The following is a 57,671-nucleotide window of genomic DNA, read 5'->3' on the forward strand; positions in this document are numbered from 1 at the left end:
CGAAGACCGCGTGCTCGCGCACGTGTCGTTCAACGGCGCTCCCCCGCCGTCTCTGGCGAGCCTGCGCCCCGACGCACCGATCGTCGTCGTCGACTCGCTGTCGAAGTGGGCGTGGGAGGGCCTGCGGATCGGATGGGTGCGGGCCGATCCCGTGCTCGTGCGGCGCCTGCGCGGACTGCGCCAGACGAGCGACCTGTCGACCAGCGTCCCCTCGCAGCTGCTCGCGCTCGATCTCATCGCCGCGGCACCGGCCCTGCGCCGTACCGTCGCCACGGTCCACCGCGACGCGGCGATCGCGGCGGGTGAGCTCCTCGTCGCGCACCTGCCCGACTGGCGCTGGACACCGCCGCGCGGGGGCCTCTGGCTCTGGGCGCGACTGCCGACCGGGTCCGCCTCCGGCTTCGCGCGCTACGCCGCGGGCGTGGGGGTGTCGATCGCGGGATCGGCGCAGTTCGCCTCGGACGTGGATGCCGACGACCACATCCGCATCCCCGTCACCCCGCCCGCGGGAGCTCTCGAAGCGGGCGTCACGCGTCTCGGCGAGGCGTGGCGAGGGTATCGCGACGGGAGGTGAGCCCGATAGACGGCGGAGACGTGCGGGCCCGAACCGCACGCCCCCGCCGCTTTACTCACGCCAGCGGGTTCCCCATTGCCGCCGACGCCTCCTGTGCCCGCGCCCGTCCGCGAAAGAACCGCGCCACGAGCACAGCGATCACCGCGCCGATCGCGCCGCCGACGAGGTAGACCCACACCACGTCGAGCGCCCCCGCGAACACCGCCGGCCCGAACGCGCGGGCGGGGTTCATCGCGGCCCCGTTGAACGCGCCGCCCATCGTCCCCCACGCCATGATGTACGCCGCGACCGCGAAGGGCACGAACTGCCCGTTCAGCTTCGGGCCGTTCGCCATGCCCAGCACCATGAGCACGATCCCGAACGTGATGACCGTCTCGAACACCAGCGCCTGCCATTCACCGCCCTGGGGCGGACGGACGGATGCCAGTCCCCCGGCGTCCCCGAACAGCAGCACCGCCGCGCCCGACCCGGCGACGGCCCCCACGAACTGCACCACCCAGTACGCCACCGCCATGGGCCAGCCCATGTCGCCGCGCAGGGCGAAGGCCAGGGTCATCGCGGGATTGAAGTGGGCGGAGATGTCGCCGAGGAAGAAGATCGCCGCCATGAGCCACAGCGCCGACACCGCTGACAGGATCGCCACGACGGCGATCTTGGGAACCGTCCCCCCGTCTTGCGCGATGATCGACGCGCCGCCCGAGAGAATGAACGTCAGTCCCGCCATCCCGATGAACTCCGACACGAGGCGGCGGACCCGGTGAGCATCGCTGGTCCAGTCGGCGGCGAACGTGGTCACCCCCACCTGTGCCACCAGGGCCTGCCGCCCCGACGGAGTCGGCCCCGAGGGAGCCGGCCCCGAGGGATCATGAGCCGTCACGGCTTCAGCTCTTGGCGGGGGTGGCGATGTCGGCCGAGCCGGGGTGGGTCATGTCGATCGGCACGACCACCTTGTCGAACAACTCCTCCGAGACCCCCTTGTCGAGGGCGGCCTTCTTCAGCGTCAGCCCGTTCGCCTGCGCGTACTCCGCGATGTGCGCGGCGTTGTCGTAGCCGATGACGGGCGAGAGGGCGGTGACCATCATGAGGGAGTTCTCGATGTTCTCCTTCAGCTTGTCCTCGTTGAGCGATGCACCCTCGATCATGAACTCGCGGAAGTGGTCGCACATGTCGGCGAGGATCAGCGCCGAGTGCAGGTAGTGCGCGATGAGCACCGGCCGGAAGGCGTTCAGCTCGAAGTTGCCCTCCGCACCGCCCATCTGCACGGCCACGTCGGCGCTCATCACATCGATGCACACCATGAGCATCGCCTCGGCCTGGGTCGGGTTGACCTTCCCGGGCATGATCGACGAACCCGGCTCATTCGAGGGGAAGGTGAGCTCCATGAGGCCTGTCCGCGGACCCGAGCCGAGCCAACGCATGTCGTTGGCGATCTTGAACAGCGTCACCGCCGTCGTCTTCAGCCCCGCGTGCGCGCGCACCATACGGTCGAGCGTGCCCTGGGCGGCGAACTTGTTCGGCGCCGTCTCGAACGGGAATCCGGTCAGCTGCGCGATGACCGCGGCCACCTCGTCGCCGAAGCCGGCCGGGGCGTTCAGTCCCGTGCCGACGGCTGTTCCGCCCATCGCGACCTTCAACAGCAGCGACGTGGCGTGCTCGAGCTCCTCGATCGCGTCACCGACGGCCGCGGCGTAACCCGACCACTCCTGGCCCACGGTCAGGGGCGTGGCGTCTTCGAGGTGCGTGCGCCCGATCTTGACGACGTCGGCCCACTGCTGCGACTTGCTCTCGAGCGCGGCCTTCAGCCGGCCGAGTGCGGGCAGCGTCTTGTTCGTCGTCATCGTGTACGCCGCGATGTGCATCGCGGTGGGGAAGGTGTCGTTGCTGGACTGCCCCATGTTGACGTGGTCGTTGGGGTGGATGGGCTCCTGCGCGCCGAGGGTGCCGCCCACGAGCTGGATGCAGCGGTTCGACACCACCTCGTTGACGTTCATGTTCGACTGCGTGCCCGATCCGGTCTGCCACACGTACAGCGGGAACTCGCTGTCGAGCGCGCCCGAGATGACCTCGTCGGCGACCTTCTCGATGAGCTCGCCCTTCCACGCGGGCATGCGGCCCGCCTTCGTGTTGACGATGGCGGCGGCCTTCTTCACGTAGCCGTAGGCGTGGTAGACCTCCTTCGGCATTCGGTCGTTGCCGATGTTGAAGTGCTCGAGGCTGCGCTGGGTCTGCGCACCCCAGTAGTGATCGGCCGGCACCATGACGGTGCCGAGGCTGTCGAACTCCTGGCGCTGGCCCGTGGCATCCAGTCCGATGGGCAGGTCGAGGATCGTGGGCGGGGTGTCGTCGGATGCCGAGGGAGCGGGCGTCGTGGGGAGGGAGGCGGGCGCGGCGGAGGCGGGGGTGCTGTCGGTCATGCTCTGGGGTCCTTGTCTGACGGGCCGGTCACTGGGCGACGACGCTGCGGTACTCGGGCCACCACGCGGCCGCGCGCACAGCCTCCACGGGATCATCGAGCTCGACACCGTTGAGCCCCTGGGCGATGGCGGTCCTGATGACCTGGATCGCCACGAGCGCCGAGGTCTCGCGCAGGCGCCCGTTCGAGGGCAGCAACGCCGCACCGGGCTCGCTGAGGTCGGCCTGGCTCGCCACGGCCGCTGCCGCGGCGGCGATCATCTCGTCGCTGATCTTCTTCACCCGGCCGACGATCGCCCCGAACCCGAGGCCGGGGTACAGCGCGGCGTTGTTGGCCTGACCGATGCGGTAGGCGACCCCGTTCAGCTCGACGTCGTCGAACGGCGAGCCCGTGGCGACCAGCGCACGCCCGTCCGACCACGTGAGAATCTGCGTGGGCGTCGCCTCGGCGAGCGGCGTCGGGTTCGACAGCGGGAACACGATCGGGTGCGCGTGCGCCTCGGCGAGCGTCTTCACGATCGGCTCGGTGAACTCACCGGGGGTCGTGGAGGTGCCGATGAGAATCGAAGGCTTCACCTCGGCGACGACGGTGGCGAGGTCGATGATGCCGTCTTTCGCGCGCGCATCGCGCAGCGCCGCCATCGCCGGCCAGCGCAGAGCTGCGGCGACGTCGGACTCGACCCGCGTGCGGGCCCATCCGCTGACGTCGGCCGCGGGCTTGGCGTAGGGGCGCTGGTAGTCGAGCAGCCCGTCCGTCATGTCGTCGGTGAGCAGACCCGGAAGGTCGACGACGAAGATCTGGGCGTACGCCTGCTCGGCGGTCGCGCCCTCCTGCTGCATGCGCGCGGCGATCTGATCGGCGATGCCGCAGCCCGCCGTGCCGCCGCCGAGGACGACGACGCGGTGGTCGGCCCACGCGGTGCCGGACAGCGAGACGGCGTTGATGAGCCCCGCCATCGCGATCGCTCCCGTGCCCTGCATGTCGTCGTTGAAGGTCGCGACCTCGTCGCGGTGACGGTCGAGGATGACGCGGGCCGTGGTCGAGCCGAAGTCCTCCCAGTGCAGCACCGCGCCCGGGAACAGTTTCCGCGCGGCGGTGACGTACTCGTCGATGAAGGCGTCGTAGCGCTCGCCCCGCACACGCGAGTGCTTCGCGCCGATGTACTGCGGGTCGTTCAGGAGCTTTTCGTTGTCGGTGCCCACATCGAGGATGACGGGGATGACGCGGTGCGGGTTGACGCCGGCGGCCGCGGTGTAGACGGCGAGCTTGCCGATCGAGATGTCGATGCCGTTGGCGCCCCAGTCGCCGATGCCGAGGATCTCTTCGGCGTCACTCGCGACGATCAGGTCGACGCCGCCCTCTTCGAGGCCGTAGTTGCGCAGGCGCTCCTCGACCGTGCCGGCGTCGGAGATGGAGAGGAACACCCCGCGCGGGCGACGCCAGATCTCGCTGAACTTCTCGATCGCCTCACCGACCGTGGGGTCGTAGACCACGGGCAGCATCTCGAGCAGGTGGCGCTGGATGAGTGCGTAGAAGAGCGTGACGTTGTCGTCGTGCAGCTCCCACATGTAGACGTGCTTGTCGAGGTCGGTCGGCTGGGCACTGTAGTGCGCGTAGGCCGAGTCCAGCTGGCCCTCCATGTCGGTGGAGACGAGTGTCGGCAGCAGGCCGTTCAGCTCCAGCGCGGCGCGCTCGTCGGCGCTGAACGCCGTGCCCTTGTTCAGCAGCGGATGCCGGAGGACCGACACACCTCGCAGTGTCGTGCCGTAGGCCGCGCGTCCATCTTCGAGTGAGATCTCCTGGACGTCAGTGCTCATGTGCTCCCCCGTACTTCAGCCGCACCCCGATGGCGACGACAGATGGAGTCACTAAATCGCTGCGTTCATCGTCCTGTCAACTTCGTTTGAGTGATACCACTCATTTCTCGACGAATTTCTTTGGCCGTAGCTGGATATTTCCTGAGCGCCCCTAATGTGATCGCTGGGGGCGCACCCGACGGCCCCGGGGGAGAACTTTCGAGATGTCGATAAAGCGTTTCGTGGTGCGAGGAATCGCATTCGGAGCAGCCGCAGCACTCTTTCTGGCCTCGCCTGCCGGAGCGGAGACACCGTCGGAGCCCCGACCGACCCGCGAACTGCCGACACGGGGTGACACCCAGGTCTTGGCCCCGATGCTTCGCACTCTCGCGGCGGCGGAGGTCGACCTGCGGGCGAGCGACGATGTGCGCGCCCTCGTGGGTGTGGACGTCAATGTCCCGGGGGGCCTCGATGTCACCGACGGCAACGTCACGGTGTCGGTGCGCTTCGCGAACGCCACCGCGCAGGACGCCGCCGTCGAGGCCGCAGCGCCCCTGGGCGCGATCGTGGCGGTCACGCGATCTCTGCCGACCATCGTCGTCCAGGCCCCGCCCGCGTCGTTCGCCAGCCTCGCCGCCCTGCCCGGGGCGATCTCGGTGACCCCGGCTCTACGCCCCGTGGGGTCGGGGAGCTCGTCAACGGCTCTCGCCGTCCCGGCGCTGGAGGCTCCGGCGCCGTCGTGCCGTGAGATACCCGTGGATGCCGACCCCGTACTGCGCTCCGGCGAGGCACGCGAAGCCTTCGGCGTCGACGGCACCGGCGTGAGCGTCGGCGTCATCTCGGACTCCTTCGACAAAGCACCCACGGCAGCCACCACCCCCCAACAAGACATCGCCATCGGCTCACTGCCCGGCCCGGGAAACCCCTGCGGCCACACCACCCCCGTGCGCGTACTCGCCGACTCCCCCGGCCCCGCCAGCGACGAGGGTCGCGCGATGCTGCAGAACGTGCACGGCATCGCCCCCGGCGCCGAACTCCTGTTCGCGACGGCGGGCCCGACGACGGCCACCTTCGCCGACGCGATCCGTGATCTTCGCGCGGCCGGCGCCGACGTGATCGTCGACGACAAGATCTTCTTCGAGGAGCCGTACTACCAGCGCGGCATCGTCGCCTCCGCCGTCGCCGACGTCGTCGCAGACGGCGCGACGTACCTGAGCGCCGGGGGAAACGACGGCTCGGTCGGAAAGAAGAACGGACGCTCCGCCGGTCAGTCGACCGGGGCATGGGAGTCCGAGACGTTCACCGCGATGACCTGCCCGCAAGCGGTGCTCGACAACCTGCAACCCCCCACGCCCACGGTGGAGTGCATGAACTTCGCCCCCGATGGCACCGCCAACGCGCTCCTCGAGGCGGAGTTCGAGTCGATCGGTCCGAGTTTCCTGATGGTCACGCAATGGTCCAACCCCGTCGATGCGGTCGAGACGAACGTCTCCGCTTACGTGTTCGACACCGAGGGAAAGCTGGTCGGCACCCCCGCCAGCCTCGGGGAGACGCACCCCACCACCGTGACCGGCGTCGAGACGGGAGCGGCCGAAGGCGAGACGAAGGTCGGCACCTACCGGATCGCGCTCGTGCGCCACCGACCCGATACCGCCGACATCCGCACGAAGGTCATCTTCATGCCAGACGGCGGAGGCACGCTCGAACTGCAGTACTCGACGTGGCCGGAAGGTGTGCACGTGGGTTCTACGGCATTCGGCCACTCGGCGGATCCCGCCGCCATCGCGGTGGGCGCGGCATCCGTGCTGGCCCCCGACGCTCTGGAGGGGTTTTCGAGCCCCGGCCCGGTCACCTACCTCTTCGAGCCGGAGCGTACCGACGGAATCCCCGCGGCCCGCCTCGCCGAACCCCGGGTGATCAGTAAGCCCGACATCGTGGCGGTCAACAGGGTCCGCACGTCGTTCTTCACCCTGATGTCGACGAACCCGTCGGTCTACCGCTTCCCCGGAACCTCGTCGGCAGCGCCGATCGCCGGCGGCGTCGCCGCCCTCGCCGTGCAGCGCGCGGGCAGAGACACGTCGCCCGATGTCATCCGCGCGGCGCTCGTCGGAAGCGGCCGCCCGATCAACGGACCCCTCGGGTACACCGGGCCCGTCGATGAGAACCTCATCGGCAGCGGACTGATCGACGCCCAGGCCACCCTCGCGGCCCTCCCCGCACCCGGGCCCACGCCGACGCCGACCCCCACTCCGGAGCCGACGCCGACGCCCGAGCCGATCCCGACGGCGTCACCTTCCCCGACCGCGAGCACCACGCCTGCCCCCGCGGCAGCCGGGCAATTGGCACGTACCGGCAGCGACGGATCGTCGGCGGCGCCCCTGGCTCTGCTCGGTGTGGGAGCCCTCGCGATCGGCTGCCTCCTCGCGGTGCGCCGCCGGGCTCGCAGCTCCCGCTGAAGCAGGGGGAAGGGATCTTCGCCGGTCCCGTCCCGCTCGTCCTGGCCGATGCACCGGCTCCTCGACAGGAAGAACGAAGAATGCCCCACCGGATCGTGCTCACGCGCGGAGGCCTTCTCTCCGCGGCGACCGCGCTCACACTCGCGCTGACCGCGGCGACGGCACCGCCCTCGCACCCCTCGCCCGCGCCCTCGGCATCCCTGTCCGCCTTCTCGACACCGACGCTCGCCGCGCCGCTGCGCGCCCTGTCCGACAGCGGTATCGCGGCATCGGCACCCGACGCGGTCCTCGCCGAGGCCGGGGTTCCGAAGGGCCTGCAGACCGTCGGCGACGACGTCACGGTGTCCGTGCGGTTCCGCTCGACCGCCGCGCAGGACGCCGCCCTCGACGACGCGGAGGCGCTGGGGACGATCATCGCGCGCACGCGATCCGTACCCACCATCGTGCTGCACGCGCCGCCGGCGCACTTCGACGCGCTCGCCTCGCTCGCGGGGGTGGTCTCGGTCGTTCCCGCGTCGGCCCCCAAGACGACGACGGCGGTGGCCGCCGCGACCCCGTCGACGCTGCCGTCACCCGGCACCGGCACCGACACGTCCTGTCGTGAGATCCCCGTCGAGGCCGATCCTGTCCTGCGCTCCGACACGGCGCGGCAGGCGTTCGGCGTCGACGGCCGCGGTGTGACCGTCGGGATCATCTCGGACTCCTTCGCCACGGCACCGGATGTCGCGAGCACCCCCGAGAACGATGTACGCATCGGATCACTCCCCGGTCCGGGCAACCCGTGCGGGTACACCACACCCGTGACGATCCTCGCCGACTCCGCCCAGCCCGCCACCGACGAAGGGCGCGCGATGGCGCAGAACGTGCACGGTATCGCCCCCGGCGCGGCCCTGCTCTTCCACACGGTCGGCCCCACCCCCGCCACCTTCGCCGACGCGATCCGCGAGCTCCGCGATCGCGGAGCCGACGTGATCGTCGACGACATGGCCTTCGACACCGAGCCCATCTACCAGCGCGGGGTCATCTCGACGGCCGTGGCCGACGTCGTCGCCGACGGCGCCGTCTACCTCAGTGCGATCGGCAACGAGGGTTCGATCGGCGAGCCGGGCACCATCTCGGCGGGCCAGCAGACGGGATCATGGGAATCGGCCCCACACCTTCCGAGGGATGCCGTGCCCCGAGGCCGTGCAGAAGACGCTGGATCCATCGGCGAGCGTCGACTGCATGAACTTCGCCCCCGAAGGAAGCTTCAACGCGATGATGGAGGTGCTCTGGGTGACCGACGGCCCGTCGGTACCACTGCTGACGCAGTGGTCGGATCCCGTCGACGGGATCCGCACGACCATCTCACCCGTGGTGCTGAACTCCGCGGGTGAGAAGGTGAGCCTCCCGGCCCAATGGGACCCGACCGTGCCCTCGATCTCCACCACCATCTCCACCGGCGCCACCGTCGGACAAAGCAAAGAGGGCGAGTACCGGATCGCTCTCGTACGAAGCAATCCGAGCGCCCCCGACGTCAGAACGAAGCTGATCTTCGGGGGGAAGAGTGCCGGCCTGCGTAAGCTGCCGTACTCCGAGTGGCCCGCGGGGGTCACGGTCGGCCCGACCGCGGTCGGGCACGCCATCGACCCGGCCACCATCGGCGTGGGTGCCGCACACCTGTTCGAACGGTTCAATCTCGCCACCTTCTCCAGCACGGGCCCGGCAACATACGTCTTCGCGCCGGTGCGCGCCGACGGGGTCCCCGCAGAACGACTGGCTGAGCCGCAGCGGTTGTCGGGTCCCGCGGTCGTGGCCGTGGACCAGACCCGCACCTCGTTCTTCCGTCCCTCGTTCTCGTGGTTCCGCTTCGACGGCACGTCGGCGGCGGCGCCGATGGTCGCCGGCGTCGCGGCGCTCGCGCTCGAGCGCGCGGGGACGCACACCTCCCCCGACGTGATCCGCGCGGCGCTGGTCGGCAGCGGACGCCCGATCAGCGGCCCCTTCGGGTACACCGGTGCCGTCACCGCGGACATGATCGGAAGCGGCATGGTCGATGCCACGGCGACATTGGCCGCTCTCCCGCCCGCACCGACGCCGACACCGACACCGACACCGACGGCGACACCGACACCGACACCGACGCCGACGGCGACGGCGACGGCGACGGCCGAGCCGACCGGCGGTTCGACGCTCGCCCCCGGCCCGGCGGCGGCGCCCACCGCCGGGGGAACACTCCCGCGCACGGGAACCGACCTCTCGGTCACGATCACGACAGCCCTCGCCGGTGCCGGCGCGCTCACGCTGGGCGCCGTCCTCGTGCGCCGCCGCGGCATCCGTCCCCTGCGCCGACGGTGACGGCTCCGTCCCGCCACCGCATCGCACGGAACCGTCACGACGAGAACACCACGGCACGTCGAGAAGAACGATGAAGACACGAGTGAAATTGACCGTGCGTCACGGGGCGGTGCTCGGGTGCGCGATCGTCGCGCTGTGCGCCCTCCCTGTTTCCGCGTCGGCCGCTCCGGCGGCGGCAACGGTGTCGCTGCGCGCAGACACCGCTGCGGGACTCACGGGCTCTGATGCCGCACCCGCCGAAAGCTGCCGGGCGATCCCGGTCGAGGCCGACCCCGTGCTGCGCACCGATGAGGCGCGCCGTGTCTTCGGCGTCGACGGCACGGGGGTGGCGGTCGGGGTCATCTCCAATTCGTTCGACCGCGCCCCCGCCGCCCGGACGACGCCGCAGCAGGATGTGGAGATGGGGTCCTTGCCCGGTCCCGGCAACCCTTGTGGCCGCGTCCTTCCCGTCCGGGTGCTCTCGGACGGAGAGGTCGGCGAGGCGACCGACGAAGGACGCGCGATGCTGCAGAACGTGCACGGAATCGCGCCGGGCGCACAGCTGTTGTTCGCGGCGGGCGGGCCGACCTCAGCGACGATGTCCGAGGCCATCCGGTCTCTGCAAGCGGCCGGTGCAGACGTGATCGTCGATGACGTCAGCTACTCCACCGAGATGCTCTACCAGCGCGGGCCCGTCGCGTCGACCATCGCCGACGTGGTGGCGGGAGGGGTCGTCTACGTCAAGTCCGCGGGGAACAACGGCTCGATCGGTCGCGCAGGGGGAACATCGGAGGGCCAGTCGACGGGAGCGTGGGAGTCGCTCTCGTTCACGGGGATCTCATGCCCGCAGGTCGTGATCGACGCGATCCCGTCGGACCCCGAGGAGCCCGGGCCGGGCGCCGACGAACCCGGATCGGAATCAGACGTACCGGAGTGCATGGACTTCGACCCCGAGGGCAGCGGCAGCGCGCTGCTCGAGGCGACGCTTTCGACGTTCGGTCCGGAAGCGGACATCCACACCTCATGGTCGAACCCGGTCGGCGCGGTCGAGACGCTGGTCATTCCCCTGGTCTTCGACGCAGACGGAGCGCTCGTCAGCGAATCGGGAGGCTTGGATCCGCTGCTCCCCGTCGCGGCGGCACGGATCCGGACCGGTGCGGGCGCAGGTGAGTGGAAGGAGGCCACGTACCGGATCGCACTCGCGCGTTCGAACCCCGACAGCCCCGACATCCGCACGAGGCTCGTGTTCACTTTGAACAACGGAGGCGTGCGCTCCCTGCAGTACGCGAACTGGCCCGAGGGCGTCACGGTGGGGCCGGCGATCTACGGCCCTGCCGCCGATCCCGCCGTCATCGCCGTGGGGTCTGCCGCGCTCGCCGACCCGGGCCGGGTGAAGGCCTCATCGAGCCCGGGGCCGTCCACCTACCTCTTCGGACCGGTAGATCCCTCCGGGGTGCCTGCACCTCGCTTGGACGCGCCGCAGGTGTACGCCAAACCCGACCTCATCGCGGTCGACGGCGTGCGAACGAGCTTCCTCTCCCCCCAACGAAACGAACCGGACGTCTTCCGCTTTCACGGCACGTCGTCCGCGGCCCCCAACGCGGCCGCCGTGGCCGCTCTGGCGCTCGAACGGGCCGGGATCGGCACCTCGCCCGAAGTCATTCGCGCCGCCCTGACCTCGGGCGCCCGCCCGCTCGACGGCCCGCTCGGCTACAGCGGGCCGGCGGATCGCAACATCGTGGGCAGCGGTCTCGTCGACGCCATGTCCACGCTCGCCGCGCTGCCCGGGCCGACGCCGGAGCCGAAGCCGACTCAGGCGCCCGCAGCCGAGCCGGTGCCGACACTCGAGCCGGTACCGACGGACGGTCCGACAGCTTCTGCGGCGCCTTCCTCGCCCACGCCGGCCGCCGCGGCGCGAGCGGGACGTCTGGCGAAGACGGGAACCGACGGCACGTCCGCGCTGGTCCTCGCGTTCCTGGGCGCCGCGGCGATCGCGACCGGGGGCGTGATCTCGGTCCGACGGCGCGCACGCGCTCAGCGATGACGGAGAGGGGCTCGGGAATGTCCGGGCCCCTCTCTACGCTGTGAACCGGGGGCGCGGCGGAAGGCGGAGAACATGCACGGACTCGAGATCACGGTTCTGCTGGGGGTGGCGATCCTCGTCGGCACGGTCCTCGCACCGCGCCTGCGCGTCGCGACGCCGCTGGTGCTGCTGGTCATCGGGTTGGCCCTGGGCTTCGTCCCGGCACTGCGCAGCATCGAGCTGCCGCCCGAGACGGTGCTGTTGCTGTTCCTCCCGGTCATGCTCTTCCGCGAGGCATGGACCACGTCGCTGCGCTCGGTGCGCCGGTCGTTGCGCTACATCGTGCCGATGAGCACGCTGCTCGTCGTGGCGTCGGCCTTCGCCGTGGCGGGGGTCGCCACCTGGATGGGCATCCCGTGGGAGGCCGCGCTCGTGCTGGGGGCCGCGGTCGCACCGCCCGACGCCACCGCGGTCGCGGCGCTGGGGCGCCTGCTGCCACCCAAGACGTTCATGAAGCTGAAGGCAGAGAGCCTCACCAACGACGGTACGGCGCTCGTGCTGTACGCGATCGCGGTGGCGCTGCTGCTGGGCGATCGCATCACACCGCTGCAGATCACGGGCATGGTGCTGGTGTCGTACGTGGGCGGCGCGACCGCGGGCATCGCGGTCGCGGCGCTGGCGTTCTTCGCCCTCCGGCGCATGCGGTCGACCCTGACGATCAATCTCACGCTCGTGCTCGTGCCCTTCGTGGCGTTCCTCATCGCCGAACTCATCGACGCATCCGGCGTGCTCGCGGTCGTGTTCGCCGGGCTCATCGTCGCGTGGGTGTCGCCGCGCATCACCACCGCGATCTCTCGGCGCGCCGCCGACGCCACCTGGCCCTTCGGCGTCTACCTGCTCAACGGCGCCCTGTTCGTGTTGATCGGCCTCGAGGTGCAACTGGTGCTCCACGAGATATCGCCGTCGGAGATCGGCATCCTGCTGCTCATCACCGTGGCCGCGTGGGCGGTGCTGTTCGTGGTGCGCTACCTCTTCCAGTGGCTTTTCTCTCCGTTCTCGCGCCCGGCTGCGGGCTCGTCGCGGTCGTTGCGGCACCGCTCACGAATGGTGAGTACGGTGGCGGGCTTCCGCGGCGCGGTGTCGCTGGCGATCGCGCTGTCGGTGCCGACCATGACGGCCACCGGCGACGCGGTGCCGGGGCGCGATGCCATCGTCTTCGTCACGGCGGGTGTCATCGTCCTCACGCTGCTGGTACAGGGCCCGCTTCTTCCCGCCGTGATCCGGTGGGCGAAGCTGCCCCGCGACGACGCCGCGATCGAGGAGTACGAACTCGCTGAGCGGACGATCTCGGGGGCCGCACTCGCCGCCCTCGACGACCTCGCCCTCGAGCACGGCATCAGCGACCGTGTGCGCGACCGCGCACGGCGCGAGGGGTACGAACGACTCGAACTCGCGAATGCCCGCGCCGTCGCCCGCCAGCGCGCCGCGGAAGAACGTGACCTCGACGAGCTCGACGCGTCGCGCGACGACTCCTCGTCGATGGGTCCGGTACCACCCGGGCCGGCCGTCGGCGACGAGCGTTCGCGCCGTGGTGGCGATGCCGCGCCGCTCGACGGGCACGGCGCGAGCGCCCCGGGCGGCAGCTCCCTGCACCGCGGCGCCCTCGACGGCGGCACCTCTCGCAGCGACGTTCCCGCCGGCGAGTCCTCCGCCGACCGTGCCCTCGCCGGTGGCGGTCTCGAGATGCTCGCCGTCAGCGACGACATCGACCTCACCCAACGCTCCCCGCTGCTGCGGCACAGAGAAGCGACGCGGCTGCGTCTGGCGGTGCTCGACCGCAAGCGCGAGGTGCTGCTGCGCCTGCGACGCGAGGGCACGATCGACGATCTCGTCGCGCGGCGCATCCTCGCCGGCCTCGACCTCGAAGAGATCCGCGCGCGCGGCCTCGAACGCCCCGACGACTGATCTCATCCCACGACCGGGCGTGCAGGGCGTCCCTGCTCCCGCGATAATCAGCGCATGTACGGAGAACGCCTCGCCCGCTGGGAGCGGGCGGCCGAATGGCCGCTCGTGATCGCGGCGCTGATCTTTCTGGCCGCGTACGCCGCCCAGATCCTCGCGACCCCGGAGGGCCTCGTCGAGATGACGTCCGAGGTGGTGCTGAAGGCGACATGGGTGGTCTTCGTCGTGGACTACGTCGTGCGACTGGTCATCACGCGCCACCGCTGGCGGTGGTTCTGGCACCACCTGCTCGACCTCGCCATCGTCGCGCTCCCCATCTTCCGCCCCCTCCGGCTGATGCGCTTCTTCACGATCATCGCGCTCATCCAGCGCAACACCGGCTCGATGCTGAGAGGACGCGTCGCGGCGTTCACGGTGGGCGCGACGGCTTTGACGGTCTTCGTCGCCGCGCTCGCGGTGTACGACGCGGAACGCGGAAGCGGGGGGCCCATCTCGAGCTTCGGCGATGCCGTGTGGTGGGCGTTCGAGACCATCACGACGGTCGGCTACGGCGACTACTACCCCGTCACCATCACCGGTCGTGTCGTGGCGGTGGGTCTGATGGTGGGCGGCCTCGCCCTCATCGGCGTGGTCACGGCGACCCTCGCCGCGTGGATCGTCCAGCGGGTGTCCGTCGAGGCCGAGGAGGCCTCGGCCGCGACCGAGACGCAGGTCGAGTCGCTACGCGCCGAGATCGCCGAGCTGAAGCAGATGATGCGCGAGGCTCCGAACTTATAGCGACCACGCGCCGTCGGTCACGGCAGATCGGGGAACAGCGCCGTCTGCCGGCGGTGATGCGTCTGCTGTTCGTACGCGTAGGCGAGGCCGATGAGCTTCTCTTCCGCGTAGGGCTCGGCGAGGAATTCCAGCCCGCGGGGGAAGTCCGGGATGGTGCCCTGGCTGACGACGATATCGGCGTAGCCCATCGGCACCGAGACGGCCGGGTACCCGCTGAACGCACTGAGGAAGTTGTTATACCCCGCCAGGAGCTCCGGATCGCGATCCCCGGTCGAGGGGTAGATGAGAGCGTCCAGGTCGTTCTGCTGCATCAACTGGTCGAGACGCTCCTGCAATGCTTTCTGACCGGCGAGGAACATGGCGGTGTACTCCTGTCTCTCCTCCGGCGTCGTCGACGCCCACTCGCGGACGGTCGACGCCGGCAGACTCGAGATGGGGGTGCCCGCCTTCTCGGCGTCGGTGACCTTCTGTGCCAAGTCGGCGAACGTGTATCCCGGCTTGTAGAAGGTGTCGAGGTACACGTCCGCGTCGTGCGCGAACGACCGGCTGCCGTGCACCTGCTCCAGGGCGCCGCCGTTGATGGGGCCGAGCTCACCGATGTCGACGACCGTTGCGCCCGCGGCTTCGAGGTCGGCGCGCGCAGCGGCGACCAGCTGGAAGTCGCCGGCCTGCGCATCGTCGGGCCCGCGGTCGGACAGGTAGCCCAGGCGTGCCCCCCGCAGAGCGAGGGGGTCGAGTGCACGTGCGTACGAGTCGGGCTTGCGGGCGTCCGCCGACGCGGTCACGGGGTCGGCCGGGTCGGACCCTGCCAGCGCGTCCAGTGTCAGCGCGGCGTCGGAGACGGTCCGCGTCATCGGCCCGACGGTGTCGCGGTACTCGTCGAGAGGAAAGACGCCTTCGCGGCTGACGAGCCCGACGGTGGGCCGGATGCCGACGAGGGAATTGAACGACGAGGGGACGCGAACCGAGCCGCCGGTGTCGGTGCCCAGACCGACGGCGCCCAGGTTCGCCGAGATCGAAGCGCCGGTTCCTCCGCTCGAACCGCCCGGGATGTACGCGAGGTTGTAGGCGTTTCGTGTCGTTCCGTAGGCGCTGGTCGAGAAGATCGTCGACTCCGCGAACTCCGAGAGGTTGGCTTTGGCGATGACGATCGCGCCCATGCTCCTCAGCCGCTGGATGGTCGTGGCATCGGTCGCGGTCACGTTGTCGCGCAGACACCCGCAGCCGGACGTGGTGGCGATACCGGCGAGGTTGATGTTGTCTTTCGCGATCACGGGGATGCCGTGGAGGATGCTCCGCGGTCCGGTGGCGGCCCGTTCCGCGTCGAGGGCGGCGGCCTCGGCCATCGCCGTGGGATTGGTGGCGATGAGGGATTCGAGTGCCGCCTTCGGCTCGCGACTGTCGAGGCCCTCTGTCCGGTCGTAGGCGGCGATGCGGCGGAGGTACTCGGCCGTCAGCTGCTGCGAGGTGAGCACACCGGCCGTCATCGCCTTCTGCATCGACACGACGTCGGCCTCCAGCAGCTCGAACGTGTCGTCGTCGTAGACGTACTGCCGTGAGAGCGCCGCGACGTCGAACACGGTGATGACGCCGTCCCGGTCGGCGTCGGCGGGTGCGACGACCACCCACCCGGGCTCACCGGTCTGCCGGCCGAGGGCGGCCATGAGCAGTGACAGGTCGTCTTCGTCGATCTTGTGGTCGCCGGTCAACTCCCCCCGCTGAAAGTCGGGGGCCAGGTAACCGACCGAGGTGTCGGAGGCCTGAGCGGGTGCAGCGGTGCCCAGGAGGAGCGCCGCCGAGACCAGCGCCGCCAGCGTCGTCGTGATCATCGCACCCGTCTTCACGGATCTTCCTTTCGTCGTGATGGTGAGGGCAGCCGAGGCGCGGGCGATCATGCGGGGTTTCCGTCATCGCGGGCCGAGCGACGCGCTCGGCGTGCCCTGGCCGTCATCGCCCCGGCGGCGAGAAGGGCTGTGACGGCGAGGAGCGCCCCGACGCCCCACACCCAGGACGACGAGGACGACGCCGACGCCGCGGTGGTCTCGGTCGCACCCCCGGTGCCGCCGGTGTCGTCATCCGTCGCCGACGGGGCCGTGGCGGTCGGTGCGGGTGTCGACGCCTGCGCCGGCATGATGCGCACCGGGAGCGAGGCGACCGGGATGCCGCCGCGGACCACGACGATCTCATGCTCACCGAGCGGGGCGGTCGCCGGGATGGTCGTGTCGAGGACGAACGAGCCGACGTCGTCCGTCACCGGCTCGCCGAGCAGCAGAGGATCGGAATGCAGTTCGACTCGGTGGGCGGTGTTCACCGGGAGCCCCGAGACGGTGACGGTGATCTTCTCACCCACCCGCGGCGACGGTGAGGAGGCGGCGATCTTCACGGCGGTGTGGGTCGGGGCGGCTGAGGACTGGGGCGCTGGACCGCTGTCGACGACCGCGTCGCCCGCTCGCGAGACGCCCGATCCGTAACCGGTCACCGAGACGGGGGGTGCGCCGGCGCTCCCGGTGTCATCGGTGGAACCGCCCGTCGGAGACGATGGCGCCGCCGAGGGCTGCGAAGCGAGAGAGGCCGTGTACGTCAGATCGATGGCGGGGCTGCTCGTGGTGCGTCCGAGTCCCGAGTCGATGATCGTCACCTGCTCGACGCGGATGCGGGACTCGCCGGCGCCGGTGGCCACGAATCCGATCGAGCCGAGGGACAGCTCGCCGGCCTTTCCGCTGGAGGTTCCGAGACGGGTGACGCTGAAGTCGAGTGTTCCCTGCGCGCCCGAGAGGCTGAACATCCCGGGGAAGTCCGAAACCACCCGGTCGGGGTCGACCGCGACCTTTGCGGCGTCGTAGCGAAGCCGGATCGTGGCGGCGTAGAGATCGTCGCCGCCGACCACGTCGAGATCGAGCGCGATCGGGTCGCCCACCTCTCCTGACGTGGCGGAGAGCTCGGCGGCGACCGCCGTCCGGGCGTTCGGCGTCGAAGCGGTCACGACCGCCGTCGCCGATACCGGAACGAAAGCGACTACGCCGATCGCCACGAAGAGCAGGAGGCGCGCGCGAGTTCGCGAGAAACGTTCCCCCGTCGGCGAGGAGCGAATTGCTCGAGGCATATGAGAAAGGCCTTCTTGGCAGCGGAGAACACTTCGGGCAGGCGAACCCGACCAAGAATACTGTGTGTTGCCTGACTGTTTTTTCTCTTTTCGCTGAATGCTGCGCTCTTCGGTCCGGCAATGACCTCTCCGCGCACACGGAGGTTACGAGGACGCAAATTCCCCACGAAAGCGGGGACGGCGGGATTAGCCTTCCCCGCGAGGGGGTGAGCATGACGAGACCACGCACGGTGACCCACACGTACACACTCGACGGCGGCTGGCAGAAGGCCGACCACGAGTTGCTGACGCCGGAACACGCCGAGCTCCTCCGCGGGCGAGGCGTGACCATGGTGCGCGCGCGTCGCGGGCTGTTCGACGTGCGCGAAGTCTCGCTGCGGGAGTATCCCCCACGCGGGTCGGAACATCCGCCCGCGCCGCCCACACCCTCGTGACCGCCCACCCACGCGCAGGCGGGCACGCGCAGGCGGGCACGCGCAGGCGGGCACGCGCACGGCGTCTTCCCCGCCGGCGCCGCAGCACGGGCGGGGAAGACGCCGTCTCGGAACCGCGGCCGACTCAGGCGGCCGCGGTCGCGGCATCCGGGTGCAGCACGACCTTCGTCCATCCCTCGTCGCGGTTGTCGAAATGCTCGTACGCGTCCGGCGCCTCGTCGAGACCCAGCTCGTGGCTGACGATCCACGACGGCGTGGCCTTCCCGCCCGCGACGAGGTCTCGCAGCGCCCGGTTGTACTTCTTCACCGGACACTGCCCGCTGCCGAGCTTCTGCCCGCGGAACCAGAACTCGCCGAAGTCGAACGCGACCTTGCCCTGCTTGGCGAGGTCGTTCGTCGCCCCAGGATCTTGCGGCACGTACACGCCGACGACCCCGATCTCGCCGGTGAAACGCACCGACTTCACGAGGCGGTTCAGGGTGAGGGTGGGATCCTCCTGCCCGCCCGGATCGTGGGCCTGGTAGCCCACGCATTCGCAGCCGTTGTCGGCCCCCAGGCCCATCGTCATCTCGGTGACCGCTTCGACGGGGTCGACCTTCGAGTCGTCGATGGGAATGGCGCCGATCTCCTCGATCAGGCGCAGGCGATCGGGATGCCGGTCGACGACCATCACCTTGCTCGCGCCCTTGATGATCGCGGAGTAGGCCGCCATCGCACCGACCGGGCCGGCGCCGTAGACGACGGTCTGATCGCCCGGCTTCACGTGCGCGAGCTCGGTGGCGTGATAGCCCGTGGGGAAGATGTCGGCGAGCATGACGTAGTCGGTCTGCTTCTGTTCGGCATCCTCGCCCAGGCGCAGGCAGTTGAAGTCGCCCCACGGCACGCGCAGCAGCTCCGCCTGGCCACCGGCCCACGGGCCCATGTCGGCGAACCCGTACGCCGCTCCCGCCCAGGCGGGGTTGGGCTGCGCGGTCAGGCAGTAATTGGTGAGACCCCGCTCGCAGTTCTTGCAGTGGCCGCAGGCGACGTTGAAGGGAAGGACGACCCAGTCGCCGACCTGGACCTTGTCGACGCCGTCGCCGACCTCGATCACCTGGCCCATGTTCTCGTGGCCGAACCATCGGCCCGTCTCGAAGTCGGTGCGTCCCTCGTACATGTGCAGGTCGGAACCGCAGATGTTCGTCGTGGTGATGCGCACGAGCACGTCGGTGGGCCGCTCGATGCGGGCGTCGGGGACGTCGATGATCTGGACGTCGCGCGGGCCCTGATAGACGACAGCTTTCATGATGATGCCTTTCTCTGGGGGGATGGATGCCACGGGCGCACCGCCTCCGCTCCCCCGGCGCCCGTGGCTGCGCGCGAGGGGCATCGGCGGGGAGTCAGGGCTGGAACACCGCGCGCACGCAGCCGTCGGTCTTCTCCTTGAACATGTCGTAGCCCTCGGGGCCCTCGTCCAGCGGCAGGATGTGCGTCGCCAGGTGCTCGGTGACGATCTCGTCGCGCGCCATCCGCTCCAGCAGCATGGGGATGTAGCGGTGCCCGTGCTGCTGGGCGGAACGCAGGGTGAGGCCCTTGTTCATGACCGCGCCGAGCGGGAACTTGTCGACGAACCCGCCGAAGACGCCGAGCACGAAGACGCTGCCGCCCTTGCGCGCCGCGAAGATCGCCTCGCGCACGGCCGTGGGCCGGTCGGTCTGCAGCCGCAGCTGCTGCTTGATCTGGTCGTAGGCGAAGTCGATCCGGTCCGAGTGCGCCTCCATGCCGACCGCCTCGATGCACACGTCCGGGCCGCGTCCGCCCGTGAGCTCGCGCAGCTCGCCGAGCACCTCGCTGGTCTCGTAGTTCATCGTCTCGGCGCCGATGACCTGTTCGACCTGAGTCAGGCGCTCCTGGTACCGGTCGATGACGATGACGCGTTCGGCGCCGAGCAGCAGCGCACCGCGCGCGGCCATCTGGCCCACGCCGCCGGCACCCCACACGGCGACCGTGTCACCGGGCTGCACGCCGCCCAGGTCCGCTCCCATCCAGCCCGTGGGCGCGGCATCCGAGGCGAACAGCGCCCGCTCGTTGCTCACGCCCTCGGGCACCGTGAAGGCCCCCTGGTCGGCGTAGGGCACGCGGATGTACTCGGCGTGACTGCCGGCCCATCCGCCCAGCGCGTGCGAGTAGCCGTAGCAGCCGCCCGGCGCCTGGCCCCACAGCATCTCGGGGATGCCGGCGTCGGGGTTGCCGTTGTCGCACAGCGAGTACAGCTCGTTCGTGCAGTACCAGCACTTCCCGCAGCTGATGAACGAGCACACCACCACCCGGTCGCCGACGCGGTGCTTCGTCACGGCGGAGCCGGTCTCGACCACCTCGCCGATGAACTCGTGGCCCAGCACGTCTCCCGCGCGCATGGTCGGCACGTACCCGCCGAGCAGGTGCAGATCCGACCCGCACGTGGTCGTGAGCAGCACCCGCACGATGATGTCCTGATCGTTCAGGATGCCGGGATCGTCGACGCTCTCGACCTCGAGCTTGTTCACCCCGGTCCAGCACAGAGCCTTCACAGCACACCCTCGCCCTTCGCGTCGTCTTCGGCCTTGTCGACGACGGCGCCCCGCAGGCTCACCGACCGGTGCCCGTGGGGCCGCGGCGTGGCCCGCAGCACCTCGCCCGTCTCGAACAGCTGCTTCGCGTCGCGCAGGGCCGTCCGCAGCGCCTGGTCGGGGTCGTCGGGCAGGTCCGCGCCGTCGCGTACGCGGGCGTGCACCTCGAAGCCCTTGTCGCCGGGGGCGGGGTCGATCCGCACCTCCAGGGCGTCGCGTAGCCGCTCGAGCGGCGCCGGGTAGCCGCCGGCGGAGAATTCCTCCGGGTCGCCGAGGATGGTCACCGCCTTCCACCCCTCGGGGTGTCGCCCGTCGCCGACCGAATCCCCCCGCTCGCGCACGAGCGTTCGGGCTACCAGCCCGACCGCCGCCACCCCGGCGATTCCCACCGTCACCGCTGTCTTGACTCCCATGTCGTCTCTCCCTCGCGTCTGTCGTCGTCGATGAGGAGCGGCAATGGTCGGAACTGCCCCCGGGGGTCACGCAGGGGGTTTCCAACGGGGAAACGGAGGAGGACGATCGCGCGACGCGACCGCGGCGGAGGGCAGCAGAGGCCTCGCGAGCACCTCGCGCGGAGCGTGCGCGTAACGGCACCGCAACGCTCGTGCGGGATGCTGTACCCATGTCGATCAAGGTGGCGCTGCGCCACGACACCTCGTACGAGTTCGCGCACCCGGTCAAGGTGGGTCCGCACCTGGTCAGGTTGCGCCCCGCGCCGCACTCGCGCACCCCGATCGAGGCCTACTCGCTCGAGGTGAGCCCCGCGGAGCACTTCATCAACTGGCAGCAGGACCCGTTCGGCAATTGGATCGCGCGCATCGTGTTCCCCGAGAGGATCGACCACCTGCGCATCACCGTCGGACTCGTGGCCGACATGATGGTCATCAACCCGTTCGACTTCTTCATCGAGGAGTACGCCGAACGCTTCCCGTTCACCTACGAACCCGACCTGCAGTCCGCTCTCGCCCCGTACCTGCGCCCGGTCGATCACAGCGAGGTCGCGGCGCGGTGGCGCACCGAGCGCCCCGACCTCCCGGCCGACGGCGTGCCGACCGTGCAGTTCCTCGCCGAGCTGAACGCGGCGGTCAACCGCGACGTCGCGTACAGCGTGCGCATGGAGCCCGGCGTGCAGAGCCCCGACGAGACGCTGACCCGCGCCATCGGCTCCTGCCGCGACAGCGCGTGGCTGCTGGTGAGCCTGCTGCGCCAGTACGGCCTCGCCGCGCGCTTCGTGTCGGGCTACCTCGTGCAGCTCACCGCCGACCAGCCCTCGCTCGACGGCCCCAGCGGACCGGCCGCCGACTTCACCGACCTGCACGCGTGGTGCGAGGTGTTCCTCCCGGGCGCCGGGTGGGTGGGGATGGACCCCACGAGCGCGCTCTTCGCCGGCGAGGGCCACATCCCCCTGTCGGCGACGCCGCACCCGTCGTCGGCGGCCCCCATCTCGGGCGTGACCGAGCCCGTCGAGGTGCGTTTCTCGTTCGCCAACGAGGTCACGCGCATCCACGAAGACCCGCGCACCACCCGCCCGCTCACCGACGAGCAGTGGGCACGGATCGACGCGCTCGGAGAAGCCGTCGACGAGCGCCTGCGCGCGGGCGACGTGCGCCTGACGATGGGCGGCGAACCCACCTTCGTCGCCCTGCACCCGGCCGATGAGACCGGCGCCACCACACCGCAGTGGAGCACGGATGCCGACGGTCCGCACAAGCGCGAGCTCGCGAACACGCTCGCCGAACGCCTGCGCGAGATCTACGCCCTCGGCGGCGTCGTGCACCGCGGTCAGGGCAAGTGGTATCCCGGCGAGCCGCTCCCCCGCTGGAACATCGCCCTGCAATGGCTCGCCGACGGTCCCGCGCTCTGGCATGTGCCCGCCCTTCTCGCCGATCCCTGGTCGGGGACGGAAGATCCCGGGGGCCCGGCGCACGCAGAGGTGCTGGGTCGCGCGGTCACGCGCCTGCTGTCGCTTCCCGACGCGCAGCTGCTCCCCGCGTTCGAAGACCCGCTGACCGCGTTCGTCGCCGATCTGCGCGCTCCCGCGGGCGCCCGCCCCGATTCCGAGGAACCGGACGTCGCACGGCTGGATGCCGCGGTGACCGAGCCCGCGGGCTGGGTGCTCCCCCTCGTCACCGAGCCGGGTCCGCACGACGAATGGACGAGCCCGGCGTGGCGCTTCCGCCGGGGCCGGCTGGTGCTGACGGGCGGTTCGAGCCCCGTGGGTCTGCGTCTGCCGCTGGATGCGATCGCGTGGACCGACCCCGACGATCCCGGTGAGCCGTCGTACTTCGCCCCCGTCGACGCGGTGACACCCGGCATCCGCACCGCCCGGGTGGTGGAAGCGGAGGGCGCACCGACGACCGCTCTGGCATTCGAGTTCCGCGACGGGTGGACGCACGTCTTCCTGCCCCCGACGACGAGCCTCGAGGCCTACGTCGACCTGCTCGCTCTCATCGAGAGGGCCGCCGCCGAGAGCGGGGTGCGGGTCGTGATCGAGGGGTACTCCCCGCCGCCCGACGCGCGGCTCCGCCAGCTCGTCGTGACGCCTGACCCCGGTGTGATCGAGGTGAACGTGCAGCCGACCGCGAGCTGGGCCGAGCAGCGGCAGCTCACCGAGACCCTCTACGCCCAGGCACGCCTCAGCCGCCTGGCGACGGAGAAGTTCGACGTCGACGGCCTGCACACCGGCACCGGCGGCGGCAACCACATCACCCTCGGCGGCACCGTGCCCGCCGATTCGCCGCTGGTGCGCCGGCCTGACCTGCTGGCGAGCCTCATCACGTACTGGCAGCGGCACCCGTCGCTGTCGTACCTGTTCTCGGGGCGCTTCATCGGCCCGACCAGCCAGGCGCCGCGCTTCGACGAGGGACGCCCCGAGGCCGTCTACGAGATGGAGATCGCCCTCGCCGAGGTGCACCGACTCGCCGCGCGCGCCGCCGAGCTCGGCGAAGAGCCCTCGCCGTGGATCGTCGACCGCGCTTTCCGGCACCTGCTGACCGACCTCACCGGCAACACGCACCGCGCCGAGTTCTGCATCGACAAGCTGTACAGCCCCGACTCCAGCCGCGGCCGGCTGGGGCTGCTGGAGCTGCGCGGGTTCGAGATGCCGCCGCACCCGCAGCTCGCCCTCGTGCAGGCGCTGCTCGTTCGCAGCCTGGTGGCGATGTTCTGGGAGCGCCCTCTGCGGGCACCGCTCATCCGGTGGGGCACGCGCCTGCACGAGGACTTCCTGCTGCCCCAGGGCGCGGCGCACGACATCGCCGAGGTCGTGCGCGACCTGCAGCATGCCGGCATCGGCTTCGAGCAGTCGTGGCTCGACCCGTTCGTGGAGTTCCGCTTCCCCCGCATCGGTCTCGCGCGTCTCGCGCCCGGCGCGCAGGGACCCATCGAGCTGGAACTGCGCCAGGCGGTGGAGCCGTGGCACGTGCTCGGCGAAGAGGCCACCTCCGGCGGCACCGCCCGCTACGTCGACTCCTCGGTGGAGCGTATCCAGGTGAGCGTGCGGGGGATCGATCCGTCGAGGCACCTCGTGACGTGTCAGGGTATACCCGTGCCTCTGACATCCACCGGGCGCCTGGGCGAGTACTACGCCGGCGTCCGCTACCGCGCGTGGCAGCCCTGGTCTGCGCTGCATCCGACGATCGAGGTGCACGCGCCCCTCGTGTTCGACGTCGTCGACATGCCCTCCGCCGTCTCGCTCGGCGGCGCGACCTATCACGTGGCGCACCCCGGCGGTCGCGCCTACGAGCACCCGCCGATCAACGCCAACGAGGCCGAGGCCCGCCGCGCCGCGCGCTTCGCACCGCACGGTCACACCGCCGGGCGCCTCGACATCGCGGCGATGCGCGAGCGGGGTCGGGCCGCCGCGTCGGAGGAGTACCCGCACACGTTGGATCTGCGACGGGTGGCACCCGAGTGAGTGTGCTGCGCGACTACGCCGCGCTCGTGCGCTCCCCCACGCTGGCGTTCACGGGAGCGAGCGGGGAACGCTTCGACGAGGTCATCGACGCCGAGGGAGGCTTGCGCCCCTCGTGGCGGGCGGTGGCGGGGGCGGCCTACGACCTGACCGGCGACGAACTGCGCCGTATCGACGAGGAGATCACCATGCTCCTCGCCGACGACGGCGTGACCTACGAGCATCCGGATGCCGGAAGCGTGCCCTGGGGGCTCGATCCGATGCCGCTCGTGCTCGACGCCGCGACGTGGGCTCGGCTCGATGTCGGTCTCGCGCAGCGCGCGGAACTGATGGGCGCTCTGCTGGACGACCTCTACGGCGCGCAGCGCATGCTCTCCGAGGGGGTGGTCCCGGCATCCGTCGTGTTCTCGCACGCGGGGTTCCTCCGTCCCCTCGTCGGCACCGGCCAGCGACATCACCTGCTGCTGTCGGGAGCAGATCTGGGCCGCGACGCCGCGGGCGAGTGGTGCGTGCTCGCCGATCGCGTGCAGGCACCCTCGGGCCTGGGCTTCGCGATGGAGAACCGCCGCGTCATCTCGCGCGTGCTGCCCGAGCTGTACCGCGAGGCCGAGCTGCACCGCATGGAGCCGTACTTCGCCACGCTCCGTTCGGCCTTGCTGCGCGCCGCTCCCGCGGGCGTCGACGATCCGCGCATCGTCGTGCTCTCTCCCGGAACCCACTCCGAGACGGCTTACGATCAGGCCTTCCTCGCCAACGTCCTCGGGTTCCCACTCGTGCAGGGCGGCGACCTGCTCATGCGCGACGGCGCGGTGTGGATGAAACCGCCGGGCTATCCGGAGCGTCGACCCGACGAGCGCGTCGACGTGATCCTGCGCCGCGTGGACGCCGAGTGGTCCGACCCGCTCGAACTGCGCGCCGGGTCGCGCCTGGGCTTTCCGGGACTGGTCGAGGCGGTGCGCCGGGGCACCGTGAGCGTGGTGAACGCGCTCGGCGCGGGCGTCTTGGAGAATCCCGGTCTGCTGCCGTTCCTGCCCGCGGTGTGCGAGCGCCTGCTCGGCGAGCAGCTGCGGCTGCCGTCGGTGCCGAGCTGGTGGGGCGGCGACCCCGAGGGGCTCGAGGTGATCCTGGCGGGCCTGGGCAGCGCAGAGCTGAGCGTGCGCCGCATCGACGGCCGTTCGGCCGAGCTCGCCGGCCTCGGCCCCGACGAACTGCGCGCACGCATTCTCGCCGAGCCGCACGGCTACGCCGGTCGCCGACTGCTCCCCCTGTCGCAGACGCCCGCGTGGGCACCGCTGGACAGCGCGTCGGGTGGCGCCGTGCCGCGTCAGGTCGTGCTGCGCTCGTTCACGATCCGTGACGGCTCCACCTACCGGCCCCTCGTCGGCGGCCTCGCCACCCTCGCCGGGGTGGGGGGCTTGGCTCCGGTCACCAAAGACGTGTGGGTGCTGAAGGCTGCGGCGTCCGACCCCGATCAGGGTGTCGCCGAGGTCGCGCCGCTCGCGCTCTCGCGCGCGACGCCGATGCTCGCGCCGCGCGCGCTGGACGACATGTTCTGGGCCGGGCGGTACGCCGAGCGCGCCGAAGACATGCTGCGGCTGGTGGTGGCGACCCGCGCGTACGCCGAACAGCTCGACTACTCCTCGCGCGACGCAGGCGGCGTCGTGCTCGGCGCGCTGCAGGACGCGATCGTGCGCCTGTCGCCGGGGCGGCGGGCCGACGGCGACGCCGACGCCGAACTGCGCTCGATGCTGCTCGACACGGGCCGACCGGGTTCCGCCGCGCACTCCTTCGCGCGCCTGCGCGACGCGCTCGAGGGCGTGCGCGATCAGCTCTCCCCCGACACGTGGCGCGTGTTCGGGGCGGTGGAGCGGGCGGCATCCGCTCTGCGCGGGTCGTCGCACGCGCACCGCGTTCCCGACGCCGCGGGCCGCATGCTCACCGCGGTGCTGTCACTGCAGGGTGTGACGGCCAACATGATCGAAGACGCCGGCTGGCACATGATCGAGCTCGGCCGTTTCCTCGAGCGGGCGCTGCAGCTGTGCACGCTCCTGCAGGCGACGGCGACGACCACCTACGGGCGTGACGCCGACCGGGCCGTGCTGGAAGGCGTGCTGATGAGCGCCGAGAGCGCGATCACCCATCGTCGCCGCCACCGGGGCGATGTGCGCGTCGTCGGAGCGCTCGAGCTTCTCCTGACCGACGATGCCAACCCGCGCTCGGTCGCGTTCTCGCTGCGCCGCGGCGCCGACCACATCGCCGCGCTCCCCGCCTCGACCGGATCGAGCCGGCCCGAACGACTCATGGAGGAGCTGCGGGCGACGGTCGCCGAGGTCGATCTCGGCGCGCTCACCGCGCAAGAGAACGGCGTGCGCCCGGGCCTGGTCGCCTTCCTCGCCGAGACATCGCAGGGCCTGCAACGTCTCTCCGACGCCGTGCTCGCGGTGCACGGGGTACGCGCCCCCGAACCGCGCGCGCTGTCGTCTCTCGCGCTCACCGAGGAGAGGGGGGCGGTCGCATGAGGTATCGCGTTCGACACCGCACCGACTACGGCTACGACGCCGACGTGAGCGGCAGCTACGGCCTCGCGCACCTGACTCCGCGCGCGCTGGCGACGCAGCGCACCGCCGACCACCACGTCGACATCGATCCCGCACCGTCGCACGCGAGCCGCCACGTCGACGGGTACGGCAACACCGCGACGTACTTCCACGTCACCGAGCCCCACCAGCGGCTCACGATCGACGCGTGCACCGACGTCGAGGTGGTGCCCCCGAGCTACGGCGAGGCGGCACTCGCGCAGCCGTGGGAACGCGCGCGCCCGCTCGTGCACCCCGAGACGCCGGGCGCGTGGGCGGCGGCCGACTTCGCACTTGCCTCCCCCAAGGTGCTGCAGGTTCCCGAGGCGACGGCGTACGCCGCGGCATCCCTTCTCCCGGGGCGGCCGATCGGCGAGGCGGTGACCGATCTGATGCACCGCATCAAGACCGATTTCGACTACGACTCCACCGCCACGACGGTCACCAGCACCGTGCCCGACGTGCTGCGCACGCGCGCGGGAGTGTGTCAGGACTTCGCGCACCTGGCGCTTTCGTGCCTGCGCGGCCACGGCATCGCGGCCCGGTACGTCAGCGGATACCTCGCGACGCAGCCGCCGCCCGGCAAGGAACGCATCGTGGGCGCCGATGCCTCGCACGCGTGGGTCGCCGTGTGGTTGCCGGGCGACGACCAGTGGCTCGCCTTCGACCCCACCAACGACCAGTGGATCGCCGACCGCCACGTGACGGTGGCGTGGGGACGCGACTACGGCGACGTCACACCGGTCAAGGGCGTGATCTACACCGAGGCGAAGCGTTCGACGCTGCGGGTGTCGGTCGACGTCGCGCCGCTCGAGGAGTACGCCACCCGCTGAACCGAAGGGGTTCGTGGCGCGAGCGCAAGCCCGGGCTCTCGTGCTCACGTCTCTGTCAGGCTCGTCGCGTGAAAGCTTTCCGATGCCGCGTGTGCGGCAACGCCCTGTACTTCGAGAACTCCGTCTGCGTCTCGTGCGGCACCGCCCTCGGCTTCTCGCGCGGTGAGGCGGACATCGTGCCGGTGGACGCCGCCGGCCGCTACGTCGATTCCGCGGGTCTGATCTGGCACGTGTGCCGCAACCTCGGACTGTCGGGGTGCACGTGGCTCGCGGCGCTCGAGGGCGGGCAGTGCTCGTCGTGCGAGCTCACGCGCGTGCGCCCGAACGACGCCGACGTCGAGGGGCTGTCGCAGTACCCGGTCGCCGAGCGCGCCAAGAGATGGCTGCTCGTCGAGCTCGACCGCCTCGGGTTCACGGTGGTGGGCAAGGCCGAGGACCCCGACCGGGGGCTGTGCTTCGACCTGCTGTCGAGCGTGGCGCACAACGTCGTGATCGGTCACGATGCGGGCGTCATCACGATCGATCTGGCCGAGAGCGACGACGCCCACCGCACGAAGGTGCAGGAGCAGCTGGGCGAGCCGTACCGCACGATGCTCGGTCACTTCCGCCACGAGGTCGGCCACTACTTCGAGTGGGTGCTCGTGGAGGGAACCGATCGCATCGCCGAGGCGCGGGAGCTCTTCGGCGACGAGAGCACCGACTATCAGGCCGAGATCGACCGCCATTACTCCGAGGGCCCGCCCGCGGGGTGGCAGCAGCGCTACATCTCCACGTACGCCACGATGCATCCGTACGAGGACTTCGCCGAGACGTGGGCGCACTTCCTGCACATCACCGACACGATCGAGACGGCCGCGGAGTACGGGCTGACCACCGTCGCCGGAATCGACGCGTTCTCCCGTTTCCGCGACCTCGTCACGGGAGTCTGGATGCCGCTGTCGGTCGCGCTCAACATGATCAACCGGTCGATGGGGAAGAACGATCTGTACCCTTTCGTGCTGCCCGAGCCGGTCTTGGACAAGCTGGAGTTCGTCGCATCCCTGCGATCGGCGTAGCGGGGTCGGCACGCGGGGCGGTGCGGGCGTAACGTGGTCGGGGTGACGGCGACCCAGTGGCATCCCTCCGAAGACGGCATCAACTTCCACACCCGCAAGTGGGTGAAACCCGAAGACCTCAACGCCAATGGCACGCTGTTCGGTGGGAGCCTGCTGCGCTGGATCGACGAGGAAGCGGCGATCTACGCGATCATCCAGCTGGGCAACTACCGCGTGGTCACCAAGCTCATCTCGGAGATCAACTTCGAGGCGTCGGCCGTGCAGGGCGACCTCGTCGAGATGGGCCTGACGGCGACGCACTTCGGCCGTACGTCGCTGACGATGCGCGCCGTCGTGCGCAACATGATCACGCGCAAGCGCATCCTGACGATCGAGCGGATCGTCTTCGTGAGCGTCGACGAAGACGGCCACCCCACCCCGCACGGCTACACCGACATCACGTACAACCGCGACCGGATGCCGCGCGAGCACTCCGCGACGGGCAGTATCCGCATCGGCTGAGGCGAGGCCTCACTCGCGCTGCAGGCGCTCCACGACCGCTCGCACGCGCGCGAGCACGACGGCCTCGCTGACGCCGGCGGCAGCCGCCAGCTCGAGGGCCAGCAGGCGCGAGAGCGTGGCCAGACCGATCACGAGGTCGGCGGGATCGGCCTCCGCCCGCAGCGCACGCGAGAGCGCCTCTTCGGGATCGTGCTCGGCGTCGCCCCACGCCTCCACGACGCGCAGGCCCGCGTGGATCGATCGGTACTGCGCGTCGGACACCCACGTCGACTCCGTGGTGCTCATGGGCATCTCACGCGATCGAGGCCCGGTAGATGCCCTCGATCGTGGCATCCAGGGTGCGGTCGAACTGCTCCGGCGTCTGGTCGACGGTGAGTCCGTCGAGCAGTGCACGACTGAAGCTCGCGATCAGCCCCGGGTTGCGTGCGAGGCGTTCGTTGGCGTCGTCGCGCTCGTATCCGCCCGAGAGGGCGACCACGCGCGCCACGCGCGGGTGGGCGATGAGGTCGGCGTAGAAGTCGTCGACGGTCGGGATCGTCACCTTGACCGCGACGGTCGCGTCGACCGGCAGCGCGTCGAGGTGCGCGAGCAGAGCGGTCTTCAGCAGCGTCTCGGCCTCGGCCTTGTCGGCGGCGTGGATGTCGACCTCGGGTTCGAGGATGGGCACGAGACCCGCGGCGATCACGCGCCGGCCCACCTCGATCTGCTGGGCGACGACGGCCTCGATCCCCTCGGCATCCGCCCGCAGGATGAGCGAGCGCTCCTTCGTGCCGAAGATCCCCGCCGATGCCGCGCGCGCGAGGAGCGCGTCGAGGTCGGGGATCTCGCGCATCAGCTGCACGCCCTGCGCCTCGGGCGAGAGCCCGCGGTCGATCTTGAGCAGGGGGACGATGCCTTTCTCGTGCCAGAGGTAGTGCGCGGCCGGCCGCCCCTCGATGTCGCGATCGAGGGTGCCCTCGAAGAGGATCGCACCGAGCACGCGGTCGCTGGTGAAGACGGGGCTGGTCACCACGCGCGAGCGCGCCGCGTGGATGAGGGCGAACATCTCGTCGTCGCCGTCGTAGCGGTCGGAGTCGATGCCGTACAGTGCGAGCGCCTTCGGCGTGCTGCCGCCGGACTGGTCGAGAGCGGCGATGAAGCCGCGTCCGGTGGTGAAGCGGGCGAGCTGGGCGGCATCCGGCATGAGGACTCCTGGAAGAATGGGATTATTGAGAACGATTCTCATCAACACCGTAGCGGAGGGAGCGAGAGTCCGCGTGTCACCCTCTGAGCGCGTCCCCGTCATCGCCGTCACCGGCTTTCTCGGAGCCGGCAAGACCTCGCTGCTGAACCACCTGCTGCGCGCGCCCGGCGCCCGCATCGGCGTCGTCGTCAACGACTTCGGCGCGCTCAACGTCGACGCCGCCCTCGTGTCGGGACAGATCGACGAGGCGGCGGGCATCTCGGGCGGCTGCCTGTGCTGCCTCCCCGACGCCGGCGGCCTCGACGACGCTCTCGAGAAGCTGTCGCACCCGCGCCTGCGTCTGGATGCGATCGTCGTCGAAGCCAGCGGAGCCGCCGATCCGCCGGCCCTGGCCCGGCTGATCCGCTTCAGCGGCGTCGAACGCGTACGCCCCGGCGGCGTCGTCGAGGTGATCGACGCGGTCGAGCACTTCCGCACCGTCGACGCCTGGCCCGAACCGCCGCTGCGCTACGCGGCGGCGACCCTCGTCGTGATCGGCAAGGTCGACCTGCTGCCCCCGGGCGAACGCGCGACGACGCTCTCACGGATCACCCAGCGCGTACACGCGCGCAATCCGCACGTCGAGGTGGTGGTCGCCGAGGCGGGCCGGATCGATCCGGCGCTGGTCTTCGACGTCGCCCAACGCGACGAGCCGCCCGATGAGCTTCCGCTGGCCGCATTGATGCGCGACGAACCGCACGGCGGACACGAGCACGCCCGCGCCGCAACGGTCGTCCTCGATGCGCCCGTGGCACCGGGAGCACTGCTCGATCTGCTCGAGACCCCGCCCCGGGGCTGCTACCGCCTCAAGGGGCGCGTGCGCATCCGTGGACCGCGCGGCGAACGCGGATACCTCGTCAACGTGGTCGGACGCATGATCCACGTCACCCCGCTGCCCGATCCCCCGCCCACGGGCGAACTCGTCGCGATCGGCCTGCGCCTCGACGCGGTCGCGGCCGACCGTGCTCTTCGCACGGTCGCCGCGGCACCCGCGGACCGGCCGGATGCCGCGGGGCTTCGCCGGCTCGACCGGTATCGCCGTCTCAGCGCGTGAGCGTGGGCCGCGCGCGCCACCACGCGGACCGGCCGGGCGTACCGACGATTCAGCAGAAACATGGCGAACGACGATGTCGCCGCCGGAGTGCCTGCCGTAACATGCGGTAACACAGGCCAGTTCCTTCCACGAGAACACGGGAGACCGAGATGGACACGATGGAAATGATGAAGTCGATGCCCATGGACATGCCGGCGGGCATGACCATGGATATGGATGCCATGCAGGAGTGCATGCAGGCCATGAACGCCTGCGCGATGGCCGCGTCGATGTGCGCCGGCAGTGACATGATGACCGGTGCCGAGATGGCCAGATGCTGCGCCATGTGCTCGAACATGTCCGAGATGGCGCTCGCCACGATGCACATGATGATGCGCCCCGCCGGCATGGACATGGACGTGATGAAGGCCATGATGATGGCCTGCATGACCATGGGCAAGGCCTGCGCCGCCGAGTGCCGGATGCACGCCGAGATGGATGCCATGTGTCGCTACTGCGCCATGGCGTGCGACGACATGGTCATGAAGTGCGAGGCCATGATGGCCTCGATGGCCGCCTGAGCGACGATTCCCTCAGCGGGCCCGCCGGCGCGTTCCAGCGGGCCCGCTGCGCGTTCGGCGCGGTCTCACGCGCAGCGGCGGCGCGTCAGCGGGTCTGCGCGGTCGTGGTGATGCGGTGAGCGCTCAGCAGTTCTGCGACCGGGTGGTAGGCCACCGGTTCGTGCGGGGCGATCTCGACCGGCGGACCCACCACTCGCAGGCGCAGGGTGGTGCCGGCCAGCAGCGCGATGGTGACCTCGGCGCCGGACGCCTCGGTCACGATGCCGTCCCACCACGCGGACGGGTTGGCAGCGGCCATGGCGCGCTGGATCGGGTGGACTGTCGACGAGATCGTGCGGGACATGGCTTCACCTGCCTTCGTGAGTGGGTGAGACGAAAGTACGTCACGACCGAGTTCCTGCGAAGCGCGGATGACGCACGGCGTAATGCGCGTGCGGGGCCCGAGGTGCGTCGCATGCTGGCGCCGCACCGCGCCGGCGTCAAGGCCCGATCGGGGGCGCGGCATCCGGTCCTACCGTGACCGCCCGTCCGGCGACACCGCCGGGCGCTCGCGCTCACGAAAGGATCGACATGGCCGACACCCCCACGCCCATCGAATTGCAGAAATACCTGGGCGGGGTCGACTATCCCGCCACGAAGGACGACCTCGTGCGCGTCGCCCGTCGAAACGGCGCACCCGACGACCTGGTCTCGGCACTCGAGAACGCCGAGCGCGATTCGTTCGACGGACCCACCGCCGTCAGCAGCGCCGTCGCGGGCGACTGACGGTGGGTGACCGGCGGGGCTCCGACGAATGGGGCGCCGCCGGTTCCGTCGCGCCCGCGGCCGTCGACGTGCTCATCGCGACCGCGGGCCGGGTGGCGGAACTGGCGGTGACGCTGGCCGGGCTCGCCGCGCAGGACGCACCGCCGTTCCGCGTGATCGTGAGCGATCAATCCGCTGACGGCGCATCGGCGGCTCCCGCGGTGCAGGCGATGGTGCGGGTGCTGCGTGCGCAGGGTCGTGAGGTACGGATGCTCCGGCATCTCCCCCGGCGCGGTCTCGCCGAGCACCGGCAGTTCCTGCTGGACGAGTCCGCGGCCGAGGCCGTGCTGTACCTCGACGACGACGTGTGGCTGGAGCCGGGCGCCCTCGCCCGCGTGAGCGATGCGCTCGACACGCTGGGGTGCGGCTTCGTGGGCATGGCGGTGCAGGGCCTGTCGTTCCTCGACGACGACAGGCCCGCACAACGCGCCCGCTTCGAGCCGTGGCAGGGACCCGTCGTCCCCGAGCGGGTGCGCCGCGGAACGCCCGGGTTCGATCGCTGGCCGCTGCACAACGCCGCCAACCTCGTGCACCTCGCCCGCGACACGCCGATCCCGCCGCGCGGGTGGCTGGCGTACAAGGTGGCGTGGATCGGGGCGTGCGTGCTGTACCGCCGTGCCGCGCTGTGGATGTCGGCGGGTTCGGGTTCTGGGAGGCGCTTGCACCCGACCACGCGGGCGAGGACGTCGTCGCGCAGTGGCGCGTGATGGAGCGGTTCGGCGGTGCCGGCGTCCTGCCCAGCGGGGCGGTGCATCTGGAGGCACCCACGACGATCACGCGCCGCGACGTCGAGGCGTTCGACGTGGTGGAGGGCTGAGCACCTCGGCATCCGAGGGCCCATCGTCGGGGCAAACACCCCCGCTGCACAACCCCCGCGACGGAACTGCTTGTTCTCCGTGAGCATCCGGCCATGATCCGATCCGCATCCTCACAGGAACTCGCCCAGCGGTTGACGCTCGACAATCTCGCGCTCGCACGCTCGGTGGCGCGACGGTTCTTCTCGCGCGCCACCGCTCGCGACGACGACCTCGTGCAGGTGGCGTACATCGGCTTGTGGAACGCCGCGCGACGCTTCGACCCCGAGCGCGGTGCAAGTTTCGCGGCCTTCGCCGTGCCCACGATCTCGGGCGAGATCAAACGCCATCTGCGCGATCACGGCTGGTTCGTGCGCCCACCGCGCACGGTGCAGGATCTGCGGTCGCGCATCGGCGAGGCGTCACCGCGTCTCGCGCAGCGGCTGGGGCGCCGCCCGTCGGTCGCGGAGCTGACCGCCGATCTCGGCTCCCGCGACGAGCTGGTGCGCGAGGCCATCGACAGTCGGCATTCGCTGCGGCCGGCATCTCTCGATGTGAGCGTGGGAGTCGAGGGCGAGTCGACCCTGGCCGACGTGCTCTCCGACGGGGGCAGCGAGCTCGAACGCGTCGAGCTGTCGGCGGTGCTGTGGGCGGCGCAACGCGCCCTCACCCCGCGGGAGCGACGCGTGGTGCACCTGCGGTTCTTCGAGGACCGCACACAGCAGGACATCGCCGACGAGCTCGGCGTCACCCAGATGCAGGTCTCGCGCATTCTGACGAAGTCTCTCGGCATCCTTCGCGAGAGCATCGTCCACGGTTCGCGCCCCCTGCCCGCGGCGAGCTGAGCGGCGGCTTCACCGCGGGCCCATCACCCGCTCCACCCCCGCGAGCACGTCGTCGACCGTCACGGCCAAAAGCGCCGGGTCGGGCTCCGCGGCGAACGTCTCGCCCCGACGACGTGACGCGTCGGTGAGCACGAGGTGCGGTCCCGGTGGCGGGCCCCAGTTCTCCGGCGCCGCCGGCCCGAACAGGATCACGGAGGGACGGGCGTAGGCCGAGGCGAGGTGCGCCGCGCCCGTGTCGGCCGAGACCACGAGCCGTGCGTCCTCGACGAGCGCGGCGAACTCGGCGAGATCGAGCACCCCCGCGAGCACCGCGTCGTCGCCGAAGCCCGCGCGTCGCGACACCGCCAGCGCGCGTTCGCGCTCCGCGCCGCTGCCGGTGAAGACCACGTCGTGCCCGTCGGCGCGCAGCGACGCGGCGACGGCGGCGAAACGCTCGACCGGCCACCGGCGCGAACCGTAGAAAGCCCCGACGTGGACGACGCACGCACCCCGGATGCCGGTGCGCCGCGCGCTCGGGCCGAGGGCGACGTCGTTCTCGTCGCCGCAGATCCCGTATGCCTCGACGAGTCGCACCCAGCGCCGGCGCTCGAGCAGGTCGGGCTGCCAGTGCGGCATCCGCCGATCGGCCGGGTCGTCGCCGTCGATCTCGGCCACCCGGTGGGCGATGGTCAGACGGGCACCGAGCAGGTCGACGACCCGTCGGCTCTCGGGCCCGCTGCCGTGGAGGTTCACCGCGACGTCGACGCGGCCGGGTGCCACCGGGAGCGCATCGTCCAGCCCGGGCGTCGGGAGCAGGGCGTCGACGCCCGGGATGAGCTCGACGATCGGCTCGAGCCAGCCCGGTACGGCGAGCACGAGCCGGTGATGGGGGAAGCCGCGGCGAAGCGCCCGGACGGCGGGGACCGCCACGAGCAGATCGCCGAGCTTCAGCGTGCGCAGAGCGATCAGCGCGGGACGGTCGTCGGTGTCGTTCCAGGGCTGCACGGGCCCCAGCCTCACATCCGAGCACCACCGGGCGCACGGGGGTTTGAGAAGAAGGAGAACGGGGAACGAGCAGGAGTATGGCCGCTCCTTCCGGAATCCGCGCCGTGCTGTTCGACCGTGACGGCACGCTCATCGTCGACGTGCCCTACAACGGCGATCCCGCGCTGGTCGCGCCCATGCCCGGTGCCGTCGCGGCGGTGCGTCTCGCCCGGGCAGCGGGCCTCGACGTCGCGGTCGTGTCCAACCAGTCCGGGATCGGGCGGGCGATCCTGACGCGCGCGCAGGTCGAGGCGGTCAACACCCGCGTCGACGAGCTGGTGGGCCCCTTCGACGTCTGGGCGTACTGTCCGCACGCGGAGACCGACGGCTGCGAATGCCGCAAGCCCGCACCGGGGTTGGTGCTCCGCGCCTGCGACGCGCTCGGGGTGACGCCCGCGGAGGTCGTCGTGATCGGCGACATCGGCGCCGACATCGACGCCGCCCGAGCCGCCGGTTCATCCGGCGTGCTCGTACCGACCCCCGCCACCCGGGCCCGGGAGGTGGCGGATGCCGAGACGGTGGCGCCCGACCTCCGCGCCGCCGTCGACCTGGTTCTGCGCGCTCACGGGCTCGCCCCCGCCGACGGGGTGCAGCGATGACCCGCGTGCTGGTCGCGCGGCTCGACAGCCTCGGCGACGTGCTGCTGTGCGGACCCGCGGTCCGCGCGATCGCCGCCGCGCCCGACGTCGACGAGGTGTGGATGCTGTGCAGCTCGGTCGGCGCCGACGCCGCACGGGCGCTTCCGGGCGTCGACGAGGTGCTCGTATGGGACAGCCCGTGGATCACCGTGACGGCGCCGCCGGCCACCCCCGCGCACCTCGCCGTGCTCGCCGCGCTGTTGGAGCGGGCGTCGGTGGATGCCGCGGTGATCCTCACGTCGTTTCACCAATCCCCTCTTCCCCTCGCGCTGCAGCTGCGGCTCGCGGGCGTGGCGTTCATCGCCGCGGCATCCGTCGATCACGCGGGAACGCTGCTGGATGTGCACCTGAAGCCGGGCGAGGACTTCCCCGAAGACCAGCCCGAACCGATCCGCGCGCTCGGTATCGCCGCCGCGGCCGGGTTCATCCTCCCGGGCGACGACGACGGCCGACTTCGGATGCGCCTCGACGCTCCCCCGCCCACCGCGCTCACCGGTCTCGGACCCTACGTCGTGGTGCACCCGGGAGCGGCGGCAACGGCCCGACAGTGGCCCGCGGCCTCGCACGCCCGAGCGGTGCGGCTGCTGCACGGGGCGGGCGTCCAGGTCGTGGTGACCGGCGGGCCCGACGAGCGCGAGCTCACGGCGCGCGTATCGGGCGAGGGACACCGGGCCCTCGACCTCGGCGGCGAGACACGGCTGCCGGTTCTCGCGGCGACGCTCGCGGGCGCGAGCGTCGCCGTGGTCGGCAACACCGGTCCCGCCCACATCGCCGCGGCGGTCGGCACGCCCGTCGTGAGCCTGTTCTCCCCCGTCGTCCCCGCCGCCCGGTGGGCACCCTACGGGGTACCGCACGTGCTGCTCGGCGATCAGTGGGCGCCCTGTCGCAACTCCCGCGCCCGGGAGTGCCCGGTGGCGGGGCATCCGTGCCTGGCATCCGTCAGCCCGCACGAGGTCGTCGCCGCGGTGTTCGCGCTCGCGCCCGCGCTGGCCCGGCAGGAGGTGGGCGCATGAGGATCCTGCTCTGGCATGTGCACGGCGGGTACACCGACGCGTTCGTGCGCGGAGGACACGAGTACCTCCTCCCGGTGAACGCCGAGCGCGACGCGTGGGGCGGCGGGCTGCGGGGGCGCGACTGGCCCGCCGCACGCGAGGTGCCCATCGAGCTGTTGCACGACACCGACATCGACGTCGTCGTGCTGCAGCGGCCGGAGGAGATCGCCCTCGTCGAACGCCTGACCGGGCGCCGCCCCGGGCTCGACCTGCCCGCCGTGTACCTCGAGCACAACACCCCGAAGCCCCACCCGACCGACACCCGGCATCCGATCGCCGAGCGCGACGACATCCTGCTGGTGCACGTCACCCACTTCACCCGTCTCGTCTGGGACAACGGCGCGGCCCCCACCCGGGTCGTCGAGCACGGCGTCCCCGACCCGGGTCCGCGGTACACCGGCGAGCTCGCCCGGTCGGCGGTCGTGGTCAACGAACCCGTGCGCCGCGGGCGCATCACCGGCACCGACCTGCTCCCCCGTTTCGCCGAGACCGCCCCCATCGACGTGTTCGGCATGAAGGCCGAGAGCCTCGCAGCGATCCCCGGTGTCACCCCCGCGGGCGACCTCGCGCCCGCGCGTCTGCGGGGCGAGCTCGCCCGTCGACGCCTTTACCTGCATCCGCTGCGGTGGACCTCGCTCGGCCTCGCGCTCCTCGAGGCGATGCACCTCGGGATGCCGGTCGTCGGGCTCGCGACCACCGAGGCGCCGCGGGCGGTGCCGCCGGAGGCGGGCCTGTTCACCAACGACCTCGACGAGCTCGCGCGCGGTATCCGCGCGCTCATGAACGATCCCGCGCTCGCGGCGGAGCGGGGGCGGCAGGCACGCCGGCACGTGCTCGAGCATCACGGGCTCGAGACCTTCCTGCGCACCTGGGATGCCGTGCTGTCCGAAGCGGTCAGCGGCGTACGGGCCATGGCATCCCTTCATCTCGGCGAGAGGAGCTCCCGATGAGGATCTCGATGGTGTCGGAACACGGGAGTCCCCTGGCGACGCTCGGCGGCGTGGATGCCGGCGGGCAGAACGTGCACGTCGCCGCCCTGTCGGCGGCCCTCGCCGCGCGCGGGCACGACGTCACGGTGTTCACCCGGCGCGACGACCCGCACCTCCCGGAGAGGATGCCGCTGTGCCCGGGCGTGGAGGTGGTGCACGTGAGCGCGGGCCCGGCATCCGCCATCCCGAAAGACGACCTGCTGCCGTACATGCCCGCCTTCGCCGACCGCCTCGCCGACGCGTGGCGCGCAGACGCTCCCGACCTGGTGCACAGCCACTTCTGGATGTCGGGCGTCGCCGCCCTCGACGCCGCGCGACGCCCCGACACCCCGGACGTACCGGTCGCCCACACCTTCCACGCGCTCGGCGTGGTCAAACGCCGGCACCAGGGCCTCGACGACACGAGCCCCGTCGATCGCGCCGCCCTCGAACCGGCAGTCGGGCGCGGCGCCGACACGGTGGTCGCCACCTGCTCCGACGAGGCGTTCGAACTGATCCGGCTCGGCGTGCCGTCCTCGCGCATCTCGGTCGTGCCCTGCGGGGTCGACACCGACCTCTTCCATCCCGAGGGGTCGACCGAGACGAAGACGCGTGCGCACCGGATCATGACGATCGGGCGTCTCGTGCCGCGCAAGGGCGTCGGCACGGTCATCACCGCGCTCGCGCGACTGGCGCGCGACGACATCGAGCTCGTCGTGGTGGGCGGATCGCGCGGCGCCGAACAGGTCGCCGACGACCCCGACGTGCAGCGTCTCGCCGCTCTCGCCCGCGACGAGGGCGTCGCGCACCTCGTGAGCTTCCGCGGTCAGGTGTCGAGGACGGAGCTTCCGGCGGTGGTGCGCTCGGCGGATCTCGTGGTGTGCGCCCCCTGGTACGAGCCGTTCGGCATCGTCCCCCTCGAAGCCATGGCCACGGGAGTCCCCGTCGTGGCGACCGCGGTCGGCGGCCTCATCGACACCGTCGTACACGGCACCACCGGCGTGCACGTGCCCCCGCGGGATGCGGACGCCATCGCCACGGCCGTCACCGCCCTGCTCGCCGACCCCGGGGGTCTGGCCAAGCTCGGCCGAGCCGGCGCCGCCCGGGGGTGCGCAGCGGGTACACGTGGGACCGGGTGGCCGCCGACACCGAGCGCGTGTACCGGCGGATGCTGTCGCGCCGGCGGATCGAGCTGCGCGCGACGCGCGGGGCGGTGACCCGATGACCGCCACCGCGCACCCGCACCTCGCACGCCCCGACATCGTCGACGTGCTGCACGCGCACGTCGACGCCCACACCGTTGCTGTCGACGCGCTGCGCGAGCGCATCCCCGTCGTCGTGCGCTGGGGACGCGAACTCGCCGACCTGCTGATGCGCGGTCAGCGTCTCCCCGTCGCCGGCAACGGCGGCTCCGCCGCGCAGGCGCAGCACCTCACGGCCGAGATCGTCGGCCGCTTCGACGGGGAACGGCGGCCGTTCTCGGCGATCTCGCTGCACGCGGAATCCTCGAGCGTGACGGCGATCGGCAACGACTACGGCTTCGCGGAGGTGTTCGCGCGCCAGGTGCACGCGCACGCTCGATGCGGCGATGTGGTGGTGCTGTTCTCGACCAGTGGGCGCAGCGAGAACCTGCTGCGCGCCGCCGCGGCCGCCGACCGGGTCGGGGCGCGGACATGGGCGCTGACCGGAATCGGTCCGAACCCGCTCGCCGACCGGTGCGACGAGCACATCGCCCTCGCGGGCACCTCGGCCGGGGTGCAGGAAGCGCACCTGCTGGCGCTGCACCTGCTGTGCCGGGTCTTCGACGACCGGGTGCGCGAGGTCGATGCGCGCACCGCCCACGCAGCGAAGGAGACGCCGTGAGGATCACCGTCGTCGGAGACCTGCTGCTCGACGCCGATCTCGGCGGTCGGGCCGATCGTCTCAGCCCCGATGCGCCGGTCCCGGTCGTCGCCGTCGACGCCACCGTGCGCCGACCCGGGGGCGCAGGGCTCGTCGCCACCCTGCTCGCGCGCGACGGCATCGACACGACCCTCGTGACGGTGCTGGCCGACGACGACCGCGGCCGCGAGTTGCGATCGCTGCTCGCGGAGATCGACCGGGCCGCCGCGGGCGATCTGCGCCTGGTCGCCGGCCGCTCACCGTCACCGACCCCGGTGAAGACACGCGTGCGCGCCGGCTCTCACGCCGTGGTGCGCATCGACGAGTCGTGCGACGCCCCCGCGCCCCCGATCGTCACCGCCGAGATGCTCGCGGTGCTCGCCGAGGCCGACGCGATCGTGGTCGCCGACTACGGCCGCGGGCTGACCGCCGACCCCCGCCTGCGCGCGGCACTGTCCGCCGCGACCGACCGCGTCGCCGTGGTGTGGGATCCGCACCCCCGCGGCGCCGATCCCGTGCCGGGGGTCGCGGTCGTCAGCCCCAACCTCGCCGAGGCCCGCGCGGCCGCCGGTGTCACCACATCCGGGATGCCGGGAGCCGGCGACGCGGCTCGACTGCTGGCCGCGCGCTGGAACGTGGATGCCGTGCTCGTGACGCTGAGCGAGCGCGGCGCACTCCTGCACCGGCGCCGCTCTCACGATGCCATCCCCCACGTCGTCCCCGCCAGTCCCGGTGACCTCCCTCGACCCTTGCGGGGCGGGCGACCGGCTCGCCGCAACGCTCGCGAGCAGCCTGGCGGGCGGCGCGTCGCTCCCCGCGGCGGTGCAGGCGGCGGTCGCCGCGGCCGGGCGATTCCTCGCGGCGGGCGGGGTGGCGTCGCTGACGGCCGCCGGTGAGGCGCTCACGCCGCCGCACGACGGCGACGCGCTGGCCGTGGTGCGCGCCGCGCGGGCACGGGGTGGCACCGTGATCGCGACGGGCGGGTGCTTCGACCTCCTGCACGCGGGCCATGCCCGCACGCTCGCCGCCGCCCGTGCGCTCGGGGACTGCCTCGTCGTGTGCCTGAACAGCGACGACTCGGTACGCCGCCTCAAGGGCGCCGAGCGTCCGATCATGACCCAGCACGACCGCCGCGACCTGCTGCTCGCCCTGGAGTGCGTCGACGCGGTCGTGGTGTTCGACGAGAGCACCCCCGAGGCGGTCCTGAGACAGCTGACCCCTGACGTGTGGGTCAAAGGCGGCGACTACGTGGCATCCGATCTGCCCGAGACCGCCGTCGTGGCGGAGTGGGGCGGGCGCACCGTCACCGTGCCGTATCACCCCGGCCGTTCCACGACCGCCCTCGCGGGAGCGCTCGCCCGCGTCGGGTGAGACCCCATCCGCAACAGAAGGAGAGCACGCATGACCGCTGATCGACCCCTCGGAAACGTCCTCATCACCGGAGGGGCCTCGGGCCTCGGTGCCGCCGTCGCCGCCGCCGTGCGGGACGCGGGAGGCAGACCCCTCGTGCTCGACCTCGACGTGAGCGCGGTCGAAGGTCCCGACGCCTACGCGTGCGACGTGTCCGACACCCGTGCCACCGAGCAGCTCGTGACCGACCTCGCCGCGAGATACGGCGGGCTCGACGCCGTGGTCACGGCGGCCGGCATCGACCGGCCCGCCCCGCTCGACGGGATCGACGGCGCCGCGTGGGAGCGAATCGTCGCCGTCAACCTGCTGGGCACCGCCGCCGTCGTGCGCGCGGCCCTGCCCGCACTCACCGCGACCCACGGCCGTGCGGTGATCGTCGCCTCGTCGCTCGCGATCCGCGCCCTCGGCCACGCGACCGCCTACAGCGCGTCGAAATTCGGGGTGAAAGGGTTCGCACGCTCGCTCGCGGCCGAGACGCAGGGCCGCATCGGGGTGACCACGATCTTCCCCGCGGGCATGCGCACGCGCTTCTTCGAGGGCCGCGACGAGCAGTACAAGCCCGGCCCCGACGCGCACCTCATCGACCCGCGCGAGGTGGCGGATGCCATCGTGTTCGCGCTCCGACAGAAGCCCGGCGTCGAAATCCGCGAGCTCGTCATCTGCCCCGAAGACGAGCCGTCGTGGCCATGACGGCGATGACGCTCCTCTCGGCGCGGTGGCGGGAACGGGAACGGGCCGTCACCACCGCGCGGCGGTGACGGCGACGGCGGCGAGCGCGACCGCATCGTCGTAGACGGCGTCCACCGTGACGTCGGTGACGAACGAGTCGTCGTGCGCGCACCGCTCGGCCGTCCACCCGACCTGGGTGACGTCGCGGTCGCACACCGGGCAGCGGGTGGTCCACGACAGCTGCACCCGGTGGCGCGCCCGCGTGGGTGGACCGCCGTTGATGAGGTTGCCCGCCCAGTAGATGCCGACGGTGGGTGCCCCGACGGCGTGCGCGAGGTGTCGGGGGCCGCTGTCGTTGCCGACGAACACGTCGGCCGTCGCCAGCACCCCGGCCAGCTCCGACAGCGACAGCCGTCCCGCGAGCGAGAACACGGCATCCCCCGCCCGCCGACCGGCCTCGGCCGCGATCCCGTCGGCGATCGCGGCGTCGCCGCCGTCTCCGACGACGACCACCCGCATGCCGTCGGCAGCGAGCCGCACCGCCACCTCGACGAAGCGGTCGGCGGGCCACCGTCGGCGCGGGTCGGTCGCCCCGGGGTGGACGACGGCCAGGCCCGCGCGGCGCTCGCCGATCAGCTCGAAGCCGCGCATCCGCTCGCGCGGCGTGACGGCGAGGTGCGGCTCCTCCGGCGCGGTCGCGGCCCCGGCGAGGGCGGCGACCTCGCGCCAGCGCACCGTCTCGTGCTGGTAGTAGACGTACGGCAGGTTCCTCTCGAGCGGGGCGGCGTCGGGCGTGCGCGTGCCCACCGTGTGCCGGGCACCGAGGCCGAGCAGGAACGGGTTGGAGTACCGTCCCCCGCCGTGCATCTGACACGCCAGGTCGATGTGCTCCGCCGTCATCCGCTGCAGGAACCGCCCGATGCCGCGCGCATCGTCGGCGTCGTCGGGGCCGTGCACCCCGCGCGCCCGGGGCAGAGCCTCCACCCGTGCGACGGGCCCCGGGCGCCCGCCGAGCAGCGTCGCGGCCAGCGGCGTTCCCAGCAGCACGATCTCGGCCTCGGGGTACGTGCGCGACAGCGCCTCCACCGCCGGCAGGGCGAAGAGCAGATCGCCGAGGCCGCCGCCGCGCAGCACGGCGATCTTCAGCACGTCGTCGAAACGTTGCGCGCCGCTCGGGAGCGTGGCATCCATGGGTCGTCCTTCCCTCGCCCCGAGTGTTCCCCTCCGGGGTGCGGACGAAACACGTTGCGCGGTGATGCATGATCAGACGCTGCGACGGGTACGGGTGTGGTCATGAGCGACGACATCCTCGGGGCGCTGCGCCGACGTGCGCCGCGGGTCACCGTCGTGGGCGACGTGATCCTCGACCGGTGGGTGCGCGGCGGGGTGCGGCGCGTGAGCCGCGAGGCGCCGGTGCCCGTGGTCGACGCGCGCACCGTCGAGGCGAGTCCCGGCGGAGCCGCGAACACCGCGGTCAACCTCGTCGCGCTCGGGGCGCGGGTCTCGCTTCTCTCGGCGGTGGGTCGGGATGCCGAAGGCACCGAGCTGCTGCGCCTGCTCACGGGGCACGGTGTCGATGTCTCCGGCGTGGTCGCGGCAGAGGGGGCCGTCACGGCGACGAAGACGCGGATCGTCGGCGAGGACCAGATCCTCGTGCGGGTCGACCGGGCGAGTATCGGGCTTGTCCTGCCGGCGATCGGCGTCGACGCGGACGCTCTCCTCGTGTGCGACTACGGCGGCGGGCTGTTCGACGACGCGGTGGTCAACCGGCTGTCCGGGATGCCGGAGAGAGCACCGCTCGTCGTCGTCGACGCGCACGACCTCCGACGCTGGGCACCGTTGCGTGCGGACGTCGTCACCCCCAACGCGGGAGAGACGGAGCTGCTGCTCGGGGCCGGGCTGGGGGGTGACCGGGCGGAAGCCGTGGCGGCGGCGGCATCCCGCGTCCTCGGTGCCGCGGGCTCTCGCGCCGCCGTCGTCACGCTCGACGTGCAAGGGACGGTGGTGCTCGAAGGCGGACGCGTCACCGGACGCACGCGAGCCGTGCCGGCGGCGGAACAGCAGGCCTCGGGCGCCGGCGACACCTTCGCCGCCGCGCTGACGGTCGCGCTGTGCTCGGGCGCCGGGCTGCCGGCAGCCGCCGCGTTCGCGCAGCGGGCCGCCGACGTCGTCGTCGCACGACCCGGGACGGCGGTGTGCACCACCGCCGATCTCGCTTCCGAGGGCGGCGGCCTGCTCACCCACGACGAGCTCGCGCGGCGGATCGACGAGGAACGCGCTCGCGGCCGGCGGATCGTCTTCGCCAACGGCTGCTTCGACCTGATCCACCGCGGCCACACCACTCACCTGCACCAGGCGAGAGACCAGGGCGACGTGCTGGTCGTCGCCCTGAACGACGACGAGTCCGTGCGGCGGCTGAAGGGCCCGGGCCGCCCCGTGAACCCCCTGCCAGAGCGCGCCGCCGTGCTCCAGGAACTCGGCTGCGTGGACTACGTCACCGCGTTCGCCGAGGACTCCCCCGTCGCGCTGATCGAGCGGCTGCGCCCCGAGGTCTATACCAAGGGCGGCGATTACACCCCCGAGATGGTCCCCGAGGCGCAGGCCGTTCGGTCCTACGGCGGCGAGGTGCAGATCCTCGACTACCTGCCGCACCGCTCGACGACCGAGACGGTGGCGCGGATCCGGGCGGGACGACGCAACGGCTGAGCGCCCCGTCTGCCCTCAGTGCATGGTGATGGTCAGATCACGCACGCCGAGCTTCTGCGAGATCGAGGCGGCCGAACCGCCCTCGGCCGCCATCGCCCAGTTCTGACCGAGCAGGTAGGAGCTGACCTCGCCCGTGCGCACGACGGTCTGCGCATTGAACCAGTTCTGAGCCTCGTCGGGGGTGGCGAAGACCGCGATGGTCTGCATGCCGCCGTCCGGGCCGACGCAGTCGATCGACGACGTCGCGATCGACAGGTGCGAGTCCACGGGGTTGGTGCACACGCCTCCGTCGGCGACGAAGGCGTCGGCGATCTCCTTCGCCGTGGCGAAGGTCGATGCGGCCGCCGCGCTGGTCGTCTCGGCGTGACGGGTGAAGAACTCGTCCTGGAACGCCTTGTCGAACGAGTCGATGTCCACATCCGAAGCGCTGCTGGACGGAGCGGCCGCCGGAGCGGACGTCGCCGGGCTGGAGCAGCCGGCCAGGCCGACAGCGGCGACCGTCAGCGCGAGGGAGATTCCCACGATCAGGGTGGATCGGGGTGCGTTCGACATGCTCATGGGCGTCCTCTCGATACGGAATCGCGGCGTCGGAGGGGCGTTCACGGGACAAGAGGCGTTCCTCTCCTCCCCGTGCTCGGCAGATCCCCGACCACCTGCGCGTGTGAGGGAATGCTAACGAGATTCCCGGCGCACCCCCGGGGACCTAGGTAGTTTCCCCATCGCCGACCCCGGCGCAGCGGTGCGCCCGGCGCCGGTGAAGGCCGACCTCCGACGGCGACGAGCGACGAGATCGCTTCTGAGCTTCCCGTCCGGGCGACGGTCGTCTTGTGACCTCCGCTGGGCCCTCAGCCCCTCAGAACGAGGGCCCCTCTTTCGGTGAGGTGCAGGATGGGCGCACGAACAGAGTCACACGACCGCATAGTCGCCCCGTGATTGTGATCTGGACAGGGGGCATCGCGCGTGCGGCACTGTCGGACGACGACGGAAGTTGTCGCCGCCGCCGCTATTGGCGGATGGCTACGGCCGGATTCGCGCGCGCGGCCACGAGTGCCGGGTAAGTGGCGCTGAGGATACCCGTGACGGTTCCTGCGAGAACGCCCACCCCCACAGTGGCGATGTCCAAGCGGGGCACCCATCCCTGGGTGAGGCTGATGCCGATCAGCGCGTATAGTCCGACAGTGCTTCCCGCGACACCTCCCAGGAGGCCGATAAAGATGCCCTCGAGGGTGAAGATACGCCAGATTGAGGAGCGACTGGATCCGATGGCTCGGCGTAGCGCGACCTCGCGCGCTCGGGCTTGTACGGAGAGATACATGGATGCGGCAGCAGTCAAACAGGCCAGTGCCAGCAGCACGGCAGAACTGATGCCGACAAGAGCGCCGAGATCGGTGGACACGCCCAGCTGAATGGAGCGCAAGTCCGCAACGGTCTCGATCTGAACCCGAGACGGGTCGCCGGGGGAAAGTGCGATCGGGGCCGCCTCCGCGACCGGAGCCGGGAAACCGGGCTCAGTGCGGACGACAAACTGGGGGTCGGCCGGTCGTAACCCCTTCGCAGCGGTGCGGGAGACGACGACGCTGTTGCTCAGTTCGGCGATGCGTCCGCCATCCTCGATGATGCCCACCACGTCCACTGCTACGTTGCCCAAATGCAGCACTCTTCCCGGGCCTGGACCGGCGATACCGAGCTCCGCGGCGGCGGTGGAGCCCACAAGGGCCACCGCACCGCCCCATGGGTTATCGAGGAGTGCCACGGCGGTGGAGGGGCTTACGCCCGCATTATGGATGCGGAGATACGAACTGTCAGCCACGAGGACCTCGCCGGTGAACACTGGATCCTCGAGCCCGGCTGCGCTGTCGAACACCGTCAGATCCGCTTCCAGGGACGAGACGTACCCCACGCCCTTCACCCCTCGGAGATCCATGAGTCGTGCACCGGAGGTGGCACTGTAGAAGCTGTCGTCGGGGAGAGAGCTGCGCACGACCACCTCGTCGAGCCCGGCGGCATTGAGTCGCTCGGCGACTTGTATTGCGGCGGTCTGACTTATTCCCAGTGAGCACACCAAGCCGCCCGTCCCCAGCAGGAAAGCGCTCAGCAGCAGAGCCGCGCGTCCGGGGCGAGACGTGTGACTCGACACGGCATCGAGGAGCTCGTCCCACAGCTTCCTGACGAAGGCCGCGGGGGTTTGTCTCGAGAGGCGCTCGGTCCGCGGCGGGCTCGGGTGCAGCGCCGGCTGCTCAGCGCTCCCGTCGCGAAGAGTCCCGTCTTCGAGGTGTAGCTGGCGATTGGCAGCCGATGCGACCACCGGGTCATGGGTGATGACCACAACCGTCACTCCGGACGCGTTCAACGCCCGAAGATGTTCGATGACGGTCTGTGAATTCTCGCCGTCCAAGGCCCCCGTCGGTTCGTCTGCGAGGAGGAGACGCGGGCCTGTTGCGACGGCGCGGGCGATGGCAACGCGCTGGCGTTCGCCGCCGGAGAGCTGACGTGCGAGGTGGTTGGCTCGGTGGCGCATACCGAGCATGCTCAGGGCGTGACTGACGGCACGGCGGCGGTCCCGCAATGCCTCACCGCGCACTCTCAGGCCGAGAGCGGCGTTCGAAGCGGCGGTCTCATCGAGCAGCATATGCGCGTCCTGGAAGACGAAGCCGATCTCGCGGGAGCGGATAGTGTCCCGCTCTTTCTCGCTGAGACGACTCGTCTCTCGGGTGGCGAACTCGTATGTTCCCGTCGATGGTCGGTCGAGAAGACCCAGGATGTTGAGGAGGGTCGACTTGCCTGAGCCGGACGGGCCGACGATGGCAACGAAGTCGCCATCGTCCACGCGCAGGGAAACATTGCGTAGGGCGTGGGTGGTCCCGGCTGGAGTGTCGAATGATCGGGATACCGCACGCAGTTCGAGTAGGGGTTGCGTGGGAGGCTTGCCTGTCATGGCTCCACCAGAAGCGCCGTACCCGGAATCAAACGTTCGTCGGCCTCGATGGCCACCCAGCCGTCGGACTGAGTCAGAACGGTCACCGCCACGGTCTCACGGGGAGGTAGTGTGCCCCCATCCTCAGCTGCGGGCGGGGCGAGGACCACGTACGCCGACCCGCCTTCCTGGTAGACGGCGACTGCAGGCACCGCGGTGCCGGGCGGCGGCTGGTCGACATTCGAGAGACGGATGGGCGTAGCAGCGTCTACGACCGCACCGTCCGGCACCGCCACGCTGATGGGATAGCCGGAAGCGCCCGATCCCGCATCGGTCACCAGATCGCCCACTCTTAACACGCTCGAGGCGATGGGGGCAGCGCCGGCGATGCTCACTCCGACGGTCCGTCCGCTTTCGATTCTGTCTCTCTGCGCCTTGGTGAATTGGGCCGTGAGAGTCGCTGGTGTCGTCTGCAATGTCATGACCGGCACCTCTGGGCTGAGGAGCGTGCCCACCGGGGCGCTTTGCACCACCGGGAGATCGTCGGCGGGGGTAACCACAAACTCTCGCCAGGCCAAACCTCGCTGCCCATCAGCGACGAAAGGCAGCTCATACTCCACAGCTGCGTACATCCGAGTCAGCGCGGCGATCGTGCCGCTATCGAGCTCCCCCGTAACTCGGACGCCGTAAAAGTCACGGTCGATGAGGAACTGCTGAAGGGAGCGTACATCGGTGCCTTCCGCTCCGACGATGAGGTCCCGGTAAAGCGGCACGGTGGGTGGGATCGCGAAGACCGGGCGGCCAGAGACTTCAGCGACGAGGTCTCCGAAGCGCACGCGGTCGCCACTGCCTACGACGACTTTGCTGAGCAACGTCCGCTCCGCTTTGGGGAGGGACTTTTCAGAGGTAGCGGGGGTTGCGGATTGCGACACTGCGGCGTTCGCGGTCGGTGCCTGATCCGACGCCTGTACAGACGCGCCGCTGACGAACACGCCCGCAGTCGCTGCCGGCGTGAGCGCGGCGGGTACGGAGAAGCCGGCGTCCACTACCCGTTCCTCGACGTTCACCCGAACGGGCAAGCGTATGTCCGCCGATTGCAGGGCGTCCGATGTGGGGGAACGCACGAGCCCTCCGGCGACGAAGGCGGCGCCCATCATCACCGCCAGCACCACGACTGCGGCGATCAAGCGCACGGGGTGGCGTACTCGGGCCAGCTGAACCGGGTCCTGCGCCGTGGACTCCTCGCTCAACGCCCGGCAATCACGTCGTTGAACGTGCTCAGGACGGTCTCCCTGGCAGCGGCGAATTCCTGAACGGCCGCGGCCTGGCTATCTATGAAAGCAGCTTCGTATCGCGCCTGAAGATCGAACAGGGTCTGAATCGCGCCAGTCTGCGAGGCGCACTCGGCCTGCGTAGTGGCGGCTGCGATCTCGGCCTCTTTGCCCTGCTGATTGTACTGCTGGGAGGGGAAGCCGGAAGTGGCGTCTAGAACGATGCCTCGTTCCTTCATGCAGTTCTGCCACTGTTCGCGGGCCTGAGCCCCTTCCGCGCTGCTTTCCGCACGACGTTCCGCCTGCGAGCGGATTCTATAGTCGATGTTCGGGGCCTGGAGGAAATCGATCTGAGGCTGCAGCGCGCTCACCGCCTCCTGGTTGCATGAGGCAAATGCCTCGTTGAACTCCACACCCAGATCGAGGGTGTTCACGCGCAAAGTGTTGATTCCGACGTCCTCCGGCGCCCCGTAGCCGAACCTGCTGGCACGCTCCACGCTCCACACCCCGTACCGCCGGTTCTCTGCGGCGGGGAACGGTGTCCAGTCGACGCGTTCGGAAACGGTGTGAAACCCGAGATCTTCCAGGCAGGCGTCCGTGCGAGTGGCGATGGCCTGGAGCGTTTTGGTCTGAACTGCCGGGCTTTGCAGCGAGTACTGATCGAGGGGGAGCTGTACAGTCCCTGTCTCGTAGTCCATCACAGCGCTGACGGATTCATACCCCTCGATGCTCACGTCGGGAAGCTCTTGTAACCCTTCTCCCTCCGACGGCGACGGCGCGCAGGCGGAGACAGACAGCACAGTGATGACGAGAGCGGCGGCGGTGGCGAGGCGTTTCATGTCTTCCCTTGTTCTCGTGGCGGGCTGCCGACGCCAGGCGCCGGCAGCCCTCTGTCATCATCCGATGCTGCTGGTGATGTCGTTGAAGCCGTAGTACCGGAGGTCGTCGGTGCCGGTGTAGAACGTCGGTGACTGCGCGCCTTGCCGGTCGGCGTGGTCATACAGGATCGCGTAGTTGGCAGGCTGGCTGACCGCCACCGACGAGGCCTTGTCGTTGGCGTTGGCGCCCACCCAGTTAGTGCCGCGCCCGAAGTCGCCGAGGTAGCCGCCGCCGTAGTGGAGGTAGTCCCACAACTGGATTCCCGCGTTGGCGGGCGTCGAGACGACCAGGCCTGCGACGACGAACGCCGCGGTTGCGACCGTGCCGGCAATGAACTTCTTCATTAAGTGTCCCTTCTTCTCTGTTTGCGGAAGGGTCAGCCCGGCACGCCGCCGGTGGAACCGACTTTCTTCCCCCCGGGTCAAGCATGCGAATGTGGGCCCCTCCGGGAAGGGGCTGGCGGGCTCCTTCGCCTGAAAAAAGCTGGTCAGCAGAATGAACAGCAGCGCCATCACCGCACACAATTCACTCATTCAGATGATCCACGGCGGCGCCGAAGATCGAACCTCGCTGATGTGTCAAGGCCTTGACACCCCGCGACTGGCAAGGGAGCGCCCCTGCGACAAACGAAAAGCCTCCCGCATCTGCGCGGAAGGTTTTCGACCATCCAGAGGGATTCTTCGTCCCACAGTGTGAGTGACAGTCAATTGGTCGGGATGACAGGATTCGAACCTGCGACCCCCTGACCCCCGGTCACGTGCGCTACCGAGCTGCGCCGCATCCCGTTACCCGCGAGCGGGCAACAACTGCTCATCGAAGGTCGACATGAGCCCATGTATCGCGCGACATCCCGGCCCGCGGTCTGGCTGAAGGGCGACCCGCCGCGGCGGAGCGGAACTCACACGACACCGACCACGATCTCCGCGCGCGCCGGAGCCGAGACCGGAGGCAGCCCGAAATGGTCGCGCAGCGTCGTGCCCGAATACTCGGCGCGGAAGCGCTCGCGGGCCCGGAGGAGGGGCACGACCTGCTCGGTGAGCAGGCGGATGGTCTCCCACCCGTTGGGGAAGACCACGAATCCGTCCGCGGCACCGGCGTCGACACACTGCTCGATGCGGTCCGCTGCCTGCGTGGGCGTGCCGACGAAGCGCCCGTGTCCGAACGCCCCCGCCACCGATTGCAGCACCCGGCGCAGCGTGTAGCCGTGCTCGACCGCGACTTCGGGAGGGGTGGGTCGGGGCTCAGGCGCCAGGGCGCGGCGCGATGGGGCGGTGCAGTTCCGCGTCGATCTCGGCCTGGAACTGCGCATGCGCGATCTCGGGGGCGAGCTTCCAGGCGCCGACTGGTCGAACGACTCGCGGAAGACCTGGATCCCCTGCAGCCACGACGAGTCGGTGGTGAGTGGGGCGAGCAGCCCGCCGGCACTGGACCACGCGAAGGTGTGCAGCGAATGCACGTGCAGTCCGGCACGCAGTTCGGGGCGGCGTCGGTGCACCTCGAGCTGGCTCTCATAGCCGTGAGCCCGGTGACGTCCGTCGACGACGGCGCCGTCGGCGTCGACGAGGACCAGGTCGTCGAGCGTGACCCGCGCGAACCCGATACCGGCGGGATTGACCCAGTAGCGCTCCTCGGGACCGGCGTCGCGCACGGTGGCGTGGCCGGCGAGACCGTACTGGAATCCGCGCGCGGCCAGCAGGCGCAGGGTCGCGGCGAGGTCTTCGCGGATGACGGTGCGCTGCTCGTCGATGGCGGCTTCGTCGATGTCGACGTCCGAAGCGGCGGGGAAGGCGGTTGGCATGGCGCGAGCTTAGGTGTTCTGACCTGGGTGGTTAGGGACGTAGATGTAGGTGAGGACCTTCTGGTGGAGTGGAGTCACCACAACTAACCGCTCCGAAACCAGAAGGTCCTCGATGTCCCACGCTAATGCTGTTCTCGCGCCCGCTGGAAGGTTGCGCCTTGCTCGTCTGATCGTTGATGAAGGGTGGCCGTTGCGCCGCGCCGCCGAGCGTTTCGGCGTCGGGGTGACCACCGCCGCCCGGTGGGCGTGCCGTTACCGTGAGGCCGGCGCGGCGGGGATGGCCGATCGTTCCTCCCGCCCGCGCGTGAACCCGAACCGCACTCGGGCCCGGGTGGAGCGGCGGGTGGTGAGCCTGCGGGTGTCGAGACGGTGGGGGCCGGCGCGTATCGCCGCGCAGCTGCGGTTGAATCGCTCCACCGTGCAGGCCATCCTGCGTCGCTACGGGTGTCCGCCGTTACGGTGGACCGACCCTGGCACCGGGGTGCGGATCAAGACCAGCCGCGCCGCCACGAACCGTTACGAAGCCGCCACCCCGGGCGATCTGGTCCACATGGATGTGAAGAAGCTCGGTCGTATCCCCGACGGCGGCGGGCACCGCATCCACGGACCCGCCCAGGGCAAACGCAACCGGGCCGGCAAAGGCCACGGGTACGCGTTCATCCACTCCGTCGTGGACGACCACACCCGGATGGCGTACTCCGAGATCCTGAGCGACGAACGCAAAGACACCGTCACCGCGTTCTGGACCCGCGCCCACGCCTGGTTCCAGGGCGCCGGCATCGAGGTAAAAGCCGTGATGACCGACAACGGAAACGGCTACCGCTCCCACCTGTTCCGCGACGCCCTCGGCCCCATCCGCCACATCCGCACCCGCCCATACCGGCCCCAGACGAACGGGAAAGTCGAACGCCTCAACCGCACCCTCCTCCAAGAATGGGCCTACGCCCGCGCATACAGATCAGAAACCGAACGCACCGCCGCATTCGCCCCCTGGCTCCATCACTACAATCACCACCGAACCCACACCGCCATCAACGGCACCCCCGCCTCACGCGTCCCCAACCTCCCCAGCCACAACACCTAGGGAGGAGCACGCGGACGACGTCGATGTGCTGCACGGCGTGACACGGCTTTGCGTGGAGTGACACCGAGTGACGCCGCATGACGTCGGCGGAGCCCCTCCGGGACGGCGCAGGAACCGCGCGCGCGGGTCGATCGCGCACGCCGCGACGCACCCCTACGGCGTACTCGCGGAGCGCTCAGATGAGCCGCGGTGGAAGGTACACGACGGAGTCGGGGATTCCGCCGACCTCCGCCCGGTGGATGCCGCCCCCGTCATCGAGCAGCCGGGGGCGGCGTCCGTTCACTCCCGACCCGACGACACCCAGGCCGGGTCGAAGGACCGGTGGGCGACGACGCGATCCGCGAGACCGTCCAGCCGTGCCACCTGCTCGGGCGCGAGTCGCACCTGGAGCGCCGCCAGGTTCTCGTCCACCCGAGAGGCGAACCGTGACCCCGGGATCGGCACGACGGGAAGGCCGAACTCTTCGCCCTTCGCGTACAGCCAGGCGAGCGCCACCTGCGCGGGCGACAGTCCCGACTCCGCGGCGACGGCAACGATCTCTGCGAGAACCGGCGCGTTCGCCGCCAGCGCCTCGGGCGCGAAGCGCGGGAACCGCCGCCGGGCGTCGGTGTCGGTCAGTCGCGCGACGTCGAAGGCACCGGTCAGCCATTGGCGGCCCAGGGGCGAGTACGGCACGAAACCGATGCCGAGCTCGCGAGCGGCGGGCACCACGCCCGCCTCCACGTCGCGACTGATCACGCTCCATTCGGTCTGCACCGCCGCGATCGGATGTACCGTCACCGCGCGGCGCAACTCTTCGCCCGTCACCTCCGAGAGTCCGAGGTGGCGCACTTTCCCCTCGGCGACGAGTTCGCCGAGCGCGCCCACGGAATCCTCGATGGGCACGGTGGGGTCGAGGCGGTGCAGGTAGTAGAGGTCGACGGCATCCGTTCCCAATCGCGACAGGCTGAGCTCGATCTGCTCGCGGATGTGCGCGCGGTCGCCACGGGCACCCCGTGCGCCGATCGCGCCGCGCGGCTCGATGCCCACCTTGGTCGCCAGCTGCACGTCGTCGCGACGGGTCGCGATCAGGCGCGAGATGATCCGCTCGCTGCGACCGTCTCCATAGATGTTGGCGGTGTCGACGAACGTCGCGCCGGCGTCCACGGCATGCGTGAGGGTCGCCAGAGCCTCGTCGTCGCTCACTGGCCCGTACACGTCCGTGAGGGACATGGCGCCGTACCCCTGCCGGGGCACGCGGAGTCCGTCGCCGAGTTCGATGAGGGTGTCGATGCGGGCATCGGGAGTCGATCCGGTCACCGGCCCGACGCTACACACTCGGCACCGGACTCCCCCACGTTCTGTCACGAGGCGTCACGGGGTGTTACGCGGCGTGTCGATCCGTTTCGGCGTGTGATTCCGGGGACCGCGGCGACCGTGGGCATCCCTATCGTTGCCGGGGTCGGCCCGCGCGAGTGCTGACGCTGCGAGCCCAGGAGAACCCATGACCGACCGCGTCCCCCTGTCCGTTCTGGACCTCTCCCCGTTCGGGGCGGGGCAGACGCCGGCCGACGGGCTGCGCGCGAGCATCGCACTGGCCCGTCGCGCGGAACAGCTCGGCTACGTACGGTACTGGCTGGCAGAGCACCACCTGAATCCGGGTATCGCGGGGGCGGCCCCGCACGTGCTGCTCGCCTCGATCGCCGACGCCACCGACCACATCCGCGTGGGCACCGCAGCGACCATCATCGGGAACTCCTCCGCCCTGCAGGTCGTGGAGGCCGCGGGAGTGATCTCCGCGCTGCACCCCCGCAGGTTCGACCTCGGCATCGGCCGTTCCGGGTCGACCGGCTCAGCACGAAAGCACGGGTTTCCCGCCCGGCACACCGACAAGATCGTCGACGGGCTGCTGCTGCCGACGACCCGACCGTTCGCCTTCGACAGCGACCGGTTCACCGCGCAGTCCCGACTGCTGCGACGCACCGCCGGCGACGCCGACAGGTTCGAGGACGACGTGACCGACATCCTCGACCTCATCGCGGGCACGTACGCCGCGCCGGAGCGCGTACCCATCCACGCCACCCCTGCCGAAGGTCAGGACATCGAGGTGTGGATCCACGGCAGCACGGCCGGCCCCAGCGCCGAGCTCGCCGGTCGGCACGGGCTGCCCTTCGGCGCGAACTATCACGTCGCGTCCGCCTTCGTCGTCGACGCGGTCGATGCCTACCGCCGAGCCTTCCGCCCCGGCATCCGTTCCGAACCGTACGTCATCGTCTCCGCCGACGTCGTCGTCGCCGACACCGACGCTCACGCGCGCCGGCTCGCCGCCGGATACGCCCACTGGGTACACAGCATCCGCGCCGGCGACGGGGCGATCCCGTTTCCTCGCCCCGAGGAGGCTCTCGCCCGGCCGCTATCCGGTGACGCTCTCGAGGTCGTCGCGGACCGCCTGGCCACCCGGTTCGTCGGCAGCGCCGACACTGTCGCCGAGCAACTCGACACCCTTCGCCGCGTGACCGGCGCGGACGAGCTGCTGATCACCACCATCACCCACGATCCTGCCGACCGCGAGCGTTCGTACGAACTGCTCGCCCAGGTGTGGGGACTCGATGCGAACACCCCGCTGCCCGCTGCCCGCGAAGCGGTGCGAGCGTAGGGCCCCCCGCGTGCCCGCGTCGAGCGCGACCCCTCCCCCGTTCACAGGCTGGACAGGGGTGATCCGCCACATATGAGAGGAGACGAACAGTGGCGAGCATTCCCGAGCAGTTCCCCGATCCGTCGCTGAGCCGGACGTACGAGAGCATCCTCGATCTGATCGGCAACACCCCGCTGGTGCGGGTGAACGTGCTGGCGCGGGATCTGCCCGCGTCGGTGTACGTGAAACTGGACCACTTCAACATCGGCGGTTCCGCGAAAGACCGCATCGCCCTGAACATGCTGCGCCAGGCATCAGCCGCCGGAGAGCTGCGACCCGGTGACCGGATCATCGAGACCGGGCAGGGGAACACCTCGATCGCGCTGGCGCTGGCCGGCGTGATCGGCGCGCATCCCTCCACGGTGATCGCCAAACCCGACCTGTCGCCCGAGAAACTGAACCTGCTTCGCATGCTGGGAGCGGCGACCACTCCGGGAAAGCTCGACGTGGACAAGAGCGACCCGGAACACGCCTGGGTGATCGCGGAGCGGCATCTGGCGGAGCACGACGGCCTGTGGTGGCCGCGGCAGCATTCGACGGCGAGCAACCCCGACGCGCACTACGCCTCGACCGGACCGGAGCTGTGGCATCAGACCGGCGGGCGGATCACGCACTTCCTCGCCGCCGTGGCGACCGGCGGCACGGTCAGCGGCACCGGACGGTTCCTGCACGAGCAGAATCCCGGGGTCCAGGTGATCGGCACGACGTTCGATCTGCCCAGCAAGCCCTGGGCGGATGCGGCGTTGAACAAGGTGTTCCACCGGGCGCCCGGCTGGGAGGACCTCGACCCGGATTGGCCGGAGAACATCGACCTCGAACAGATCGACGCCTTGCAGGCCCGCACCAAGGAGGAGGTCATCGATTTCGCGTTCCACGTGGCCCGCACCGAAGGCCTGCTGCTGGGTCCGAGCTCGGTGCTCAGCCTGAAGGTCGCCCTCGAGCTGGCCGGGTCAGCTCAGCCCGGAGACGTGATCGTCGTGTACTCCGCCGACCACGCTCGCGACTACACGTCCGCGGAGTACAACGAACAGTGGCTGCGGACGAACGATCTCGGGCATGTTGCCGACCGCTGGTTCGGGAGTCGACCGGCGACGTGAGCATTCCCCGCTCGTCCGCGCTGTCGGAGCGAGTGCGCGGGCGGGGCGCGTGTGAGCGCAGATCACCCCCGGTGACGCGGGATGACGGATCCTGACGGACCTTTACGAACCCGGTTCGGCAACGGGGTCGTCGTTCCTACATTTGCTCCCACGAGCACCGCGGACACACCGCACAGAAGGGGAATGTTCATGACCGACCAGGCCAACTCCGGCGACCACGACGACGACACCACGGCATCCACTGCTCCCACGGAAGACGTCCGACCCCCCACGACGTCGTCACCCACCGTCCTTCCCAGCGGCGCCGTCCTCGAGTCGCCGGCGGATGCCGCGAGCCCGGCGACCGCGGGTGTCTCGCGCCGTACGCTCCTGACCGGGGCGGCCGTCGGCGCGGCGGTCGTGGCCGCGGGCGGCTTCGGCGGGTGGTGGTTCCTGCAGTCCCGCAACGCTCCCCGGACGACCGCCAACGGCCTGCAGGTGACGACCTCGTGGGCCGACCGCGAACTCGCGCTCACCTCCCCCAGCGGTGCGTGCGAGGCGCCGCTGATCATCGCCTACGAAAAGGGCTTCTTCGCCGACGCGGGCCTGAACGTGGTGTTGAAGAAGACCGGCGACGGCGAAGACACGACGGCCGCCGTGGGCTCCGGCAAGTACATCGCCTCCAACGGCATCTTCTTCAACTACCTGGGGCCGATCTACAACGGAACCCCGGTCAAGCTCAGCGGCGGACTCCACTACGGCTGTCTCGATCTGTACACCCTGACGGACGGCCCCGTGAGAAAGGTCGCCGATCTGCGGGGACGGAAGATCGGCGTGAGCAATCTGCAAGGCTCCGCGACGAACTTCTTCTCGCTCGACCTGCTCGACGCGGGCATCAATTCCAGCCCGGCCGCCGGAGAGGTCGAATGGGTGGTGATCGAGCAGGATCTCCTCCCGAAGGCCCTGCAAGACGGGCGAGTGGATGCCATCGCCACCGCCGGCGGATATCTGCCGATCATCCGGGGTGTG

General features: G+C 70.7%; 48 protein-coding genes, 1 tRNA gene and 2 pseudogenes (2 of these 51 cut by a window edge). 30 read left to right on the plus strand and 21 right to left on the minus strand.

Translation table 11 applies throughout. The features are described from left to right. Nucleotides 1–574: the end of an aminotransferase-like domain-containing protein gene (locus QE412_RS05755; protein WP_307481121.1), read on the plus strand. Its footprint begins 875 nt before the window's first position; 574 of the gene's 1,449 nt are visible here — the last part of the coding sequence; its start codon lies off the left edge, out of view; the stop codon is at nt 572–574. Nucleotides 575–629: 55 nt separating this feature from the next. Here QE412_RS05755 and QE412_RS05760 read toward each other — a convergent pair whose 3' ends face one another. From QE412_RS05760 to QE412_RS05770, 3 genes are read right to left on the minus strand one after another with little or no spacing between them, the layout of a single operon-like run. Then, nucleotides 630–1,451, minus strand: a complete 822-nt coding sequence (locus QE412_RS05760) for an MIP/aquaporin family protein (RefSeq protein ID WP_307481122.1) — start codon at nt 1,449–1,451, stop codon at nt 630–632. 4 nt (nt 1,452–1,455) lie between these two features. Then, the gene (locus QE412_RS05765) at nt 1,456–2,988 is read right to left on the minus strand and encodes a class II fumarate hydratase (RefSeq protein ID WP_307481124.1); all 1,533 of its coding nucleotides are present in this window, start codon (nt 2,986–2,988) and stop codon (nt 1,456–1,458) included. 28 nt (nt 2,989–3,016) lie between these two features. Continuing rightward, the gene (locus tag QE412_RS05770; RefSeq protein WP_307481125.1) at nt 3,017–4,804 is read right to left on the minus strand and encodes an NAD-dependent malic enzyme; all 1,788 of its coding nucleotides are present in this window, start codon (nt 4,802–4,804) and stop codon (nt 3,017–3,019) included. A gap of 353 nt (nt 4,805–5,157) precedes the next feature. On the opposite strand from QE412_RS05770, the gene QE412_RS05775 reads away from it, so the two are divergent. From QE412_RS05775 to QE412_RS05800, 6 genes are all read left to right on the plus strand, one after another. Then, nucleotides 5,158–7,239 carry a S8 family serine peptidase gene (locus QE412_RS05775; protein WP_307487040.1) on the plus strand — a complete coding sequence of 694 codons (2,082 nt, stop codon included), beginning with the start codon at nt 5,158–5,160 and terminating at the stop codon, nt 7,237–7,239. Between the two features lie 80 nt (nt 7,240–7,319). After that, complete coding sequence (locus tag QE412_RS05780) at nt 7,320–8,615, plus strand: hypothetical protein (RefSeq protein ID WP_307481126.1); 1,296 nt, start codon at nt 7,320–7,322, stop codon at nt 8,613–8,615. After that, on the plus strand, nt 8,515–9,576 hold the full coding sequence (locus QE412_RS05785) for a S8 family serine peptidase (protein ID WP_307481128.1): 1,062 nt from the start codon (nt 8,515–8,517) through the stop codon (nt 9,574–9,576). The genes QE412_RS05780 and QE412_RS05785 overlap by 101 nt, the downstream gene beginning before the upstream one ends. Before the next feature lie 70 nt (nt 9,577–9,646). Continuing rightward, nucleotides 9,647–11,599: a S8 family serine peptidase gene (locus QE412_RS05790; RefSeq protein ID WP_307481130.1), complete on the plus strand. Its 1,953-nt coding sequence runs from the start codon at nt 9,647–9,649 to the stop codon at nt 11,597–11,599. Nucleotides 11,600–11,671: 72 nt separating this feature from the next. Further along, nucleotides 11,672–13,543, plus strand: coding sequence for a Na+/H+ antiporter (locus QE412_RS05795; RefSeq protein ID WP_307481132.1), 1,872 nt, complete (start codon nt 11,672–11,674; stop codon nt 13,541–13,543). Nucleotides 13,544–13,597: 54 nt separating this feature from the next. Continuing rightward, nucleotides 13,598–14,317: a potassium channel family protein gene (locus tag QE412_RS05800; RefSeq protein WP_307481133.1), complete on the plus strand. Its 720-nt coding sequence runs from the start codon at nt 13,598–13,600 to the stop codon at nt 14,315–14,317. A gap of 17 nt (nt 14,318–14,334) precedes the next feature. Here the strand turns inward: QE412_RS05800 and QE412_RS05805 are convergent, their stop codons facing one another. Next, a complete protein-coding gene (locus QE412_RS05805) occupies nt 14,335–16,212 on the minus strand; it encodes an amidase family protein (protein ID WP_307481135.1) in 1,878 nt (625 codons plus the stop codon). Further along, nucleotides 16,209–17,300, minus strand: a complete 1,092-nt coding sequence (locus QE412_RS05810) for a cohesin domain-containing protein (protein WP_307481137.1) — start codon at nt 17,298–17,300, stop codon at nt 16,209–16,211. The genes QE412_RS05805 and QE412_RS05810 overlap by 4 nt, the downstream gene beginning before the upstream one ends. A gap of 332 nt (nt 17,301–17,632) precedes the next feature. Here QE412_RS05810 and QE412_RS05815 point away from each other — a divergent pair, with 332 nt between their 5' ends. Further along, nucleotides 17,633–17,854, plus strand: a complete 222-nt coding sequence (locus tag QE412_RS05815) for an alternative tryptophan synthase beta-subunit (RefSeq protein ID WP_307481139.1) — start codon at nt 17,633–17,635, stop codon at nt 17,852–17,854. A gap of 124 nt (nt 17,855–17,978) precedes the next feature. Here QE412_RS05815 and QE412_RS05820 read toward each other — a convergent pair whose 3' ends face one another. From QE412_RS05820 to QE412_RS05830, 3 genes are all read right to left on the minus strand, one after another. Then, on the minus strand, nt 17,979–19,139 hold the full coding sequence (locus QE412_RS05820; RefSeq protein WP_307481140.1) for a glutathione-independent formaldehyde dehydrogenase: 1,161 nt from the start codon (nt 19,137–19,139) through the stop codon (nt 17,979–17,981). Nucleotides 19,140–19,233: 94 nt separating this feature from the next. After that, a complete protein-coding gene (locus QE412_RS05825; RefSeq protein WP_307481142.1) occupies nt 19,234–20,403 on the minus strand; it encodes a zinc-dependent alcohol dehydrogenase in 1,170 nt (389 codons plus the stop codon). After that, entirely contained in the window at nt 20,400–20,855 is a 456-nt protein-coding gene (locus tag QE412_RS05830; RefSeq protein ID WP_307481144.1) for a hypothetical protein, read from the minus strand. Before QE412_RS05830 ends, QE412_RS05825 begins: the two co-directional genes overlap by 4 nt. Before the next feature lie 209 nt (nt 20,856–21,064). Between QE412_RS05830 and QE412_RS05835 the strand changes: the two genes are divergently transcribed. The 5 genes from QE412_RS05835 (at nt 21,065) to QE412_RS05855 (ending at nt 29,320) form a co-directional block, all read left to right on the plus strand. Next, entirely contained in the window at nt 21,065–24,358 is a 3,294-nt protein-coding gene (locus tag QE412_RS05835; protein ID WP_307481146.1) for a transglutaminase family protein, read from the plus strand. Next, complete coding sequence (locus QE412_RS05840; RefSeq protein ID WP_307481148.1) at nt 24,355–26,874, plus strand: circularly permuted type 2 ATP-grasp protein; 2,520 nt, start codon at nt 24,355–24,357, stop codon at nt 26,872–26,874. Before QE412_RS05835 ends, QE412_RS05840 begins: the two co-directional genes overlap by 4 nt. Next, the gene (locus QE412_RS05845) at nt 26,871–27,764 is read left to right on the plus strand and encodes a transglutaminase family protein (RefSeq protein ID WP_307481150.1); all 894 of its coding nucleotides are present in this window, start codon (nt 26,871–26,873) and stop codon (nt 27,762–27,764) included. The genes QE412_RS05840 and QE412_RS05845 overlap by 4 nt, the downstream gene beginning before the upstream one ends. 68 nt (nt 27,765–27,832) lie before the next feature. After that, nucleotides 27,833–28,819, plus strand: a complete 987-nt coding sequence (locus QE412_RS05850) for a zinc-binding metallopeptidase family protein (protein ID WP_307481152.1) — start codon at nt 27,833–27,835, stop codon at nt 28,817–28,819. Nucleotides 28,820–28,861: 42 nt separating this feature from the next. Further along, nucleotides 28,862–29,320 carry an acyl-CoA thioesterase gene (locus QE412_RS05855; RefSeq protein WP_307481154.1) on the plus strand — a complete coding sequence of 153 codons (459 nt, stop codon included), beginning with the start codon at nt 28,862–28,864 and terminating at the stop codon, nt 29,318–29,320. Nucleotides 29,321–29,329: 9 nt separating this feature from the next. Here the strand turns inward: QE412_RS05855 and QE412_RS05860 are convergent, their stop codons facing one another. Both QE412_RS05860 and QE412_RS05865 read right to left on the minus strand, forming a co-directional pair. Beyond that, complete coding sequence (locus tag QE412_RS05860; RefSeq protein ID WP_307481155.1) at nt 29,330–29,605, minus strand: hypothetical protein; 276 nt, start codon at nt 29,603–29,605, stop codon at nt 29,330–29,332. A 7-nt stretch (nt 29,606–29,612) separates the two neighbouring features. Continuing rightward, complete coding sequence (locus tag QE412_RS05865; RefSeq protein WP_307481157.1) at nt 29,613–30,545, minus strand: fructose bisphosphate aldolase; 933 nt, start codon at nt 30,543–30,545, stop codon at nt 29,613–29,615. 31 nt (nt 30,546–30,576) lie between these two features. On the opposite strand from QE412_RS05865, the gene QE412_RS05870 reads away from it, so the two are divergent. After that, the gene (locus QE412_RS05870) at nt 30,577–31,596 is read left to right on the plus strand and encodes a CobW family GTP-binding protein (protein WP_307481159.1); all 1,020 of its coding nucleotides are present in this window, start codon (nt 30,577–30,579) and stop codon (nt 31,594–31,596) included. Between the two features lie 149 nt (nt 31,597–31,745). After that, nucleotides 31,746–32,156: an aldehyde dehydrogenase gene (locus QE412_RS05875; protein WP_307481161.1), complete on the plus strand. Its 411-nt coding sequence runs from the start codon at nt 31,746–31,748 to the stop codon at nt 32,154–32,156. A gap of 85 nt (nt 32,157–32,241) precedes the next feature. Here the strand turns inward: QE412_RS05875 and QE412_RS05880 are convergent, their stop codons facing one another. Beyond that, nucleotides 32,242–32,499, minus strand: a complete 258-nt coding sequence (locus tag QE412_RS05880; RefSeq protein WP_307481164.1) for a nuclease — start codon at nt 32,497–32,499, stop codon at nt 32,242–32,244. A 227-nt stretch (nt 32,500–32,726) separates the two neighbouring features. Between QE412_RS05880 and QE412_RS05885 the strand changes: the two genes are divergently transcribed. The 3 genes from QE412_RS05885 to QE412_RS05895 all read left to right on the plus strand — a co-directional run bounded on the left by QE412_RS05885 (nt 32,727) and on the right by QE412_RS05895 (nt 34,599). Beyond that, nucleotides 32,727–32,921, plus strand: coding sequence for a DUF2795 domain-containing protein (locus QE412_RS05885; RefSeq protein WP_307481166.1), 195 nt, complete (start codon nt 32,727–32,729; stop codon nt 32,919–32,921). Nucleotides 32,922–32,923: 2 nt separating this feature from the next. After that, on the plus strand, nt 32,924–33,667 hold the full coding sequence (locus QE412_RS05890) for a glycosyltransferase family A protein (protein WP_307481167.1): 744 nt from the start codon (nt 32,924–32,926) through the stop codon (nt 33,665–33,667). Nucleotides 33,668–33,870: 203 nt separating this feature from the next. Then, complete coding sequence (locus tag QE412_RS05895) at nt 33,871–34,599, plus strand: sigma-70 family RNA polymerase sigma factor (protein ID WP_307481169.1); 729 nt, start codon at nt 33,871–33,873, stop codon at nt 34,597–34,599. Nucleotides 34,600–34,608: 9 nt separating this feature from the next. On the opposite strand, the gene QE412_RS05900 is transcribed toward QE412_RS05895, so the two are convergent. Next, nucleotides 34,609–35,583: a glycosyltransferase family 9 protein gene (locus QE412_RS05900; RefSeq protein ID WP_307481171.1), complete on the minus strand. Its 975-nt coding sequence runs from the start codon at nt 35,581–35,583 to the stop codon at nt 34,609–34,611. Between the two features lie 77 nt (nt 35,584–35,660). Here QE412_RS05900 and QE412_RS05905 point away from each other — a divergent pair, with 77 nt between their 5' ends. From QE412_RS05905 to QE412_RS05940, 7 genes and pseudogenes are all read left to right on the plus strand, one after another. Next, a complete protein-coding gene (locus QE412_RS05905; protein WP_307481173.1) occupies nt 35,661–36,221 on the plus strand; it encodes a D-glycero-alpha-D-manno-heptose-1,7-bisphosphate 7-phosphatase in 561 nt (186 codons plus the stop codon). After that, a complete protein-coding gene (locus QE412_RS05910) occupies nt 36,218–37,273 on the plus strand; it encodes a glycosyltransferase family 9 protein (protein ID WP_307481175.1) in 1,056 nt (351 codons plus the stop codon). The genes QE412_RS05905 and QE412_RS05910 overlap by 4 nt, the downstream gene beginning before the upstream one ends. After that, nucleotides 37,270–38,262 (plus strand): glycosyltransferase, encoded by a 993-nt coding sequence (locus QE412_RS05915; RefSeq protein WP_307481177.1) that lies wholly within the window; start codon nt 37,270–37,272, stop codon nt 38,260–38,262. The genes QE412_RS05910 and QE412_RS05915 overlap by 4 nt, the downstream gene beginning before the upstream one ends. Next, nucleotides 38,259–39,505 (plus strand): annotated as a pseudogene (locus QE412_RS05920) (glycosyltransferase). The gene QE412_RS05915 and the pseudogene QE412_RS05920 overlap by 4 nt, the downstream one beginning before the upstream one ends. Further along, a complete protein-coding gene (locus QE412_RS05925; RefSeq protein WP_307481180.1) occupies nt 39,502–40,143 on the plus strand; it encodes a D-sedoheptulose-7-phosphate isomerase in 642 nt (213 codons plus the stop codon). The pseudogene QE412_RS05920 and the gene QE412_RS05925 overlap by 4 nt, the downstream one beginning before the upstream one ends. Continuing rightward, nucleotides 40,140–41,532 (plus strand): annotated as a pseudogene (locus QE412_RS05930) (PfkB family carbohydrate kinase). Before QE412_RS05925 ends, QE412_RS05930 begins: the two are co-directional and overlap by 4 nt. 30 nt (nt 41,533–41,562) lie before the next feature. Then, a complete protein-coding gene (locus QE412_RS05940) occupies nt 41,563–42,261 on the plus strand; it encodes an SDR family oxidoreductase (protein WP_307481186.1) in 699 nt (232 codons plus the stop codon). Nucleotides 42,262–42,309: 48 nt separating this feature from the next. Here the strand turns inward: QE412_RS05940 and QE412_RS05945 are convergent, their stop codons facing one another. Beyond that, a complete protein-coding gene (locus QE412_RS05945) occupies nt 42,310–43,431 on the minus strand; it encodes a glycosyltransferase family 9 protein (protein ID WP_307481189.1) in 1,122 nt (373 codons plus the stop codon). A 102-nt stretch (nt 43,432–43,533) separates the two neighbouring features. Between QE412_RS05945 and rfaE2 the strand changes: the two genes are divergently transcribed. Next, on the plus strand, nt 43,534–44,946 hold the full coding sequence (rfaE2, locus tag QE412_RS05950) for a D-glycero-beta-D-manno-heptose 1-phosphate adenylyltransferase (RefSeq protein WP_307481191.1): 1,413 nt from the start codon (nt 43,534–43,536) through the stop codon (nt 44,944–44,946). A 15-nt stretch (nt 44,947–44,961) separates the two neighbouring features. On the opposite strand, the gene QE412_RS05955 is transcribed toward rfaE2, so the two are convergent. From QE412_RS05955 to QE412_RS05985, 7 genes are all read right to left on the minus strand, one after another. Beyond that, nucleotides 44,962–45,504 (minus strand): hypothetical protein, encoded by a 543-nt coding sequence (locus tag QE412_RS05955; RefSeq protein WP_307481193.1) that lies wholly within the window; start codon nt 45,502–45,504, stop codon nt 44,962–44,964. A gap of 445 nt (nt 45,505–45,949) precedes the next feature. Continuing rightward, entirely contained in the window at nt 45,950–47,881 is a 1,932-nt protein-coding gene (locus QE412_RS05960) for an ABC transporter ATP-binding protein/permease (protein ID WP_307481195.1), read from the minus strand. After that, a complete protein-coding gene (locus tag QE412_RS05965; RefSeq protein WP_307481197.1) occupies nt 47,878–49,047 on the minus strand; it encodes a peptidoglycan-binding domain-containing protein in 1,170 nt (389 codons plus the stop codon). Before QE412_RS05965 ends, QE412_RS05960 begins: the two co-directional genes overlap by 4 nt. Nucleotides 49,048–49,106: 59 nt before the next feature. Further along, a complete protein-coding gene (locus QE412_RS05970; RefSeq protein WP_307481199.1) occupies nt 49,107–49,970 on the minus strand; it encodes a hypothetical protein in 864 nt (287 codons plus the stop codon). Between the two features lie 57 nt (nt 49,971–50,027). Continuing rightward, the gene (locus tag QE412_RS05975) at nt 50,028–50,354 is read right to left on the minus strand and encodes a hypothetical protein (RefSeq protein WP_307481201.1); all 327 of its coding nucleotides are present in this window, start codon (nt 50,352–50,354) and stop codon (nt 50,028–50,030) included. A 364-nt stretch (nt 50,355–50,718) separates the two neighbouring features. Beyond that, nucleotides 50,719–50,795: transfer RNA gene (locus QE412_RS05980), tRNA-Pro, on the minus strand. A gap of 113 nt (nt 50,796–50,908) precedes the next feature. Then, the gene (locus QE412_RS05985; RefSeq protein WP_307481204.1) at nt 50,909–51,808 is read right to left on the minus strand and encodes a class II aldolase/adducin family protein; all 900 of its coding nucleotides are present in this window, start codon (nt 51,806–51,808) and stop codon (nt 50,909–50,911) included. 112 nt (nt 51,809–51,920) lie between these two features. Here QE412_RS05985 and QE412_RS05990 point away from each other — a divergent pair, with 112 nt between their 5' ends. Continuing rightward, entirely contained in the window at nt 51,921–52,892 is a 972-nt protein-coding gene (locus QE412_RS05990) for an IS481 family transposase (RefSeq protein ID WP_307479428.1), read from the plus strand. A gap of 279 nt (nt 52,893–53,171) precedes the next feature. Here QE412_RS05990 and QE412_RS05995 read toward each other — a convergent pair whose 3' ends face one another. After that, nucleotides 53,172–54,191, minus strand: a complete 1,020-nt coding sequence (locus QE412_RS05995; RefSeq protein ID WP_307481206.1) for an aldo/keto reductase — start codon at nt 54,189–54,191, stop codon at nt 53,172–53,174. Between the two features lie 184 nt (nt 54,192–54,375). On the opposite strand from QE412_RS05995, the gene QE412_RS06000 reads away from it, so the two are divergent. The 3 genes from QE412_RS06000 to QE412_RS06010 all read left to right on the plus strand — a co-directional run. Next, the gene (locus QE412_RS06000) at nt 54,376–55,527 is read left to right on the plus strand and encodes an LLM class flavin-dependent oxidoreductase (RefSeq protein ID WP_307481208.1); all 1,152 of its coding nucleotides are present in this window, start codon (nt 54,376–54,378) and stop codon (nt 55,525–55,527) included. Nucleotides 55,528–55,616: 89 nt separating this feature from the next. Continuing rightward, the gene (locus QE412_RS06005; protein WP_307481210.1) at nt 55,617–56,663 is read left to right on the plus strand and encodes a PLP-dependent cysteine synthase family protein; all 1,047 of its coding nucleotides are present in this window, start codon (nt 55,617–55,619) and stop codon (nt 56,661–56,663) included. A 189-nt stretch (nt 56,664–56,852) separates the two neighbouring features. Next, nucleotides 56,853–57,671: the 5' portion of an ABC transporter substrate-binding protein gene (locus QE412_RS06010; protein ID WP_307481212.1), read on the plus strand. 396 nt of this gene lie beyond the right edge of the window; 819 of the gene's 1,215 nt are visible here — the first part of the coding sequence; the start codon lies at nt 56,853–56,855; its stop codon lies beyond the right edge, outside the window.

This window comes from Microbacterium trichothecenolyticum (assembly GCF_030818955.1).
Taxonomy (GTDB): Bacteria; Actinomycetota; Actinomycetes; order Actinomycetales; family Microbacteriaceae; genus Microbacterium; species Microbacterium trichothecenolyticum_B.

Excerpts from the sequence above, each read along its gene's own strand:
- QE412_RS05795 (WP_307481132.1), top strand. The coding sequence starts at position 11,672 with ATGCACGGACTCGAGATCACGGTTCTGCTGGGGGTGGCGATCCTCGTC.
- QE412_RS05940 (WP_307481186.1), top strand. The coding sequence starts at position 41,563 with ATGACCGCTGATCGACCCCTCGGAAACGTCCTCATCACCGGAGGGGCC.
- QE412_RS05775 (WP_307487040.1), top strand. The coding sequence starts at position 5,158 with ATGCTTCGCACTCTCGCGGCGGCGGAGGTCGACCTGCGGGCGAGCGAC.
- QE412_RS05945 (WP_307481189.1), bottom strand. The coding sequence starts at position 43,431 with ATGGATGCCACGCTCCCGAGCGGCGCGCAACGTTTCGACGACGTGCTG.
- QE412_RS05975 (WP_307481201.1), bottom strand. The coding sequence starts at position 50,354 with ATGAAGAAGTTCATTGCCGGCACGGTCGCAACCGCGGCGTTCGTCGTC.
- QE412_RS05765 (WP_307481124.1), bottom strand. The coding sequence starts at position 2,988 with ATGACCGACAGCACCCCCGCCTCCGCCGCGCCCGCCTCCCTCCCCACG.
- rfaE2 (WP_307481191.1), top strand. The coding sequence starts at position 43,534 with ATGAGCGACGACATCCTCGGGGCGCTGCGCCGACGTGCGCCGCGGGTC.
- QE412_RS05815 (WP_307481139.1), top strand. The coding sequence starts at position 17,633 with ATGACGAGACCACGCACGGTGACCCACACGTACACACTCGACGGCGGC.
- QE412_RS05780 (WP_307481126.1), top strand. The coding sequence starts at position 7,320 with ATGCCCCACCGGATCGTGCTCACGCGCGGAGGCCTTCTCTCCGCGGCG.
- QE412_RS05985 (WP_307481204.1), bottom strand. The coding sequence starts at position 51,808 with ATGCCAACCGCCTTCCCCGCCGCTTCGGACGTCGACATCGACGAAGCC.
- QE412_RS05805 (WP_307481135.1), bottom strand. The coding sequence starts at position 16,212 with ATGATCGCCCGCGCCTCGGCTGCCCTCACCATCACGACGAAAGGAAGA.
- QE412_RS05875 (WP_307481161.1), top strand. The coding sequence starts at position 31,746 with ATGGACACGATGGAAATGATGAAGTCGATGCCCATGGACATGCCGGCG.
- QE412_RS05910 (WP_307481175.1), top strand. The coding sequence starts at position 36,218 with ATGACCCGCGTGCTGGTCGCGCGGCTCGACAGCCTCGGCGACGTGCTG.
- QE412_RS05790 (WP_307481130.1), top strand. The coding sequence starts at position 9,647 with ATGAAGACACGAGTGAAATTGACCGTGCGTCACGGGGCGGTGCTCGGG.
- QE412_RS05905 (WP_307481173.1), top strand. The coding sequence starts at position 35,661 with ATGGCCGCTCCTTCCGGAATCCGCGCCGTGCTGTTCGACCGTGACGGC.
- QE412_RS05865 (WP_307481157.1), bottom strand. The coding sequence starts at position 30,545 with ATGAGAATCGTTCTCAATAATCCCATTCTTCCAGGAGTCCTCATGCCG.
- QE412_RS05845 (WP_307481150.1), top strand. The coding sequence starts at position 26,871 with ATGAGGTATCGCGTTCGACACCGCACCGACTACGGCTACGACGCCGAC.
- QE412_RS05885 (WP_307481166.1), top strand. The coding sequence starts at position 32,727 with ATGGCCGACACCCCCACGCCCATCGAATTGCAGAAATACCTGGGCGGG.
- QE412_RS05955 (WP_307481193.1), bottom strand. The coding sequence starts at position 45,504 with ATGAGCATGTCGAACGCACCCCGATCCACCCTGATCGTGGGAATCTCC.
- QE412_RS05835 (WP_307481146.1), top strand. The coding sequence starts at position 21,065 with ATGTCGATCAAGGTGGCGCTGCGCCACGACACCTCGTACGAGTTCGCG.
- QE412_RS05880 (WP_307481164.1), bottom strand. The coding sequence starts at position 32,499 with ATGTCCCGCACGATCTCGTCGACAGTCCACCCGATCCAGCGCGCCATG.
- QE412_RS05820 (WP_307481140.1), bottom strand. The coding sequence starts at position 19,139 with ATGAAAGCTGTCGTCTATCAGGGCCCGCGCGACGTCCAGATCATCGAC.
- QE412_RS05990 (WP_307479428.1), top strand. The coding sequence starts at position 51,921 with ATGTCCCACGCTAATGCTGTTCTCGCGCCCGCTGGAAGGTTGCGCCTT.
- QE412_RS05925 (WP_307481180.1), top strand. The coding sequence starts at position 39,502 with ATGACCGCCACCGCGCACCCGCACCTCGCACGCCCCGACATCGTCGAC.
- QE412_RS05915 (WP_307481177.1), top strand. The coding sequence starts at position 37,270 with ATGAGGATCCTGCTCTGGCATGTGCACGGCGGGTACACCGACGCGTTC.
- QE412_RS05830 (WP_307481144.1), bottom strand. The coding sequence starts at position 20,855 with ATGGGAGTCAAGACAGCGGTGACGGTGGGAATCGCCGGGGTGGCGGCG.
- QE412_RS05960 (WP_307481195.1), bottom strand. The coding sequence starts at position 47,881 with ATGACAGGCAAGCCTCCCACGCAACCCCTACTCGAACTGCGTGCGGTA.
- QE412_RS05970 (WP_307481199.1), bottom strand. The coding sequence starts at position 49,970 with ATGAAACGCCTCGCCACCGCCGCCGCTCTCGTCATCACTGTGCTGTCT.
- QE412_RS05770 (WP_307481125.1), bottom strand. The coding sequence starts at position 4,804 with ATGAGCACTGACGTCCAGGAGATCTCACTCGAAGATGGACGCGCGGCC.
- QE412_RS05860 (WP_307481155.1), bottom strand. The coding sequence starts at position 29,605 with ATGAGCACCACGGAGTCGACGTGGGTGTCCGACGCGCAGTACCGATCG.
- QE412_RS05895 (WP_307481169.1), top strand. The coding sequence starts at position 33,871 with ATGATCCGATCCGCATCCTCACAGGAACTCGCCCAGCGGTTGACGCTC.
- QE412_RS05800 (WP_307481133.1), top strand. The coding sequence starts at position 13,598 with ATGTACGGAGAACGCCTCGCCCGCTGGGAGCGGGCGGCCGAATGGCCG.
- QE412_RS06000 (WP_307481208.1), top strand. The coding sequence starts at position 54,376 with ATGACCGACCGCGTCCCCCTGTCCGTTCTGGACCTCTCCCCGTTCGGG.